At 57.7% G+C, this 56,387-nt stretch carries 55 protein-coding genes, 1 tRNA gene and 1 pseudogene (1 of these 57 running past the window's edge); 39 read left to right on the top strand and 18 right to left on the bottom strand.

Going from position 1 to position 56,387, the window contains the following annotated elements:
• The 5 genes from gcvT to GSQ86_RS07310 form a co-directional block, all read left to right on the top strand.
• On the top strand, positions 1-95 hold the 3' portion of the coding sequence (gcvT, locus tag GSQ86_RS07330) for a glycine cleavage system aminomethyltransferase GcvT (protein WP_158749313.1). It extends 1,045 nt beyond the left edge of the window; only the last 95 of its 1,140 coding nucleotides appear in the window; its start codon lies beyond the left edge, outside the window; it ends in the stop codon at positions 93-95.
• Positions 96-150: 55 nt separating this feature from the next.
• Positions 151-540, top strand: coding sequence for a glycine cleavage system protein GcvH (gene gcvH, locus GSQ86_RS07325; protein ID WP_158749312.1), 390 nt, complete (start codon positions 151-153; stop codon positions 538-540).
• Between the two features lie 106 nt (positions 541-646).
• On the top strand, positions 647-1,996 hold the full coding sequence (gene gcvPA, locus GSQ86_RS07320) for an aminomethyl-transferring glycine dehydrogenase subunit GcvPA (RefSeq protein WP_158749311.1): 1,350 nt from the start codon (positions 647-649) through the stop codon (positions 1,994-1,996).
• 17 nt (positions 1,997-2,013) lie between these two features.
• Positions 2,014-3,570 (top strand): aminomethyl-transferring glycine dehydrogenase subunit GcvPB, encoded by a 1,557-nt coding sequence (gene gcvPB, locus GSQ86_RS07315; protein ID WP_158749310.1) that lies wholly within the window; start codon positions 2,014-2,016, stop codon positions 3,568-3,570.
• An 8-nt stretch (positions 3,571-3,578) separates the two neighbouring features.
• Complete coding sequence (locus GSQ86_RS07310) at positions 3,579-3,848, top strand: hypothetical protein (protein WP_158749309.1); 270 nt, start codon at positions 3,579-3,581, stop codon at positions 3,846-3,848.
• On the opposite strand, the gene GSQ86_RS07305 is transcribed toward GSQ86_RS07310, so the two are convergent.
• Positions 3,845-4,396, bottom strand: a complete 552-nt coding sequence (locus GSQ86_RS07305) for a DUF2911 domain-containing protein (RefSeq protein WP_158749308.1) — start codon at positions 4,394-4,396, stop codon at positions 3,845-3,847. The two genes, GSQ86_RS07310 and GSQ86_RS07305, sit on opposite strands and share 4 nt — an antisense overlap.
• 112 nt (positions 4,397-4,508) lie before the next feature.
• Between GSQ86_RS07305 and GSQ86_RS07300 the strand changes: the two genes are divergently transcribed.
• A tRNA-Arg gene (locus tag GSQ86_RS07300) sits at positions 4,509-4,585 on the top strand.
• A 334-nt stretch (positions 4,586-4,919) separates the two neighbouring features.
• The gene (locus tag GSQ86_RS07295; RefSeq protein ID WP_158749307.1) at positions 4,920-8,444 is read left to right on the top strand and encodes a carboxypeptidase-like regulatory domain-containing protein; all 3,525 of its coding nucleotides are present in this window, start codon (positions 4,920-4,922) and stop codon (positions 8,442-8,444) included.
• A gap of 252 nt (positions 8,445-8,696) precedes the next feature.
• Here GSQ86_RS07295 and msrA read toward each other — a convergent pair whose 3' ends face one another.
• Both msrA and GSQ86_RS07285 read right to left on the bottom strand, forming a co-directional pair.
• Positions 8,697-9,167, bottom strand: a complete 471-nt coding sequence (msrA, locus tag GSQ86_RS07290) for a peptide-methionine (S)-S-oxide reductase MsrA (protein WP_158749306.1) — start codon at positions 9,165-9,167, stop codon at positions 8,697-8,699.
• A gap of 27 nt (positions 9,168-9,194) precedes the next feature.
• A complete protein-coding gene (locus GSQ86_RS07285; protein ID WP_158749305.1) occupies positions 9,195-10,334 on the bottom strand; it encodes an NADH:flavin oxidoreductase/NADH oxidase in 1,140 nt (379 codons plus the stop codon).
• A 413-nt stretch (positions 10,335-10,747) separates the two neighbouring features.
• On the opposite strand from GSQ86_RS07285, the gene GSQ86_RS07280 reads away from it, so the two are divergent.
• From GSQ86_RS07280 to GSQ86_RS07260, 6 genes and pseudogenes are all read left to right on the top strand, one after another.
• Positions 10,748-11,332 (top strand): hypothetical protein, encoded by a 585-nt coding sequence (locus GSQ86_RS07280; protein WP_158749304.1) that lies wholly within the window; start codon positions 10,748-10,750, stop codon positions 11,330-11,332.
• A gap of 39 nt (positions 11,333-11,371) precedes the next feature.
• Positions 11,372-11,443 (top strand): annotated as a pseudogene (locus GSQ86_RS23825) (zinc-ribbon domain-containing protein); the annotation flags it as partial.
• Between the two features lie 6 nt (positions 11,444-11,449).
• The gene (locus GSQ86_RS07275; protein ID WP_254062211.1) at positions 11,450-12,040 is read left to right on the top strand and encodes a hypothetical protein; all 591 of its coding nucleotides are present in this window, start codon (positions 11,450-11,452) and stop codon (positions 12,038-12,040) included.
• 55 nt (positions 12,041-12,095) lie between these two features.
• Complete coding sequence (gene pyrR, locus GSQ86_RS07270) at positions 12,096-12,671, top strand: bifunctional pyr operon transcriptional regulator/uracil phosphoribosyltransferase PyrR (protein WP_158749302.1); 576 nt, start codon at positions 12,096-12,098, stop codon at positions 12,669-12,671.
• A 224-nt stretch (positions 12,672-12,895) separates the two neighbouring features.
• Positions 12,896-13,933 (top strand): aspartate carbamoyltransferase catalytic subunit, encoded by a 1,038-nt coding sequence (locus GSQ86_RS07265; protein ID WP_158749301.1) that lies wholly within the window; start codon positions 12,896-12,898, stop codon positions 13,931-13,933.
• The gene (locus tag GSQ86_RS07260) at positions 13,930-15,234 is read left to right on the top strand and encodes a dihydroorotase (RefSeq protein WP_158749300.1); all 1,305 of its coding nucleotides are present in this window, start codon (positions 13,930-13,932) and stop codon (positions 15,232-15,234) included. The genes GSQ86_RS07265 and GSQ86_RS07260 overlap by 4 nt, the downstream gene beginning before the upstream one ends.
• Positions 15,235-15,306: 72 nt before the next feature.
• On the opposite strand, the gene GSQ86_RS07255 is transcribed toward GSQ86_RS07260, so the two are convergent.
• The 3 genes from GSQ86_RS07255 to GSQ86_RS07245 form a co-directional block, all read right to left on the bottom strand.
• A complete protein-coding gene (locus GSQ86_RS07255; RefSeq protein WP_158749299.1) occupies positions 15,307-16,122 on the bottom strand; it encodes a polyphosphate kinase 2 family protein in 816 nt (271 codons plus the stop codon).
• A gap of 55 nt (positions 16,123-16,177) precedes the next feature.
• Positions 16,178-16,384: a twin-arginine translocase TatA/TatE family subunit gene (tatA, locus tag GSQ86_RS07250; protein WP_254062210.1), complete on the bottom strand. Its 207-nt coding sequence runs from the start codon at positions 16,382-16,384 to the stop codon at positions 16,178-16,180.
• 85 nt (positions 16,385-16,469) lie between these two features.
• A complete protein-coding gene (locus GSQ86_RS07245) occupies positions 16,470-16,907 on the bottom strand; it encodes a hypothetical protein (protein WP_158749298.1) in 438 nt (145 codons plus the stop codon).
• A gap of 140 nt (positions 16,908-17,047) precedes the next feature.
• Here GSQ86_RS07245 and GSQ86_RS07240 point away from each other — a divergent pair, with 140 nt between their 5' ends.
• The 3 genes from GSQ86_RS07240 to GSQ86_RS07230 all read left to right on the top strand — a co-directional run bounded on the left by GSQ86_RS07240 (position 17,048) and on the right by GSQ86_RS07230 (position 20,842).
• Positions 17,048-17,767, top strand: a complete 720-nt coding sequence (locus GSQ86_RS07240; protein ID WP_158749297.1) for a hypothetical protein — start codon at positions 17,048-17,050, stop codon at positions 17,765-17,767.
• A 168-nt stretch (positions 17,768-17,935) separates the two neighbouring features.
• Positions 17,936-18,919 carry an aldo/keto reductase gene (locus GSQ86_RS07235; protein WP_158749296.1) on the top strand — a complete coding sequence of 328 codons (984 nt, stop codon included), beginning with the start codon at positions 17,936-17,938 and terminating at the stop codon, positions 18,917-18,919.
• Between the two features lie 174 nt (positions 18,920-19,093).
• Entirely contained in the window at positions 19,094-20,842 is a 1,749-nt protein-coding gene (locus tag GSQ86_RS07230; protein WP_216841045.1) for a BREX system ATP-binding domain-containing protein, read from the top strand.
• Between the two features lie 198 nt (positions 20,843-21,040).
• On the opposite strand, the gene GSQ86_RS07225 is transcribed toward GSQ86_RS07230, so the two are convergent.
• Positions 21,041-22,957, bottom strand: a complete 1,917-nt coding sequence (locus GSQ86_RS07225; RefSeq protein WP_158749294.1) for a CocE/NonD family hydrolase — start codon at positions 22,955-22,957, stop codon at positions 21,041-21,043.
• A 299-nt stretch (positions 22,958-23,256) separates the two neighbouring features.
• Between GSQ86_RS07225 and GSQ86_RS07220 the strand changes: the two genes are divergently transcribed.
• The 13 genes from GSQ86_RS07220 (at position 23,257) to panC (ending at position 36,243) form a co-directional block, all read left to right on the top strand.
• Positions 23,257-23,403: a phospholipase effector Tle1 domain-containing protein gene (locus GSQ86_RS07220; RefSeq protein ID WP_158749293.1), complete on the top strand. Its 147-nt coding sequence runs from the start codon at positions 23,257-23,259 to the stop codon at positions 23,401-23,403.
• Positions 23,400-25,796 carry a hypothetical protein gene (locus GSQ86_RS07215; protein WP_158749292.1) on the top strand — a complete coding sequence of 799 codons (2,397 nt, stop codon included), beginning with the start codon at positions 23,400-23,402 and terminating at the stop codon, positions 25,794-25,796. The genes GSQ86_RS07220 and GSQ86_RS07215 overlap by 4 nt, the downstream gene beginning before the upstream one ends.
• A gap of 87 nt (positions 25,797-25,883) precedes the next feature.
• Positions 25,884-26,636, top strand: a complete 753-nt coding sequence (locus GSQ86_RS07210) for a hypothetical protein (RefSeq protein ID WP_158749291.1) — start codon at positions 25,884-25,886, stop codon at positions 26,634-26,636.
• A gap of 49 nt (positions 26,637-26,685) precedes the next feature.
• Positions 26,686-27,519 carry a hydrogen peroxide-dependent heme synthase gene (hemQ, locus tag GSQ86_RS07205; protein WP_158749290.1) on the top strand — a complete coding sequence of 278 codons (834 nt, stop codon included), beginning with the start codon at positions 26,686-26,688 and terminating at the stop codon, positions 27,517-27,519.
• Between the two features lie 194 nt (positions 27,520-27,713).
• Complete coding sequence (locus GSQ86_RS07200) at positions 27,714-29,909, top strand: OPT family oligopeptide transporter (protein WP_158749289.1); 2,196 nt, start codon at positions 27,714-27,716, stop codon at positions 29,907-29,909.
• A gap of 47 nt (positions 29,910-29,956) precedes the next feature.
• Entirely contained in the window at positions 29,957-30,562 is a 606-nt protein-coding gene (locus GSQ86_RS07195) for a hypothetical protein (RefSeq protein WP_158749288.1), read from the top strand.
• A gap of 72 nt (positions 30,563-30,634) precedes the next feature.
• Positions 30,635-31,495, top strand: coding sequence for a class I SAM-dependent methyltransferase (locus tag GSQ86_RS07190; protein WP_158749287.1), 861 nt, complete (start codon positions 30,635-30,637; stop codon positions 31,493-31,495).
• Between the two features lie 49 nt (positions 31,496-31,544).
• Positions 31,545-32,723 (top strand): D-alanine--D-alanine ligase family protein, encoded by a 1,179-nt coding sequence (locus tag GSQ86_RS07185; RefSeq protein WP_158749286.1) that lies wholly within the window; start codon positions 31,545-31,547, stop codon positions 32,721-32,723.
• Between the two features lie 209 nt (positions 32,724-32,932).
• Positions 32,933-33,385, top strand: coding sequence for a hypothetical protein (locus tag GSQ86_RS07180; protein ID WP_158749285.1), 453 nt, complete (start codon positions 32,933-32,935; stop codon positions 33,383-33,385).
• Between the two features lie 70 nt (positions 33,386-33,455).
• Positions 33,456-33,932 (top strand): carboxymuconolactone decarboxylase family protein, encoded by a 477-nt coding sequence (locus tag GSQ86_RS07175; protein WP_158749284.1) that lies wholly within the window; start codon positions 33,456-33,458, stop codon positions 33,930-33,932.
• 55 nt (positions 33,933-33,987) lie between these two features.
• The gene (locus tag GSQ86_RS07170) at positions 33,988-34,383 is read left to right on the top strand and encodes a cupin domain-containing protein (protein WP_158749283.1); all 396 of its coding nucleotides are present in this window, start codon (positions 33,988-33,990) and stop codon (positions 34,381-34,383) included.
• A gap of 106 nt (positions 34,384-34,489) precedes the next feature.
• A complete protein-coding gene (gene panB, locus GSQ86_RS07165) occupies positions 34,490-35,398 on the top strand; it encodes a 3-methyl-2-oxobutanoate hydroxymethyltransferase (protein WP_158749282.1) in 909 nt (302 codons plus the stop codon).
• A gap of 5 nt (positions 35,399-35,403) precedes the next feature.
• Positions 35,404-36,243 carry a pantoate--beta-alanine ligase gene (gene panC, locus GSQ86_RS07160; protein WP_158749281.1) on the top strand — a complete coding sequence of 280 codons (840 nt, stop codon included), beginning with the start codon at positions 35,404-35,406 and terminating at the stop codon, positions 36,241-36,243.
• Between the two features lie 78 nt (positions 36,244-36,321).
• On the opposite strand, the gene GSQ86_RS07155 is transcribed toward panC, so the two are convergent.
• From GSQ86_RS07155 to bcp, 3 genes are all read right to left on the bottom strand, one after another.
• Complete coding sequence (locus GSQ86_RS07155) at positions 36,322-36,825, bottom strand: c-type cytochrome (RefSeq protein ID WP_158749280.1); 504 nt, start codon at positions 36,823-36,825, stop codon at positions 36,322-36,324.
• A 68-nt stretch (positions 36,826-36,893) separates the two neighbouring features.
• Positions 36,894-37,496 (bottom strand): DNA-3-methyladenine glycosylase, encoded by a 603-nt coding sequence (locus tag GSQ86_RS07150; protein WP_158749279.1) that lies wholly within the window; start codon positions 37,494-37,496, stop codon positions 36,894-36,896.
• A 118-nt stretch (positions 37,497-37,614) separates the two neighbouring features.
• Positions 37,615-38,076: a thioredoxin-dependent thiol peroxidase gene (bcp, locus tag GSQ86_RS07145; protein ID WP_158749278.1), complete on the bottom strand. Its 462-nt coding sequence runs from the start codon at positions 38,074-38,076 to the stop codon at positions 37,615-37,617.
• 103 nt (positions 38,077-38,179) lie between these two features.
• On the opposite strand from bcp, the gene GSQ86_RS07140 reads away from it, so the two are divergent.
• Together GSQ86_RS07140 and GSQ86_RS07135 are read left to right on the top strand one after the other, a co-directional pair.
• Positions 38,180-39,631: a hypothetical protein gene (locus tag GSQ86_RS07140; protein ID WP_158749277.1), complete on the top strand. Its 1,452-nt coding sequence runs from the start codon at positions 38,180-38,182 to the stop codon at positions 39,629-39,631.
• 22 nt (positions 39,632-39,653) lie between these two features.
• Positions 39,654-39,878, top strand: a complete 225-nt coding sequence (locus tag GSQ86_RS07135; RefSeq protein WP_158749276.1) for a peptide ABC transporter substrate-binding protein — start codon at positions 39,654-39,656, stop codon at positions 39,876-39,878.
• A 54-nt stretch (positions 39,879-39,932) separates the two neighbouring features.
• Here GSQ86_RS07135 and GSQ86_RS07130 read toward each other — a convergent pair whose 3' ends face one another.
• Positions 39,933-40,754, bottom strand: a complete 822-nt coding sequence (locus GSQ86_RS07130) for an alpha/beta fold hydrolase (protein ID WP_158749275.1) — start codon at positions 40,752-40,754, stop codon at positions 39,933-39,935.
• Positions 40,755-40,881: 127 nt separating this feature from the next.
• Here GSQ86_RS07130 and GSQ86_RS07125 point away from each other — a divergent pair, with 127 nt between their 5' ends.
• The gene (locus GSQ86_RS07125; RefSeq protein WP_158749274.1) at positions 40,882-41,961 is read left to right on the top strand and encodes a GlxA family transcriptional regulator; all 1,080 of its coding nucleotides are present in this window, start codon (positions 40,882-40,884) and stop codon (positions 41,959-41,961) included.
• Here GSQ86_RS07125 and GSQ86_RS07120 read toward each other — a convergent pair.
• On the bottom strand, positions 41,942-42,850 hold the full coding sequence (locus GSQ86_RS07120; protein WP_158749273.1) for a LysR family transcriptional regulator: 909 nt from the start codon (positions 42,848-42,850) through the stop codon (positions 41,942-41,944). The two genes, GSQ86_RS07125 and GSQ86_RS07120, sit on opposite strands and share 20 nt — an antisense overlap.
• 258 nt (positions 42,851-43,108) lie before the next feature.
• Here GSQ86_RS07120 and GSQ86_RS07115 point away from each other — a divergent pair, with 258 nt between their 5' ends.
• Both GSQ86_RS07115 and GSQ86_RS07110 read left to right on the top strand, forming a co-directional pair.
• Positions 43,109-43,849 (top strand): SDR family NAD(P)-dependent oxidoreductase, encoded by a 741-nt coding sequence (locus GSQ86_RS07115; protein WP_158749272.1) that lies wholly within the window; start codon positions 43,109-43,111, stop codon positions 43,847-43,849.
• A 183-nt stretch (positions 43,850-44,032) separates the two neighbouring features.
• Positions 44,033-45,142 (top strand): hypothetical protein, encoded by a 1,110-nt coding sequence (locus GSQ86_RS07110; protein ID WP_158749271.1) that lies wholly within the window; start codon positions 44,033-44,035, stop codon positions 45,140-45,142.
• Between the two features lie 16 nt (positions 45,143-45,158).
• On the opposite strand, the gene GSQ86_RS07105 is transcribed toward GSQ86_RS07110, so the two are convergent.
• A complete protein-coding gene (locus GSQ86_RS07105; protein WP_158749270.1) occupies positions 45,159-45,734 on the bottom strand; it encodes a TetR/AcrR family transcriptional regulator in 576 nt (191 codons plus the stop codon).
• A 115-nt stretch (positions 45,735-45,849) separates the two neighbouring features.
• Between GSQ86_RS07105 and GSQ86_RS07100 the strand changes: the two genes are divergently transcribed.
• The 3 genes from GSQ86_RS07100 to GSQ86_RS07090 are packed head-to-tail and all read left to right on the top strand — an operon-like array spanning position 45,850 to position 48,205.
• Positions 45,850-46,773: an NmrA family NAD(P)-binding protein gene (locus GSQ86_RS07100; RefSeq protein ID WP_158749269.1), complete on the top strand. Its 924-nt coding sequence runs from the start codon at positions 45,850-45,852 to the stop codon at positions 46,771-46,773.
• 46 nt (positions 46,774-46,819) lie between these two features.
• Complete coding sequence (locus tag GSQ86_RS07095; RefSeq protein ID WP_158749268.1) at positions 46,820-47,344, top strand: hypothetical protein; 525 nt, start codon at positions 46,820-46,822, stop codon at positions 47,342-47,344.
• Positions 47,345-47,389: 45 nt separating this feature from the next.
• Positions 47,390-48,205, top strand: coding sequence for a class I SAM-dependent methyltransferase (locus GSQ86_RS07090; protein WP_158749267.1), 816 nt, complete (start codon positions 47,390-47,392; stop codon positions 48,203-48,205).
• Positions 48,206-48,221: 16 nt separating this feature from the next.
• Here the strand turns inward: GSQ86_RS07090 and GSQ86_RS07085 are convergent, their stop codons facing one another.
• Complete coding sequence (locus tag GSQ86_RS07085; protein ID WP_158749266.1) at positions 48,222-49,838, bottom strand: chloride channel protein; 1,617 nt, start codon at positions 49,836-49,838, stop codon at positions 48,222-48,224.
• A 41-nt stretch (positions 49,839-49,879) separates the two neighbouring features.
• Positions 49,880-50,293 carry a MarR family transcriptional regulator gene (locus tag GSQ86_RS07080; RefSeq protein WP_158749265.1) on the bottom strand — a complete coding sequence of 138 codons (414 nt, stop codon included), beginning with the start codon at positions 50,291-50,293 and terminating at the stop codon, positions 49,880-49,882.
• A 329-nt stretch (positions 50,294-50,622) separates the two neighbouring features.
• On the opposite strand from GSQ86_RS07080, the gene GSQ86_RS07075 reads away from it, so the two are divergent.
• Positions 50,623-51,024, top strand: a complete 402-nt coding sequence (locus tag GSQ86_RS07075; RefSeq protein ID WP_158749264.1) for a DUF1801 domain-containing protein — start codon at positions 50,623-50,625, stop codon at positions 51,022-51,024.
• A 202-nt stretch (positions 51,025-51,226) separates the two neighbouring features.
• On the opposite strand, the gene GSQ86_RS07070 is transcribed toward GSQ86_RS07075, so the two are convergent.
• A complete protein-coding gene (locus GSQ86_RS07070) occupies positions 51,227-52,189 on the bottom strand; it encodes a DUF2950 domain-containing protein (RefSeq protein WP_158749263.1) in 963 nt (320 codons plus the stop codon).
• A gap of 144 nt (positions 52,190-52,333) precedes the next feature.
• Positions 52,334-53,842 carry a DUF3300 domain-containing protein gene (locus GSQ86_RS07065; RefSeq protein WP_158749262.1) on the bottom strand — a complete coding sequence of 503 codons (1,509 nt, stop codon included), beginning with the start codon at positions 53,840-53,842 and terminating at the stop codon, positions 52,334-52,336.
• 254 nt (positions 53,843-54,096) lie between these two features.
• On the opposite strand from GSQ86_RS07065, the gene GSQ86_RS07060 reads away from it, so the two are divergent.
• Complete coding sequence (locus tag GSQ86_RS07060; RefSeq protein ID WP_158749261.1) at positions 54,097-54,552, top strand: VOC family protein; 456 nt, start codon at positions 54,097-54,099, stop codon at positions 54,550-54,552.
• A 34-nt stretch (positions 54,553-54,586) separates the two neighbouring features.
• Here the strand turns inward: GSQ86_RS07060 and GSQ86_RS07055 are convergent, their stop codons facing one another.
• Complete coding sequence (locus tag GSQ86_RS07055) at positions 54,587-56,089, bottom strand: FAD-dependent monooxygenase (RefSeq protein WP_158749260.1); 1,503 nt, start codon at positions 56,087-56,089, stop codon at positions 54,587-54,589.
• Between the last annotated feature and the right edge of the window lie 298 nt (positions 56,090-56,387).

Here is a 56,387-nt window from a genome sequence, read left to right as displayed (position 1 = left end):
TCGATCGCCAGCTTTTTGTGCAGGTCCGCAATACCATGGTGAAGGCGAAGATGGTGCCGATTCCGTTTTACCGTCGTCCGAAAAAGCAGTCGTAGCCGCAAAAAGGCCTTAAGTCCCAACAGACCTTACAATAGAAAGAGAACATTACCAATGGCATACCCTGCAAACTACCGCTATACCCGTGAGCACGAGTGGATTGAGGTTGACGGCAAAACTGGCACGGTCGGCATTACCGACTACGCCCAGAATTCGCTAGGCGATATTGTTTTTGTAGACGCTCCCAAAGTGGGCGCGACCGTAAAGAAGGGCGAAGTCTTCGGCAGCGTTGAGTCGGTCAAGGCTGTCTCTGATCTGTACGCCCCTGTCTCGGGAACTGTAATCGAAGTGAACGAAGAGCTGGCCTCCTCTCCGGAAAAGATCAACACCGACGCGCACAAGGCGTGGATCATGAAGGTTGAGCTGAGCGATCCTGCGGAAGCCGATTCGCTGCTGAGCGCGGCTGATTACGATAAGTTTGTCGCGGAAGAAACGGGCCACTAGAACGAAGTTTTTCATCCTGAGCGAAGCGTCTCCATAACGCCGAGTTGAGGATCCTCCCTAAGCGTAGCCGAAGGAATCTGCGGTTTTGCTGTAGCAAGGATCAAACATGCGCTATTTACCTAAGTCACCCGCCGAGCGTACCGAGATGCTGCGCGAGATCGGCGCGTCCACTATTGACGATCTCTTCTCGACCATCCCTGAGGAGTACCGCCTCTCACGCGATCTGAATATCCCGCGCCAGATGGGCGAGTCGGAAATCGTCGACCACTTCAAGGACGCCGCTGCACACAATGCAGCAGGCTACGCCAGCTTCCTCGGAGCCGGTGTCTATCGCCACTATCGGCCGGTCATTATCGATTCGCTGGTGCAGCGCGGCGAGTTCCTGACCTCCTACACGCCTTACCAGGCCGAGATCACGCAGGGAACATTGCAGGCGATCTTCGAGTTCCAGACGATGATCTGCGAGCTGACGGGCATGGATATCGCCAACGCCTCGATGTACGACGGATCTACGGGTGCGGCAGAGGCGGCCATGATGGCCGTCCGTGTTACTGGATGCGATGCCATCATCGTCGCGCGGACGGTGCATCCTGAATACCGCGAGGTGATGGAAACGTACGCGCAGCATCAGGGACACTCGGCTAGCGAAGTAGGCTATGGCCCGGATGGTCGCATCGATCTGGCGGCGCTCGAAGCAGCCGTGACCGACAAGACTGCCGGTGTGCTGGTGCAATCGCCGAACTTCTTCGGCGTCGTGGAAGACATTCCGGCCATCGCCGAGATCGTGCACAAGAAAGGCGCGCTCCTCATCGTCTCGATCGCCGAAGCTGTCTCGCTTGGCATCGTGCGTCCTCCGGTTGAGGCCGATATCGTCTCGCTCGAAGCGCAGTCCTTTGGCGTCGCGCCCAGCTACGGCGGCCCCTTCTGCGGCGTGCTGGCAGCCAAGGAAAAATATCTGCGCCAGATGCCTGGCCGCCTCGTTGGCGAAACCAAAGACAAAGACGGCCGTCGCGGTTTCGTGCTCACGCTCTCAACGCGCGAGCAGCACATCCGCCGCGAGAAGGCGACTTCGAACATCTGCACCAACCAGGCGCTGGTCGCGCTGATGGCGACGATCTTCATGACCGTCTACGGCAAAGAGGGAATCAAAGATCTTGCTGTGCAGAACCTTGCGAAGGCGCATTACGCGGCAAAGACTCTGAGCGAAAACGGCAAGCTGCTTTTCGCTGCATCGCCGCGCTTCAATGAGTTTGTTCTCGAAACCGGCGAAGCCCCGGAGCAGTTCAATGCTCGCCTGCTCGACAACAAGATCATCGGCGGCGTGCCACTCAGGAAGTGGTATCCGGAACTGGGCAATGCAACGCTATGGTGCGCGACCGAGCTGACGACGAAAGAGCAGATCGATCAAGCCGCCACTGTGTTAGCCGAAGCACCCGTCGCAGCATCAGCCAAGTAGCAACAAGGAACTTGAAAATGGCAACAACAGAAAAGCCGTTCGTAGGCACGCCGCGTAAAGTCACCGAGCACCTCACGCAGAATGAGAAGCTCTCCTTCGAGATATCCTCGCCCGGCAAAAAGGCCTACAAGCTGCCGCCGCTCGATGTGCCCGAAGTTGATCCCTCTGAGCTGCTTGGCGAAGCCGCGCGCGAAAACACGGGCACGTTGCCTGAGCTAAGCGAGATCGAAATTATCCGCCACTTCACGCGCCTTTCGACGTGGAATTACGCCATCGACCTCGGCATGTATCCGCTGGGCAGCTGCACCATGAAGTACAACCCGCGCGTCAACGAGCTGGTCTCGCGCCTCGAAGGCATTGCGGAGGCTCATCCCTATCAGCCGGAATCGCTTTCGCAGGGATCGTTGCAGATCGTCAAGCTGCTGCAGGACTGCCTCATCGAAATCACCGGCATGGACACGATCACGCTGCAGCCCGCGGCCGGGGCGCACGGCGAGTTCACCGGCATCCTGCTTGCCCGCGCCTATCACAACTCGAAGGGTAATCCGCGCAAGAACATCATCATCCCTGATTCGGCGCACGGCACCAATCCAGCGACAGCAGCAGTTTGCGGCTATCAGGTCATCAATCTGAAGTCGAATGCGCAGGGCGGCATCGATGTCGCGGCGCTCGAACAGCTCGTCAATGAAGACACTGCCGCTCTGATGCTCACGAATCCATCGACCATCGGTGTCTTCGAAAACCAGATTCACAAGATTGCGGACATTCTCCACGCAAAAGGCGCTTTGCTCTACATGGACGGCGCCAACATGAACGCGCTCTGCGGCAAGACGCGCCCCGGAGACTTCGGCGTCGATGTGATGCACCTGAACCTGCACAAGACCTTCTCAACTCCGCATGGCGGTGGTGGCCCCGGCTCCGGTCCAGTGGCCTGCAAGAAGATTCTCGAGCCATTCCTTCCCATTCCGGTTGTCGAAGAGGGAAGCGACGGCCAGCTCCACTGGAACTACGATCGTCCCGAATCGGTAGGCCGCGTGCGCGCCTTCTATGGCAACTTCGGCATGTTTGTGCGCGCATTGGCGTACACGCTGGCCAACGGTCCAGATGGCCTCCGCCAGACAACGGAAGACGCCGTTCTGAACGCGAATTACCTTCGCAAGAAGCTCGAAGATGTATACGATCTGCCCTACAACACGCCGTCGATGCACGAAGTCGTCTTCAGCGACCGCCGACAGGTAAAGAACGGCATCAAGACGGGCGATCTGGCCAAGCGTCTCATCGACTATGGCTTCCACCCATATACGACGTCCTTCCCGCTTATCGTGCCCGGCGCGCTGATGATCGAGCCGACCGAAAGCGAATCGCGCGAGGAACTCGACTTGTTCGTTGACGCCATGCGTCAGATCGCCCGGGAAGCGGAAGAAAACCCGGAGTTGATTCTCAACGCACCGCACTCGACCCGCGTCTCGCGCCTCGACGAAACCACCGCCGCCCGCAAACCGGTGCTGCGCTGGAAGGGGCATCCTGCAAGCACGCCGCTCACGCCGGATAACTCTCCAGCGAAGGAGTGGTAGGCGAGCGCATGTCCATTTTTCATGACCGCCGCGATGAGCTGGAGAAGTTTGAATTCATGATGGGTCCGGCGCGCGGGCGGCTTGCCGTATCGCTCGACGCGCTGACCGATGCTCTCATCCTAATCGGTCAGCACGGAGTCTATTGCACTTCAAACCGCAACCCTTCCAAGCCCGCGCTTGATCTTGAAACCGTGATGAACGAGATCAACGGCGCGAAGGCGCTGATCCAGTCCGTCATGCAGGAGCTGGAGAAGGCCCGCGAAGCGAGCCAGAGCTAGGGGATCGCCGTTACCTGGACAAAGACGTTGGTCGTCTCCCATGCCAGGTGCAGTTCCGTTGTCAGATCCTTGGTGTTCTCAAACTTCATCTGGAAGGTCTCGACCGGGCTGCTCGGCATTACGCCTTCTGACATCTTCACGCGTCCCAGGTCCTGGGTCTCGTCATACTTGGTGCCCCACTGGCCTGTCTGCTTATTCACGATCAGCGTCCAGCCATTTTCTGATGGGAGCGTGTAGAGCGTATAGGTCCCGGCGGGCACGCCAAGATTGCCAATCCTCAGGTTGATATCGGTTTTCAGCGTCGTCGCCTCGTTCGCGCCCGTCCGCCACCAGTGGTCATAGGGTACGAGGCCCCCGAATATCTTCCGTCCTTTCATCGAAGGCGCGCCATAGTCGATGGTGACGGTCTTGCTGCCGAAGCTGACGGCCGCCTGCTCTGGCGGGCTGGGCCGCGATTTCTTGTCGTCCTGCGCCCTGAGGGCGACAGAACCAATCATGGTTGCGAACAAGGCGCAACAAAGTATCTTCGTGAAAAACCTGCGCTGCATCTGAGAACTCTCCTTTTTCCTGCCGGGAAGCGGCCCCTCCATCAGAGCGCGAAGCGACCCGCGTGTCAAAGTAAAGCTTTCGCGCAAGCCGAGTATAGTATTCTAAAGATGCGCGCCCGTAGCTCAGCTGGATAGAGCGAATGCCTCCGGAGCATTAGGTCGGGAGTTCGAATCTCTCCGGGCGCACCATTCCTTCATGCAGGCCGATCGGCCAATGCTCAACAATCCAAAATCATGATGAGCTTTGTATAGCGGACATACAGATTCCTCATTCGATATCTCCTTCCAAAAATCCCTTTCTCGAATCAATCCGGCTGATTGCGGAACGCAGTTTTTCCGCCAACGTCGCCTCCCGTTCTTGACAGCTATTATCTAATCAAGCAACAATCTAAGTTTCCAGTGGAATCGATACCATAATGGAATGGAAACCATACCACGCTTATCCGCTCCCCTTGAAATGAGCCCTGGAAAGCCGTGGTGCCAGTACTTTTCGCATTACTAATGCTTAGGAAGGTCATTCAGCTTGTTCTCATACTTTCGGAGGCTTCTTGTTCCAACGATCCTGCTGTTTTCGTTGGTTTGCATCAGTGGGGCTTTTGCCCAGACACAGAGCGGTATCAACGGCACGGTTACCGACTCATCCGGCGCTATTCTTGACGGGGCACGCGTTCAGGTTCTCAATACCGCTACCGGCGTAGTGACCGAAGCGGTCACCAGTTCGGCGGGTACCTACAACATCCCCAGCCTCGTACCCGGCGCATACAAAGTCACCATTACGAAGGAGGGCTTTCAGACTGCGATCGAAAATGGCGTCACCGTTTCAACAGGACAGACCGCTGGCGTAAACCTGGTGCTCCAGGTGGGTGAGGTGAGCCAGCAGGTGCAGGTCACCAGTTCTGCCATCTCTCTGGAGATGCAAACCCCGCAGGTTGGCGTCACCGTCGAAAACAAAGTCGTGCAGGAATTGCCTGACCAGGTAAACGGGCAGGGACGTCAGATCGACGACTTCATCTTCCTCGCGCCTGGCGTGACCGGCAGCGAATTCAGCCACCGCATCTCTGGTGGAGAGGATTTCCAGAATGAAGTTCTCTTTCAGGGCGTTCCGGCCGTGCAATCGGAGACGGAAGGCTTCCAGAGCTACATCAATCCACCGTTTGAAATGGTGAACGAGTTTCACGTTGCCAGCTCGGTATTTTCCACCCAATATGGACTGGGTCAGGGCGCGGTGAGCTACAACTTCGTTTCCGGTACGAACACGTTGCACGGCGATGCCTTTGAGATCAACCGCAACGACTTCTTCGACGCGCGCGGACTGGTCCAAATCAATCCCACCGTTCCTGTAGACAAGCAGAATAACTACGGCTTTTCCATCGGCGGTCCCGTCTGGATCCCGAAATTGTATGACGGTCGCAATCGCACCTTCTGGCATGCCAGTTCCGAGTGGTTCAAGTGGAACCAGCAGCCTTCCGCAACCATGACGGTGCCGACAGCACAGGCGAAGCAGGGTAACTTTTCCGGCTATGCGCCCATCTATGTGCCGGCCGGTCTGCACTGCGCCGGGCTTACTCCGGGACAGCAGTTTCCTGGCAATGTGATTCCGCAAAGCTGCATGAGCGCGTTGTCGTCGAGCTTGCTCACCCAGATTCCTGATCCGACGCTGCCCGGCCTGACCAACAACATCAACTCGCAGCTCGGAATCGTGCAGACCACGCAGACCTCATGGGGCTTTACGGTCGATCACAATCTCAACGAGCGCCATTCGCTTCATTACAGCCAGTGGCGGGATATGCATAACTCGCCGGCGATCGATAACAATGCATACTTCAGCAATGAGTTGTCGGGTCTGAAGACAGAGCCGCGTATTGGCTCAGGCTTCTTCCTGAACTACACGGGTACCATATCGAACAACCTGGTCGTCACTGCCGGTTTCGGCTGGATGGGCGAGATTAACAACGAGCTCAATGCTCATCAGGGCGTCAACTTCGGCGGCGTCGAGGATGGAACGACACTCCCGACGATCAGCTTTGGCGGCCTTGCGCCGGATGCGCCGACCACCTGGGGCGCCGGCAGCAATGGCGAGATCAGCAGCATCAATCGCAAGCTGGGCCTCGCGTTCGCAAATAACTATCTCTACACACACGGACGCAACACCTTTAACTTCGGCTTTGAAACGCGCCGCGCCTATCAGAACGATCACGAGTGCGACGACTGCACCGGTGGATTCGGTTTCTCCAGCCTCACAACCAGCAACGGCATTACAAACCAGGGTTCTCAGCTCAACGAGAACACCACCGGTAACGCCTTTGCCAGCTTCCTGCTCGGACAGGTGGATAGCACCAAGCGGCAACAGGCTCTGGAAACCAGGCTGCGCAATTACTCGATCTCGCCTTATTTTATGGACGACATCAAGGTTAACCCGCGGCTCACGCTCAACGCCGGCATTCGCTGGGACATCCTGGTGCCATTTACTGCGGACCAGCCGGGCAACGTAACCTTCCTCGACGTAAACAAGCCGAATCCCGGAGCGATCGGGCCGAATGGTCCATTGTTGGGTGCGGCGACCGCGCTTGGTCACGGACCGGAAGCTGCCGGCTTCAGCCGCGCAGATATTCCGTGGAAGAATGTCGGACCGCGCGTCGGCTTCGCCTACGTGCTCGATCCTAAAACGGTCGTCTCCGGCGGCTACTCCGTCATCTTCCTCGATGGCGGCGCCTACGAATTCGGCACCAACAAGGTGGCCAACGACTACGGAAATATTCTGGCGGGCACCAACCAGACGCCTTCCAGCGGAACGAATGTTGCTGCGTACGGAAGCTGGGATGCTCGCACTTTGGGAAATCCGCAGAATACCCCTCTGACTGCGACCATCGGAAATGGTTCCGGTTTGCTTCACGTTCTCCAGAAGAGCGGCATCCGTCAGCCCTACTCGCAGATGTGGGACCTTGGCATCCAGCATGAGCTGCCGTGGAATCTTTTCACGTCGATCAGCTATGTGGGCAACCATGGCGTCCATCTCGTATCGGCGCTGAACCCGACCAACCAACTTGATCCCAAGTACCTGTCACTGGGTCAGGCTCTGCTTCAGCCCTGGAACTCAGCAGCAGGTCAGACAGCGCTACAGAGCGTAGGCGTGCCCAACATTGGCGGCGTCTACCAGCCCTATGCTAACTTCCAGAACGATTTCCCCGGCCAGACTGTTCAGCAGGCGTTGCTTGAATATCCTCAGTTCCTCGGAACAGAGGATGGAAACACGCTGAACAATTTCGACACCAACGGCGTTTCCATCTATAACGCTCTGCAAGCGCAGTTGCAGAAGCGTTTCACGGATGGCCTGAGCTTCCTGCTCTCGTATACGTACTCGCGGACCATGTCGAACTCCGATAATGGGTTCAGCATCAACTCGCCGAACACGCTGAACAAATTCAACCAGAAGGCGGAATGGGCGGTTTCATCCGGCGATCAGCCACACCTGATTGTTCTGAGCGGCGTCTATGAATTGCCCTTCGGAGCAGGCAAGCCACTGTTCAGTGGCGGCAATCGATTCATCAGCCGGGAAGTGATTGGCGGCTGGCAGCTCAGCGGCACATTCCAGTATCAGAGCGGCACGCCGTTCGGTATCGGAGCTTCGGGTTCTCCATTGGCGACCGGTGGCAACCGCGCCAACGATGTACCGGGGGCGGCCATTCATCTCAATTACAACAACTATTACAAAAACCAGCCGGTATATAACACCGCGGCTTTCACTGATCCGGGCCGCACAGCAGTAGGTGATGCGGCACGCAATCAGAGCGATCTGCGGAATCCGTTTTCGTCTGTCGAAAATGTGGGGCTCGCCAAGAAGTTCGATTTCGGCGAAAAGGTGCAGGCTGAATTGCGGATGGAATACTTCAACCTCCTGAACCGTATGCAGGTTTGCGGACCCACGGACTCGAATGTCAGTGATCTTCGTACGGCGGGAAATCCCAACGCCAACTTCGGTTATGTCGTTGGCCCCTGCCAGAACAACACCCCACGTCAGGGACAAGCCTACTTCCGTATCAGCTTCTAGTTCGAGCTGAACGGTTTAACCAGCAGAAATACAAAAAGCCGCAGATCAGTCTGATCTGCGGCTTTTTGTTATATGTAGTCACAATCCATCACTGCTGCAAAGCGCTCATAGAAAATTTCCTACAGCGACCAAGAACAAAAGTCGTCATTCTGAGCCGTGGCGAAGAATCCCCAACCAGCCTGGTTTGAGATTCTTTTCTTCTCCCGTTTTTCGTCAGAATGACAGTGGTCTATCGCCTACAGGAAAAATGCTCTAGATATGGCAGCTGGTCACGCCGCGCTTCTCCAGATACTTCTGGTGATATTCCTCAGCCTTCCAGAAGGTCTCTGCCGGAACTATCTGCGTCACAATCGGCCGCGAAAACTTCTTCTCCGCCGTCAGCTTCTCGATGACGCGCTTGGCGTCGGCTTCCTGCTCTGGTGAATGGTAAAAGACCACCGAACGATACTGCGTGCCCCAGTCAGGTCCCTGGCGGTTGAGGGTGGTCGGGTCGTGGAGAGCAAAGAATGCCTCCAGCAGCTTTTCATAGCTGACCTTTGCCGGGTCGAAGGTCAATTCAACAACCTCTGCGTGACCGGTCCCATCCGTGCACACGTCTTTGTAAGTGGGATTGTTGAGCTTGCCGCCTTCGTAGCCAACTGCGGTTTCGAGCACTCCCGGAATCCGCCCGAACTCTACCTCTACACCCCAGAAACAACCTGCACCAAATGTCGCTTTTTCCATAACTTCTCCTTCGTAATCTTCAATTCCTTATGCCATTCGCAGCGCTTCGGCATCGTCGGCCGTAATCGGCTCGCGCGACCCGGCTTCAGCACTCGTAGCCCGCAGATACTGCACCGGCCATGTGAACTTCTGCCCCAGATCATCCGCCGCGTGGAGCGCCCAATAGGGATCGCGAAGCAGTTCGCGCGCGATCAGGACCAGATCAGCCTGCCCGGTGCGAAGAATGTGGTCCGCCTGTGCCGGTTCGGTAATCATGCCGACCGTGCCGGTCAGTACACCGGTATGGCGGCGAATCTGTTCCGAAAAATGAGTTTGATATCCAGGCCCCACCGGAATTTTCACGCCTGGCACAAGGCCTCCGGATGATACATCCACAAGATCGACTTTTCGGAGTCGCAACTGTGCAGCCAGCGCCATTGAGTTCTGCAGATTCCAGCCGTCCTCTGCCCAGTCCGTTGCCGAGATGCGCACAAAAAGCGGCCGTTCCTCCGGCCACGTCTCGCGCACCGCATCCACAACCTCGATCAGCAGGCGCACACGGTTTTCAAACGCGCCGCCATATTGGTCAGTGCGGTGGTTGCTTAACGGACTGAAAAATTCGTGCAGAAGATAGCCATGGGCCGCGTGCAGCTCAATCACGTCGAACCCCGCAAGCAGGGCTCGCTTGGCTGCCTGCGCGAAGGCGGCAATAATTTTGCTGATCCCGGCCTGGTCCAGTGCCCGGGGCTGGTTGTAATGGGGCGCATACGCGATGGCGCTCGGCGCCAGCACGTTATCCCATCCGCCCTCTTCCGCCGTAGCAATGCCCTCGCCCATCCATGGAACGCGCATACTCGCTTTTCGTCCGGCATGCGCCAGCTGGATACCGGCAAATGCCCCCTGGCCGTGCATAAAGTCCACCATTCTCTTCAGCGGGGCAATATGCTCGTCTTTCCAGATACCCAGATCATGCGGGCTGATGCGGCCTTCCGGCGTTACGGCAGTCGCTTCCGTAATCACGAGCCCGGCTCCCCCGATTGCGCGGCTGCCCAGGTGCACCAGATGCCAGTCATTGGCGAAACCGTCTTCCGATGAATACTGGCACATGGGCGAGACGACAATCCGGTTAGGCAGAGTGATGTTACCAACTTCAAGCGGAGCAAAGAGATTAGCACTATCGGCGGGCATGGCTGTTCTCACCTTCGGAGCTTGGCAGTTACTTATTTTGACACTGCACTTAGGATGCGCCAGACAAAATATCGACGCAGAGTGGCGGAATTTGCGGGAGAAGTGAAGCGGAATGGCCAGAAACAAAGAGAGGCTTCGCGCGTGGAGAAGCCTCTGGAGTCACAGCTTGTCATGGCTGCTCATTGCTGACGCAATCCTTGCCTCCGTAAAGAACCCCTCCCTAAGTAGGTCCTTCGGGAATGCGCTGGTGTACGCAACGAATAGAAGCGAATCGAACAGCCGATCTACATCTTGTATCTCCCGTGAAGATATGTCAAGAAAAAATGCACAGCTTCTTGGGCAGATCTGGGTATCATCGATCGGGGGAACGGACTTTCAAGCAGAAACGTATAGTTCAGCAGGGAGATCAGTTGATGAAGCGCTGCTTTTTACCATTGGGGCTGTTCGCGATGCTTATCGCGACCGGCTGTCGCATTCAGGTCGACAAGGCCAAAAATGGCGACGATAAAAACGTAAAAATCGATACACCGATGGGCGGCCTTCATGTTCGCACGAATCAGATGACGGCAGCCGACGTGGGCTTGCCTGTCTATCCAGGGGCGCAGATTTTTTCCGATCACGACGATAAGCCTGCTGACATTCACATGGGCTTCGGCAAGTGGCAGCTGCGCGTGAAGGTGGTGAGCTACCAGACCTCCGATTCACAGGACAAGGTGCTGGACTTCTACCACAAGAACCTGGGCCGCTACGGTGACGTGATCGAGTGCCGGGGCGACAACGTGGTTGGCACACCCACCACGACATCTGAAGGACTCACCTGCAGCAACTCGAAGTCGGAGCATGTGAACCTGAACGAAAAGGATGAGCTGAGCCTTCGTGCAGGTTCCAAGCACCATCAGCACATTGTGGGTATTAAAAATACCGGCAGCGGCACGAAGTTTGCTCTGGTCGAGCTAGAGCTGCCGAATATTGACGAGGGTTCGCAGGACAGCCAATAGCGTTTGCGTTCGCTCTGGCGGTGCGATAGGGTCAAAGACATGGATCCGGTCTGCCATCACTGCGGGGCGACGTTGCAAGACTCCGAGCTCTTCTGTTCCCACTGCGGATCGCCCCAGTTGCGTCTGGAATCTGCGGAGCAGCTGGAAAGCGGTCAGCCTGTTGGGAACGGTACGTCTCTGCGCAGCGGACAGCTGGTGGCGTGGCGGCCGGCCGTGCAGGCCGCGCTGATGGTAGCTCTGCCGGTGGGGATTCTCAGCTCGCTGCTCGACTTCGGCGTGATCTGGGTTCTGGCCGGTGGGTTCTGCGCCGTAGCACTTTATCAACGCAAAGGCCTGCTGATTGCGAATCCCCGAAGCGGATGGCGTATCGGCATGCTCGTCGGTGTGATGGCTGCATTCTTCACCACCATGGTCGATGGCCTCAGCATGGTCTTTGAGCGCTACGGTCTGCACCACGGCGCGTCGATTGACCAGAAGCTCATTGCGCTGACCCAGCAGATGACCGACCAGATGGTGCATCAGAATCCTGAAGCCGCGCAGCAGATTCCCTGGTTCATCCACTTCTGGCTTTCGCCCGATGGCCATGCAGCTGTCGTGCTGTTTATGTCAGCATTTGCCGCGGCCATGATGATCGCCTTCTCGCTGTTAGGCGGCATGATCGGCGCACGCGTGCTGGGTGCGCGCAAGCGGCTTTCCATTCAACCCTGAGAGATTGGCTTGCGGCGCAGCGCGCCCACCTCGTATCATCCGGCAAGAGCCTTATATGACAGAGACACAGGCAAGTTCCGCTCCAAAGCTCCGTGAAAAGGGACGCATCCTCTCCGCCTCAGAGATCGAGCGCACCCTGGTGCGCCTGGCTCACGAGATCATCGAGAAAAACAATGGAGCTGAGACCCTCGGTCTCGTCGGTGTGCAGCGCCGTGGCGTTCCGCTGGCGAAGAGACTGGCGAGCCTGATTTCCGGAATCGAGAAGCATCCGGTCGATGTCGGCGTCCTCGACATCAGCTTTTACCGCGACGATCTCTCGACCAAAGATATTCGCCCAGTGGTGAACCACGGCAATCTCGGCTTCGACGTCAACGGGCGTGATGTCGTCCTGGTCGATGATGTGCTCTACACCGGACGCACCATCCGCGCCGCGCTCGATGCGCTATTCGATCATGGCCGTCCGCGCCGCGTGCAGCTCCTCACGTTGATTGATCGTGGACACCGCGAGCTGCCTATCGAAGCCACCTTTGTCGGCAGAACGGTGCAGACCAGCAGCCGCGAGATCATCGAAGTAAAACTTCGCGAGATCGACAACGACGAACAGGTATTGATCGTCGAACGCGTCGATTAAAAACGCGGCGTCATTCTGAGCCAAAGCGAAGAATCCAGAAAATGCCGGCAGACGTGAGAACTCTTACAAATTTCTCTGATCGCACCTGTTTCTGAAACCGTGCGGCATATGTGGCTATCGCACATCTTCTGGAGTCTCCACGCAAATGACGCGCTCAGAATGACGGCATGCCCGGATAAATCAGATAAACTGGAAAGCAGCCGTTCCCTTCGAACGAAACCCGCATGCCCAAACAGCAAGTGAAGTCGCGCCCAGCAGCTCCTACAACTACGCCTCAGACATTTACACATCATCCCTTTACTCATCATCGGGGTTCGCTGCTTTCCGTGGGCGATCTCACCGTCGATGATGTTGCCTCGATCCTGAAGACCGCGTCGGTTCTCGAAGACGAAGACCCGCTCACTCGAATGAAGCGACTCTTCAAGCGCCGCGTATCGCTGCTGTTCTATGAATCGAGCACCCGCACGCGTACTTCTTTCGAGCTCGCGGCAAAGCAACTCGGCGCGGATACAGTGCTTGTCAGCGCGCTTTCATCGAGCATCGAAAAGGGCGAGTCGCTCAAGGATACGGGCATCACGCTGCGCGCTCTTGGAGCGGAGTGCATCATCCTGCGGCATCCATCGTCAGGCGCGCCGTATCTGCTCTCACGGGAGACAGGGCTGCCGATCCTCAATGCGGGCGACGGCATGCACGAGCATCCTTCGCAGGCATTGCTCGATCTGCGCACCATGCTGACGCATCTGCACGGAGCCAAAGCTGCTGTTTCTGAAACAGCGCTTAAGGGCGTTACAGTCACCATCTGCGGCGATATCTTCCACAGCCGCGTGGCCCGTTCGAATATGCTGCTGCTGCCGCGGCTTGGCGCGCGCGTGCTGCTCTCGGGTCCACACCCTTTGCTGCCTGAGACCGCTGCCTCCGCCGGTCCCGGCATCTCTATTGAACGCGACTTCGACAAAGCTCTCGAGCAATCGCAGATCGTCATGATGCTGCGTATTCAGGCCGAGCGCCTTGCCGGGCTAAATCTCGATCTCGATGGATACAAGCAGCGCTATCAGGCCAATGCCGAACGTATCGCCGCTCACGCGCCTGATGCGCTGATCCTGCATCCGGGACCAATCATTCGCGGACTTGAAATCACCAGTGAAGTCGCTGACGGGCCGCAATCGGCCATCGCCGAGCAGGTGCGGAACGGCGTTGCCATCCGCATGGCGCTGCTCGCACGCGCACTCGGAGCCACCGCATCGAAAGGAAAGCGCAAATGAAGTCGATTCTCATTCGCGGAGGCCGCGTAGTCGATCCCGCCTCCAGCCTCGATGCCAATCGCGACATATTGCTCAAAGACGGCCGCGTCTCCGCAGTCGAAGCGCCGGGTAAGCTCAACGGCGCCGCGAAGCAGGAAGATGCGGAAGTGCTGGACGCGAAGGGCCTCGTCGTCGCGCCAGGCCTCGTCGATATCCACGTGCATTTGCGCGAGCCTGGTCAGGGCTACAAGGAGACGATCGCTTCAGGCACAGCCGCTGCCGCTGCCGGCGGTTTTACCTCCGTCTGCGCCATGCCGAATACTATTCCGGTCAATGACTCACCGGAGATCACGCGCTGGATGCAGTCGCCGGAGCGCGGTGCGCACATTCGCGTCTTCCCCATCGGCGCAGCCACGCGCGGAAGCATGGGCGAAGCTCTCACCGAATACGGCGCGTTGAAGGCTGCCGGCGCGGTGGGAGTCACCGATGACGGCAAACCGATCCTCGGCGAGTCCATCATGAGGCAGACTCTGGCCGCAGCCGCGCGCGCCGGGCTCTCCGTCATCCAACACGCGGAAGACACGCGCATGACTGGCGGTTGCTCGATGAATGCGGGTGCGCTGGCTTTTCGCCTCGGCCTGCGCGGAATGCCTGTCGAAGCTGAGTCGAGTCTCGTGGAGCGCGATATCCGTCTCCTTGCAGAGTTGAAGAACAGCCGCGCTCATCTGCACGTAGCGCATCTCTCCACGGCAAAGGCGCTCGAAGCGGTGAAGCGCGCGCGACGCAATGGCCTGCATGTCACGTGCGAAGTCGCGCCGCACCATTTTGTGTTGAACGAGGAAGCGGTTTCCGAATACAACACGCACGCGAAGATGAATCCACCGTTACGGGCCGAGGCCGACCGCCAGGCCATGCTCGAAGGCATTATCGAAGGCTCGGTGGATTCGATTGCCACCGATCACGCTCCGCACGCAGCGCATGAAAAAGAGCAGGAGTTCGAGCGCTCACCCAACGGCATCACCGGTCTCGAAACCGCGCTCGGCTTGACTATGGCGGTGCTACACGGCAAACACAAGCTGCCGCTGAGCCGCATCATCGCGCTCCTGAGCACACAGCCTGCATCCGTGCTGAATCTGAAGGGACGCGGCAGCCTCGCCGCAGGCTGCTCTGCTGACGTCGTCCTCTTTGATCCGGCAAAGAGCTGGACCTTCCAGGCTTCCGCTTCGAAATCGAAATCCAAAAACACGCCTTTCGACGGCTGGACCATGCTGGGAAGCGTGGCAGCGACCATCAGCGAAGGCCGGATCGTTTATCGCGGATAGGACGGAATGTCATCCTGAGCGCGGCGAAGGGTCGTCTGTTCGGCTGCGCTTTTTGGATGAAATGAGTCGCGCTTACAGCCTGATTTTGCTGGGATCGAAGGTCGGCTTGGGATAACTCATCTTCAGCTTGCCGATGGTCTGAACCAGAATCTCTGAAATCGCCACATTGCGGTACCACTTGTGGTCGGCCGGAATGATGAACCACGGAGCATGCTTGCGGCTGGTGTGCGCAATCGCGTCCTCGTAAGCTTTGGTGTATTTCGGCCAGAAGGCGCGCTCGGCAAAATCAGCTTCGCTCAACTTCCACTGCTTGTCTTTATCTGCCAGGCGCTCGGCAAGACGGCGCGTCTGCTCGTCGCGGCTGATGTGCAAGAAAAATTTCAGGATCGTGACATTGTTTTCCGACAATGCCCGCTCAAAGTCAACGATCTGCTGGCAGCGTTCCTTCACCAGCTTCTCCGGTATCAGCTTGTGTACGCGCGTCACCAGCACGTCTTCATAATGCGAGCGATTGAAGATGCCGATGGTTCCAAACTGCGGCACCGCCCGGTGCGCGCGCCAGAGAAAATCGTGCTTCATCTCAAGCGGAGTAGGAACCTTGAAAGCGGTGACGTTGCACGCCTGAGGATTTACCCCGGTAAAGATGTGGCGAATCGCGCCGTCCTTGCCCGCCGTGTCCATGCCTTGAAGCACGATAAGGACGGCGCGGTGGCAATCCGCAGTAAGGAGCTCCTGCAGTTCGTCGAGCTGCTGCCGGTGCCGTTCGAGATCGGCCGCGGCTTCTTCTTTGTTCTGGTAGCGTCCGGTTTCTGCGGTGGGGAAGTGGGAGAGTTTTATTTTTTGATGAGGTTTAACCAGATATGGACTTGAGGCGAGCCGTCCGGCCATGCATTCTCCCGGAACGCGCCGTCAGGAAGCGATGATCCGGACGGCGGTCCTGAAACTACTTCGTCTGCGGAGTTACTTCAGTCTTGGCAACAGGCTCAGTTTTTACGGCCTCTGCGTTGCCGCCCTTGATGCCGTCCTTGAAGCCGCGCAGGCCTTCACCAAGGCCTTTGCCGAGCTCAGGCAGCTTACGGGGCCCGAAGATCAAAAGCGCAATGACGAGAATGATGATCAGATGTGTAGGTGTAAACAGATTGTCCAGCATAATTGGATATATCCCGGGCACACGGGCGCGGGAACTTCCTCCGGTTTAATTATTGTCGCACATAGTCGATGCACACAGCATACCGTTAATTTGTCAATGGGCGCACCGCATCGAGTCGTTTGATGGCCATGTCAAAAAACGAAGCGAGATTTTCTCCGGCTCCCATCGTCAACCGCCTCTGCACTTTGAGCAACGGATAGATGCGCGAGCCGCCGATCTCCAGCGTTGGCACAGCAAGCTGGCCGCCCGGATAGACGCTCATGGTCCACTCCGCGTCATAGCGGCGTCGAAAGACTTCGCCAAAATAACCGCCCCAGAGCTTCGTCACCCATTCCAGGTCGGCATTCTCTACCGGAGTCAGGCTGTTCAGGATGTTTTCGAGCTCTGCAATCGAGCTGGTGGAGTAATCGAGCTTAATGCCATGCTCGGAAGCTGCCATGCGGACCGCCTCCCCGGCGTAAGCCTGCATCATGGCTTCGAGCGAATCGTAAGTGGCGTTGGTGAGCTTTTCTCTGGTTGTCATCAGTCTAAGAATCAGTCCGGGTTCCGGGCAAAATGCAGCCCGGCAATCTGACAGAATAGCGCTTTGCCATGTATCTTTGAAATTTACGGGGAAATCAAAGGAATTTTTCGCCACCCGGATTTTGTGGAGGTTTTTTTCTGTTGAGAAGCACGCGTTTTTTCTTTCTTGCTATTGTTGCACTCGTCGTTACTGTTTTTAGTGGAAGCTGCCGGGCGCAATCGCAGCCTTCAGCCCAGCCCCAAGCGCAAACCCAGGTTCAGTCTCAAAGCACTCCGGCAGCTCCTCAGCCCGTCGCTCCAAATTATGCTTTGGCCGGCGTTCGCTACGATTACCGCTGGGAGACTTACGGCGGTTTCGCCTATTCGCACTTCAATGCCGGTCCGAATCTTCTGCAGGGCGCAAACCTCGGCGGATTCGACATTCAGGGCGCGCGCTTCTTTACCTCCCGCTGGGCAGCCGCAGCCAATGTGCGCGGATACTATGGCACCTCCGGCGTTGTCCCCAATCCCTATAACATCAAAGGCCCCTTTGTCAGCGAGTACATGTTCCTTGTCGGCCCCGAATACCGCGGCCCCAGCAACGAGCACGGCTCCATCACCCTGCACGCGCTGGTCGGCGGTGCTTATGGCAACTTTGAGCATGACATCGGCAACGTTCCTCCCGGAGCGCTCGGTCTGTTCAGCAACCAGCTTGCATTCGGAATGGCAGTTGGTGGCTCTATTGACCTGAATCGCTCGCCGCGGCTGGCTTTCAGAATTTCGCCCGACGCAACCTTTACCGACTTCGGCAGCGCCGGATTGAAAGACCAGTTCGCCATCTCGGTGGGACTTGTCTATCGCTTGGGCAAGGGCTTAAAGTAATCAACTGGTAAATAGGTCAGGCTGGATGGCAGCTCTGCCGTCCAGCCTATTTCTTTGTCTCTGACTCGGCTCGTACCAAAGAAACCGGCATTCACCGCTGCAGAAATGCGGTTCATCCCTCAGCATCCTCTTGTTATGTTGTGAATCTGATACACCAAGGAGAAGCGCATGCAGCAACGAGCATTAGGTACGCAGGGCCTCAAGGTGTCGGCGATTGGGCTGGGATGTATGGGGATGTCGGACTTCTACGGCCCCCGCGATGAGTCGGAGTCGGTTGCGACCCTGAACCGTGCGCTCGATCTCGGCATCGACTTCTTCGATACGTCGGATGTCTACGGTCCGCACACAAATGAGGAGCTGGTGGGCCGGGTTCTCAGGCCGCATCGCGATAGGGTCATCATCGCAACGAAGTTTGGCATCATCCGCAAGCCGGACGGTACGCGCGGCGTCAACGGCACGCCGGAGTATGTACGCTCCGCCTGTGATGCCAGCCTGGAGCGCCTGGGCATCGAGACAATCGATCTTTATTACCAGCATCGGGTCGATCCAAATACGCCGATTGAAGAAACCGTGGGCGCGATGGCAGAGCTGGTGAAAGAAGGCAAGGTGCGCTATCTCGGGCTTTCGGAAGCCGGAGCCATCACCATCCGGCGGGCGCATGCCGTGCATCCCATCTCGGCACTGCAAAGTGAGTATTCGCTCTGGAGCCGCGACCACGAAGACGAGATTTTGCCCACGGTGCGTGAACTTGGTATCGGATTCGTGGCATATTCCCCGCTGGGGCGTGGATTTCTGACCGGCCAGATTCGCAAGCCGTCTGACCTGGCAGCGGACGACTGGCGGCACACCTCGCCGCGTTTTCAGGGCGAAAACTTCCAGAAAAACCTCGATCTGGTAACGAAAATTGAAGAAATTGCCGAAAAAAGAGGGGTAAAAGCGTCACAATTGGCGCTAGCCTGGGTGCTGGCACAGGGAGATGATATCGTTCCGATTCCCGGCACCAAACGGCGCAGCTATCTGGAAGAGAACGTGGCTGCCGCTGAAATTAAATTGACAGAAGAAGAACTGGCAGCCCTGGACGCCATTGCCCCGAAAGGCGTGGCGCAGGGGGAGCGTTATGCTCCTGAAATGATGGGCATGCTCAGTCTCTAATTGCATGAAGAGTCCAGATTCGGACACAATTGTTCGCATCCGGACATTTGCGGGTAGGTCGTAAGTGCAAAATTGAATAGAATCAGCTACTTTTTCTGATTTCAGCTGGCCCGCCGTTTGCTAACAGATACCCTAGGAACGAGTCTACAGGGTTGATAAAGGCCACACTTTCCTATGAAGCGGTTTGGTTGCTTCCAGCTCGATGCAGCAAACGAATGCCTGTGGTGTGACGGAAGGCAGGTGCCTCTGGCGCCTAAACCGTTCGCTGTCCTGCGCTACCTCGTGGAAAATCCGCAACGCCTCGTAACCCATGACGAGCTGCTGGATGCCCTGTGGCCGGAGACCTATGTCCAGCCGCAGGTATTACGCACCTATGTGCTCGAGTTGCGCAAAGTGCTGGGCGACGACCCTGACGAGCCGCAATTCATCCAGACTGTTCCCAAGCGCGGCTATCGTTTTCTATCCAAAGTGATTGCCGTCCGCGCCGATGCGGAAGAGACTGACGGCGTCAGCCTGCCCGGCATTGTGGGCCGTGAGGCGGAGATAGAAAAGCTGGACGGCGACCTGAGTCGCGCCTCCAGAGGCAATCGCCAGCTCATTTTTCTGACCGGCGATGCTGGTTGCGGCAAGACCTTTCTGGTGGACACATTCTGTCGTCGCGTCTGCGGCGAAGACGGCGTGCGCATGGCGCGCGGGCAAAGCGTAGAGGGTTTCGGCGGCAAGGAGTCTTTCTATTCCGTCCGCGAAGCTTTAGGGCAGTTGATTGCCGAGGAAAAATCCGGCCAGGTGCTGGCAAAGATGCTGCCGGCATGGTTCGGCAAGCGAACTGATACCGAAGCGCGCATCCCGGCGCTGGGCGAAATCTGCGAGGCAGTCGAGGCTCTGGCTCAAGGTGAGCTGCTATTGCTGGTCCTTGAAGACCTGCACTGGGCCGACGCCCTGACGCTCGACCTGATTTCGGCGCTTGCACGCCGTCGCGGAAACTTCAAGCTGATGATGCTGGTCAGCTATCGTCCCGCCGAAGTGGACGGGCAGCATCCCCTGAAGGGGTTGAAGGAAGACCTCTCCACCCGCCGGCTATGTTGTGAAATTCCGCTCGGACCGCTTCCTCGCCAGGCCGTCTCCGAATACCTGCTGCAGCAACTGGAAACCGATGTCTTACCGGCAGGACTGGCGAGCTTCGTTCATCAGCACTCTGAGGGAAATCCCCTCTTCATGGCCGCGACGCTCGAGCACCTGCAGGGTCAGAACCTGTTGGTCCTCAAGAACGGCCACTGGCAACTCAGCACGCCGTTAGCGGAAATCGAGCTGGGAATTCCCGATGGGCTGCTGGGCATTATCGAGATGCAGCTGGGAAAGCTGAACGATGCGGAACGGCGCATGCTCGAAGCCGGCAGCATCGTCGGCACCATCTTCCCAGCCTGGGCTGCGGCCGCTGTCCTCAAAGAGGACGTTGCCGACGTCGAAGATGCGTATGCTCTCTTAACGCGTCGCACGCGTCTGCTGAATGCCGCCGGGCAGGACGAGCTTCCTGATGGCTCCCGCTCTACTTTTTACGTGTTTTCCCACGGACTCTTCCGCGAAGCGCTTTATGTCCGTCAGTCTGCGGCACGGCGCGCCGATCGTCACCGCCGCGTGGCCGAGCGCCTGAAGTCTCTCTTCGCCGACAACGAAGCCAACGTGGCCTCTGAGCTCGCTCATCACTATGAGGCCGCCGGAGCCTGGAAAGAGGCGATCGAAGCTCTGCAGCTGGCTGCCGACACAGCCGCCAGCCGGGAAGCCGATCACGCTGCCCGTGAGCTGCTGCAGCACGCTCTCAACCTGAGCGAAAATATGAGAGCCGAGGAACGCAAATCCGTCGAAGGAAGCCTGATGAGGCGGCTGAGGAAGTACCCGGAGCTGGACCCGGTGCAAACGGCTTAGCTAAACTTCGCCAAAAAAACAAACGCCATCATTCTGAGCCGAAGGCGAAGAATCTTCAGAGCATTTTTCCTATAGCTATAAACCGCCGTCATTCTGACACCCGGAGGGAGGAAGAATCTCAAGCCGAGTTGGTTTGAGATTCTTCCCCTTTGTTCCTCAGGGTCAGAATGACGGCTTTTTTCGTGTTGGCACGAATCTTTACGGAACAACCGGCAGACTGATCGAACTCGGCTCGCCCTCCGTGTGCCACACGCGCTGCGTCGCCTTTTGATAATCTCCCGGCTTGGCATCGAAGATGTTCGGCACAAATTTCTGCGGGTTGCGGTCATAGAGCGGGAAGAGGCTCGACTGCACCTGCACCATGATGCGGTGTCCCGGCTCAAAGACATGGTTCACCGTCGGCAGGCCGAAATGGTAAAGCAGCGGCTTATCGGGGGTGATCGCCTCCGGTTGAGCAAAGCTTGAGCGATAGCGTCCGCGGAAGATATCGAGCGAAATTGGAAGCTCATAGCCGCCCATCTCCGGCTGCGAAGACACCGTTCCAGGATAGACATCGATAAGCTTTACCACCCAGTCGCTGTCCGTGCCGCTGGTCGAAGCGTAGAGATTGACCTGAGGCGCGCCGCTCAAGCGCAGCGGTTTCGTAAGCGGTTCGGTCATGTATGTGAGGACATCGGTACGCCCATCGACAAAGCGCTGGTCCTTCACCAACCACGTTCGCCAGCCTTCTCCATCGCCTGCAAAGACAGGCCGCGGGCGATAGGGAACCGGCTGTGACGGATCGGAAATGTATTGGTCGTATTTCGCAGTCGATGCATTTGGCTTTTCAAAAGAGAGACCGCCATCGGCAGTGAGATACAGCGGCTGTGATTTGTCCTTGCAATTCGCCTCGCAGCTCAGCGGCCATGACTGGAAGCGATCCCAATGGTTCTCGCCCGTGTTGTAGATGAATACGGGCGGCGTGTCCGCTTTAGGCGCGCCGTCAAGCAGATATTGATTGAAGAACGGCAGTAATACATCGCGGCGGAACTGCACCGTGGTATTGCCGTCCCAGAGCAGCGGCCCAAGCGAGAAGCCTGTGTAATTCACCTGGCTGTGACGCCAAGGACCCATCACCAGGTAGTTCATGGTGTTGCTTGTGTCCTTCGGCTCAACTGCCTCGTAGCTGTGGATCGCACCCCACATATCTTCCTGGTCCCACAGTCCCTGCAGCCACATGGTCGGGACCTTCAACGGCACCGCAGCAATTGCCTTGTCGAGTGCCTGCCCCTGCCAGAAGGCGTCATAGGCGGGATGCTCTTCCACCTTTTTCCAGAAGGGAAGCTGATCGAGGCCGCCGTAGCGTGCGAAGTCCCCGGCTGAACCCTTTTCGAGGAAGTTGGTGTAGTCGTCGTAATTCATGCGCGGAATGTTTCCGCCGCGGCCCCGTGCAGCCGTCTGTCCGGAGAAGTAATCGAGGTTCGGCTGGCGGAATGCGCCGTAGTGAAACCAGTCGTCGCCCATCCAGCCATCGACCATGGGGCTCTCTGGCGCTGCAACCTTCAGCGCAGGATGCGGATCGAGCAGCGCCATCACCACCGTGAAGCCTTCATACGACGAGCCGAGCATGCCGACTTTGTCGTTCGACTCGTGCACGTTCTTTACCAGCCAGTCGATCGTGTCATACGCGTCCGTCGTGTCGTTGGGTCCCTTCGGATTCAGCGGGCCGGTCGGCGGCGGGGTCATCAGGTAATCGCCCTCGGAGCCATACTTGCCGCGCACATCCTGAAAGACGCGAATGTAGCCGCTCTTGACGAAGACATCGTCGCCTTCCGGCAGCTCGTCCAGCATATGCGGCGATTCGCTGCGCGCCGCGCGGCCCGCTGCGTTATATGGCGTGCGAGTCAGCAGAATCGGAGCATGCGTTGCTCCGTTCGGAATCACGATGACCGTGTAGAGCTTCACGCCGTCGCGCATGGGAATCATCTCCACGCGCTTGACGTAGTCGTAGCCGGTCTTTGGCGCAGTAAATTTTGGTGGGATATCCGGAGTCAGCGTATCGGTCTGCGCATGACACAGCAGAGAAGAGAGGGCCAGGAAGAGAGTGGCAGCAATCGAGCGGCAGGTTTGAGTCATCCATTTTCCTTATGAGCGGCACAGGCGCAGAACTTCGCGCAGTGGCGGAGCGCTTCGAAATAATAAGATTCTGTTGTGCTGCAGTATATCAATGCGGGCAACGATTTTTGCTTGACAGCGAAATCGGCCATCGCTTAACTTTCGAATTCGCTAGGCTATCCACCAAAATCCGCAGAAGCTCCTGTAACGCTCCAGTTCTCCTCCGCACAATTTCACAGGCATTTCTGCCACAGTCTGCAGACCCCCACATGATCTCATCCCGACGCTGTGTGTCTGCATTGCCTATGAGGATCAGAGCGATGGAACGAATTATTTTTTGCGCCGATGACACTTGGGACGGCAAATCCAATAATACGAACGTCAGCAAAATTTTCAGTATGCTGCAGGTTTCGGCAGAGCAGATTCCTTTTTACGACAACGGTGTCGGCGCGGTCGGAGCTGGATGATGAAGAAGGCGCAGGGCCTTAGCGTCGCCTTCGCTCCGGAAGCGCTCGCGCGTTACTCTTTTCCGGTCGAGAGCAAATATGCGCTCGGTCAGCCGCATGATTCGTGGAGTCCGCTCTGGGGATTTCCCCGGAACAGAAGCATCGATGGGAAGTCGGTTCTCTCGAACAGCGTTCTCATCCGCTGCGAGAGTCATGATGGATACAACCCCCGCAAACCCGACCCTGCAGGCCGGAATCCCGGCGTCCACATATCAGATCCAGGAAATTGTGGCTCTTCTGGAAGAAGCCGCCGCTCTCTGGCAGTCTCCAGGGTGTTGAAGATTTCAACGGAAACGGAGCGCTGCATGACTCCTCGAAACTTCGTCTTGATTCTTATTTCCGCGATGTCGCTTTTCGTGGTGTCGAAGGCCACTGCGCAGACCGTCTACACATGCCCCAGCGGTAAAAGCAGCTGTTATCAGAGCGGCTACACCGGGCTCAGCGAACTGCAGGAACACGGCCGCGACACCTGGTATTTCTGGACCGGCGGCGATCTCGATCACGACGGAAAAACCATAGTCGGCGACCAGGAACTCTGGCGTCTGCTCGCAATCAAAACGCATGGGGCGCTCGATCTGCTGCAGGCTGTCGATTCAAGATATCGCGGTGAACGCTTCAAGCGCTTCGGGGTCGTCAGCGATCCCGATTGCAAGAAGGCAACCCAGCCCGACAAATATGGCTTGTGGCTCGATGACTGCTCCAGTCCCGATGTGCCGCGCATCGCAGACGTTCCCGGCGAGCCGACAGGCGTCATGGGCCTGCGCAAATTTCTCAATCCGAAGTTCGACGAAACGAAATGGGATGCGAAGAAGTATATGGCGGATCCCGCCAGCGTTGAGCCGCCTTACCTGATTGGGATGGCGTGCTCCTTCTGCCACGTGGGCTTCAATCCGCTCCATCCTCCTGCCGATCCGGAAAATCCCGAGTGGCACAATCTCCATCCCGGCATCGGCAATCAATACTTTCGCGAGCAGCTTTTCACCACGGCAAAATATCCGCCGAGCCGTGGACTCAAGCCCAGCGATTTCCGTTGGCAGGTGGCGAACGCAGAGCCGCCGGGAACATCGGATACCTCGGCGGTCGCAACCGATCACCTGAACAATCCAAACGTGATTAACAATATTGCGAATGTGAATGATCGCCCGAAACACCATGAAGTCACCGCCGACGGAGTCGAGCGCGACGTCTATCACATCCTGAAAGATGGAGCGGACTCCGTTGGCTCCGCGTGCCTTGATGATCCGACACCAAGGCCGGGAGTGAACGATACTGCATGCGCGGCGCTGCGCGTCTACGTGAACATCGGCATGTGCGCGGACGTCTGGACGACGCTGCAGGACCCAATCTTCGGCATGCTGAAATCGCAGGATCCGTTTGTTCCTAAGAAGGCGCGGCAGCAGAACGGCGCCTGCAATACCGCGTGGCTTGCCACACAAGCCAGGATGGATGGCCTTGAATCTTTTCTGCGGACGCTGACGCCTCTGCATCTTGCTGACGCCGACGGCGGAGCAGCATACATGCCGAAAGACGCTCAGGTGATGAATCGCGGCAAGATCGTTTTCGCTGAGAACTGCGCCCGCTGCCATTCAAGCAAGCAGCCGCCAGCGAATTACAGCGGTGATCACGCCGATTGGTTCCGAACTGCGGTGATGCAGGATGATTTCCTGACGAACAATTTTTTGTCGGACGATGCACGCTATCCCGTCTCCGAGCTGAAGACCAACAGTAAGCGCGCCATGGGCAGCAACGCTATGGAAGGGCATACCTGGCAGGAATTTTCTTCTGCCACCTATAAAAAGCAGTCTTCGGTCCACGTCGATGGCCTGGTCAATCCCATGCATCCGAGTCTGCCTATCCTGCCGTTCGAGGCAACGGATGGCCGCGGCTATTACCGCACGCCGACGCTGGCAAACGTGTGGGCAACAGCCCCGCTGCTGCACAACAATTCCATCGGGCTTTTTAATGCCGATCCATCGCTCGCAGGCAGGCTCGGCGCCTATCAGGATGCGATGGACAAGCTGCTATGGCCCGATCATCGCGCCGGCGCGAAGTCGATACGCAAGACTACCCAGGCCAGCACCTTCACCTATGAAGAAGGAGGAAGCGTCTGCATCGGCGCTAATACGCCGGTCGATCTGATGGCGAACATCAGCGTCGTGCCGCCGGTAAATTTGCGCAAGAACGATTCCTGGAACCGGTTTTCATGTCGCATCGGCGGCGGCGGAAGTCTCAACGAGATTTTGCTTCTGGCCGACAATGCTCCCGATTTCGTGGAGGACCGGGGACACACGTATGGAGCTTCCCTGCCTGAGGCGGATAAGAAAGCGCTGATCGAATACATGAAAACATTTTGAGGATGCAGGACTGCATGCGTGCGCTCGGGCGAAACAGTTTCCGTCATCGATGACGCGTAAAGACGAAATGATTTAGCGTGAAGAAGAATGAGTCGTCGTCGCGCTTCTGCAAGCCCTTACCTTTTCATTATTGTTTTATTGATTGCTGCCGCTTATGTCCTCATCCAAATGAATCATGCTCCCCGGCGCGAACCGGTTCGACGCGCCGGAAGAACACCGGCCGTCAGAGAGCCACGCACTTTCAACCCTGAAAACGAACAGAACCACGGCGGCGAAAGACGCGAGTGGAACAAAGCCTCCTGTCAGGCGCTTGGCGTAAGCTGTGGCTCAACCTATTTCGAAAACTGGCAAACACCTGCCCCGGCCTCCTGCCGCACCCGCATCCGAAATGGGTACCCAGTTCCCGATCCGATATGTACGCCCGGCGGCGTCGATCTCACCATCACCGCCGATGTCCTGCGCGATCCGCGATGGAGGACGGGATGCATCCGCAACTGCATGGAGAGCGAAGCTGCTAAGCATGTCACCTATCAGTGGTACGGCATCCACAAGCCCCGCGAAAATTCTGGAGAGAATCAGGTCTGTGAACTGGACCATCTGGTGCCGCTCGAGATTGGGGGAACCGACGGCCTGGGAAACATTTGGCCGGAGTGCGGCCCGGACACAACCACTTTGGGCAATCGCTACTTCAAGGTCAAAGATCGCGTAGAAAACTATCTCGCCGACGAAGCGCGGTCCGGACGGATGCCGCTCGAAGCCGCGCAGCGCGGCATTGCTTCTGATTGGACGCAATACCTTGACGAAGCCAACCACTACTGCGCAAGTGGCGGACGTTGTTGAGCGCGGAGAAGACGACGAAAGCAGTATTCTGGAAAGAGGAAGGTGCATATTGGCTGAATTTCCCGCTGTCCCGCTTACTGTTGAAGGTTCCGCTGTTCTACATCAGGTATTTTCATTCGATTGGAAGACATGGCGCAGCACGCCGTTTGCCGAGCGCGCACAAATTCTTGCAGAAGCTGTCTCGCTTTTTCGCGAGCTCGAAGGCGAGTCTGCCTCCCCTCGCTCCGCTCTCTTTTCCGTCATCGGCCACAAGGGCGATCTGATGACGGTCCATTTCCGCGATTCCATGGAGTCGCTGAATGAGATCGAGCTGAAGCTGGCGCAAACAAAGCTACATGACTTTCTCGAAGCAAAATATTCATACCTGTCGGTGGTCGAGCTCGGCCTCTATGAGTCCTCGATGAAAACCTATGCATCATTGGCCGAACAGGGGATTGAGCCGCACACGCCCGCATGGAACGAAGCGATCCAGGAAGTATTGAAGCGACAGAAGGATGCCATGTCGCAGCGTCTCTATCCATCGATTCCGCCGGCAAAATATCTCTGCTTCTACCCTATGGACAGAAAGCGCGAGCCGGGTGCCAACTGGTATACGCTGCCCATGCAGGAACGCCAGCGCCTCATGCACGACCACGGCATGATTGGCCGGCGCTATGGAGATAGAGTTCGCCAGGTAATCAGCGGTTCCATCGGACTCGATGACTGGGAGTGGGGCGTCGACCTCTTCGCTGATGATCCGGTCGTTTTCAAGCAGCTCATCTACGAGATGCGCTTTGACGAGACCAGCGCTCTCTACGCATCATTTGGTCAGTTTTTTATCGGACTGCGGGTGCAATTGGATGAAATGGAGAACTGGTTTCAAAGCAAGTCAGCTTCGCGCTGAGCGCCTTCTCGCCGGATGACTCCGCTTTACTTAGTTCCTCGGCGATAGGCGATCCGCTGCTTTCCAGCGTGTAGGCCTGATCTTCCCCGGTTGCCCAAGAAGAATGGCGAAAATGACTGGACACAATATCGCATATGCCGAAACCGCTTCGTCCCTGATACACTCTCGCTTCCGTCTCTTTGGAGGTATTTGTTTTGGCGGCACCGCAAGGCTTTCAGCCCTTCGTCCCGGCGAATGAGTCGCGCCCGGAGTTCACCGTCCGCGCCATTCTGCTCGGATGTGTCTTCGGTGTCTTGTTTGGAGCCGTGACGGTATATGTCGGTCTGCGCGCCGGTCTCACCGTTGCCGCCTCCATACCGATTTCGGTCCTTTCCATCAGCGTGCTGCGCGCGCTTGGGAAAGCCTCCATCCTTGAAAACAACATCGTGCAGACGACCGGGAACGCCGGCCAATCTATCGCCGCCGGAGTCATCTTCACCCTGCCCGCGCTCATCTTCTTGGGTTTCGATCTCGAATACGTGCGCATCTTCATGCTGGCGCTTCTAGGCGGATGGCTGGGCGTGCTCTTCATGATCCCACTTCGCCGCCAGCTCATCGTGGAAGAACACGGCAACCTCACGTATCCCGAAGGGACTGCCTGCGCCGATGTGCTCATTGCAGGCGAGCGCGGCGGGTCCTTTGCCAGCCGCGTCTTCTTCGGCCTCGGCTTCGGCGCCCTCTATACGCTCTTCCAGAATGAAAACCTGCTTGGCGCATGGCCCGGCACACCCAACTATGAACCGAAATGGCTGCCCGGCTCCGCCGTACGCGCCGATGCCACGCCGGAATATCTCGGCGTCGGCTACATCATCGGGCCGCGCATCGCGGGTACACTCTTCGCAGGCGGCATTATCAGCTGGCTCGTCATCATGCCCGCCATTCAATTTTTCGGCTCGCATCTCAATGCTCCTATCTATCCCGGAACAGTGCCGATCGCGCAGATGTCTCCCAGCGATCTCTGGCGTATCTATATCCGTCCCATGGGGGCGGGAGCGGTCGCAGCCTCCGGACTGATCACGCTGCTGCGCACGATGCCCACCATCATCGGAGCGCTGCGCGCAGGCGTAAAGACCATCGGCAAAAACGTTTCCGGTGACTCCACATCGCGCACCGAACGAGATATTCCGATGAATATCGTCCTGCTGGGCAGCGGTCTGCTCGTACTGATGATCTTTCTCTTCCTCACTTTCAAGCCCATCCCCGGCGCGCAAACCGGATGGTTCGCGAACCTGGCCGCCGCATTGCTGGTCATGGTCTTCGGCTTTCTATTTGTAACTGTTAGCAGCCGCATCTGCGGGCTCATCGGCAGCTCTGCGAATCCGGTCAGCGGCATGACCATTGCGACGCTCATGGCCGTCGCCGCCATCTTTCTGGTCAGCGGCTGGACGGCCCCTGCCTTCGGCGCGCTCGCCATCAGCATCGGCGGTATCGTCTGCATCGCATCGTCGAATGCAGGCGATACGTCCCAGGATCTGAAAACCGGCTTCCTCATCGGCGCTACGCCATGGAAGCAGCAGGTGGCTGTCATGGTCGGCGTTGTCGTGTCGGTTTTTTCCATCGGCATCACGCTCAACGCCATGAACAAGGGCCTCGAGCAGTTCACGCCGATGAAGCAGCCCATCGCCTTCAACATCGCCGCGCCGCCTGATGGAGTACAGGTGCAGCAGCAACACTTCTCTCGTCAGCGCTTTCTGCTCACCGCGCCCGACAACTCCACCTCGTTCGTCGAAGGGAGTCAGTATGTACTGCTCAATTCGCTCGGATCAACTACACTCCCCGACGGTAAATACCTCTTCAATCCACAAAGCGGCAAAATCGAGATCCAGTGGATGCAGGGCATCGGCAGCGAAAAGGCCGCTGCGCCGCAGGGCCGCTTAATGGCGACCGTCATCAATGGCATTCTCACGCGCAAACTGCCGTGGGGACTGGTCTTCCTCGGCGTTTTTCTCGTCATCGCCGTAGAAGTACTGGGCGTGCGCTCGCTCTCTTTCGCTGTTGGCGCTTATCTCTCCATCGGCACCACGCTCGCCATGTTCTGCGGAGGCATCGTGCGCTGGATGGTCGACCGCGCCGTCGCCAAGGCCGGAGGCGGCGAAGAGGATACCAGCAGCGAAATCTCTCCCGGCTCTCTCTACGCCAGCGGATTGATCGCCGCAGGCGGCGTAATGGGCCTCATGGGCGTCGCACTCAAACTGTACGAGTCGGCGACAGGAAACGAAGTGCGTCTCTGGTTTCCCGCAGGCAGTGCCATCTACAATCTCCTGCAGCATCAGGCCATCTCCATCGTCGCCTTCGCTCTGCTGGCCTTTTCACTCTATTACTTCGCCCGCAAGCCATTGAATAATAAGTAAACCGCGCAAAGTCAGGACTCTGCATCCAAGCTGCTGGAGGGTTTGAAATGCTTGGAAGCAAGTTTCGTTTTACGGCAGGTGCAGCGGTTCTTGTATTAGTAGCAGCGTCATCCGGCTGCAAGAGCAATACCGCACCGGACACCTCGAATTACAAAGCAGCAATCAACACCTACTATGCGGCGCATCCCAGCTGCGTGTGGCAGAGCCCAGTCAAATTTCCGGCGCAGGCCGATACTTCCAACGATCAGCAGACCAAAGGCTTTGACGCGCTCACCGATGCCGGTCTTCTGACGCGCGCCGCACAGGAGAAGAAGCGTTTCCTCATCGGCTCGAAGCAAGTGAATAACTATGACATCTCTGACACGGGTCGCAGCACCTGGACTCCCGATCAGACACAACCCGGTTATGGCAACTTCTGCTACGGACATCGTGAAGTAACGTCGATTGACAGTGTCACGCCGGGCGCAAACCAGAACGGATCCAATACCGCCACGGTGAATTATCACTATGATCTGACCGGTGTTCCCGACTGGGCAAAATCGCAGGAGATGCAGACGGCATTCCCCAACGTGCAGACCGATATGGCTATGCCAAAGACGGCGACCGCCAATCTGATACAGACGCAGGCAGGCTGGCAGCTCTCAGCAAATTAAGCTGACATTCGCGATGCCGATTTGACGCGGGCTTGACGCCCGCCGTCGTCGGCGTCGCGTAAACTCAGCCTCATGCAGGAAGGACGCCCCAGCCGCACCGCGTTCGGAGTTGCCAAAAGGCGCGCCACTCATCAGCTTCTCGATCAGCCGCCGTTGGTGCTCGACGATCCCATCGCTGTCCCGATTCTTGGTCCGCAAACGGAAGCAGGCATTCTCGCAGAAAGGGAAAAGCACGCCCATCCCTTCGCCATCGCCATGCGCGCGTTTATGGTAGCTCGCAGCCGCTGCGCAGAGGATCATTTGCGCGCAGCCATCCCAAGCGGTGTCAAGCAATATGTGGTTCTCGGAGCAGGTCTCGATACCTTCGCGTACCGCAATCCATTTCCCGAAAACGAGCTTCGCGTCTTCGAAGTCGATCACCCGGCAACACAACAGTGGAAGCGTGAGCTGCTGGCGAATGCCGCCATCCCTATTCCGGCCACGCTGACTTTCGTTCCGGTGGATTTTGAAAAGCAGACCCTCACCAGCGGCCTTGCAGATACCTCATTCGACTTTCAGCAGCCGACGTTTTTCTCCTGGCTCGGAGTCACGCCGTACCTTACGCTCGAAGCCTTTCGCGCCACCATCCACGCAATCGCCCGCATGCCGGCAGACAGCGGCGTGACCTTTGAATATACGGTTCCTGTCTCAATGCTGAATGAGCGTGAAAGGGCAGCCTTCGATTTCATCGCCAGTCGCGTAGAGAAGGTCGGAGAGCCTTTTCAGTTGTTCTTTACGCCGCAGGAAATGGACAGCGAGCTGCAAAGCCAGGGCTTTCAGGACATTGAGGAATTGGCCACGCCCGATATCAACGCCCGCTACTTCGCCGGGCGGAGCGACGGCTTGCGTCTCTACGGTGGCCCGGCGCGGCTTATCACTGCGTGGCTTCGGTAGCCACAACAGTAACTAGCCTCCACAGGCTTTCTCCATACAATAAGCTTTTATGCCAAAACTTCGCGTAGGCGTTCTCTTTGGTGGCCGTAGCGGCGAGCATGAAGTCTCGCTGCTTTCAGCCGCTTCGGTTCTCAAGGCTATCGACAGGAAAAAGTACGAAGTCATACCCATCGGCATCACGAAAGGAGGCCACTGGGTGACGTCCTCTCATGCCGAACGCCTGCTCTCTGGTGAGGCGGCGCCCAGCACTCTTCGCGCAGGCGATCCCGCAGCCACCGCGCCCGCCGCTGTGCTGGCCAGAGGTGAATCCGTCATCGTGCCGCCCGTGCCTGCGAAGAATAAGACCGGGTCGCTGGTGCCATTCGAGACGCAAGGGAATCCAGCGCACCACGCCCTCAATCTCGACGTCGTATTTCCCGTCCTGCACGGAACCTTCGGTGAAGACGGCACGATTCAAGGCCTCTTCGAGCTGGCAGGCATCGCCTATGTTGGCTCAGGTGTCCTCGGCTCCGCCACCGGCATGGACAAGGACGTTATGAAACGCCTCTTCGCCTCGGCAAAACTGCCCATCACGAAGCACGTCACATTCCTACGCAACGAGTGGGTCAAAAGTCCGAAGAAGATCGTCACCCGCGTCGAAGCTGCGCTTAAATACCCCGTCTTCGTAAAGCCTGCGAATCTCGGCTCCTCGGTCGGCATCAGCAAGGCGCATGACCGCAAAGAGCTTTCACCCGCCATTGAACTGGCAGCCAGCTTCGACCGCAAGATCGTCATCGAACAGGGAGTTGGCGGCAAGCGTGGCAAGGCACGCGAGCTCGAAGTCGCCGTCCTCGGCAATGATAGTCCGTCAGCTTCGGTCGTCGGCGAAGTCGTGCCCATCAAAGAGTTTTACGATTACGAAGCCAAGTATCTGAGCGAAGGTTCTGACCTCATTATTCCGGCCAGGCTCACGCGCCAACAGACGAAGCAGGTGCAGCAGATGGCCATCGAAGCCTTCAAAGCCTGCGACTGCTCCGGCCTCGCGCGGGTCGATTTCCTGTTAGACCCCGGCAAATCCGCCCGCATCTACCTGAACGAAATCAACACCCTGCCCGGCTTCACTTCCATCAGCATGTATCCCAAGCTCTGGGCCGCCTCCGGCGTGGCCTATCCCGATCTGATCGACCGCCTGATCCAGCTCGCGCTCGAACGCCAAACCGAAAAGGACCGCACCAGCTATTCGCGCTGATGCGGGAGAAAAAGGGCCGTCATTCTGAGCCGAAGGCGAAAAATCTCAAGCCATGCTAAGCGTGGATTCTTGGTCTTCGGCTCGCGGTAGAAGCACCGGGCTTTAGCTATGCTCCTCTTATACGCTGAGGAAACTTAGCCGGCCTTTCCGGTGTCTGTTACAAATAGGAGGCTCACGTCTCCCTCATCTGAAAGGAGTAGCATCTGCTTATGACCCTGCTCGATGCGCCTAAATATAACGCCAGCCGTGCCCGCGTCATTCGCAACTCCATCATTGCCGGCGTCATTGCCATCGTGGTCATCGCAGCTTCCACGTGGTGGTTCTGGAACTGGCCCGAGGAGCATCGCGTCAACAACTTCCTTTCAACCGTCGAGGCAAAGGATTTCAACAAGGCTTACGCCCTCTGGAACAACGATCCCGACTGGCAGCAGCATCCTGACCGCTATAAACTCTACGATTTCAACCAGTTTCAAAAAGACTGGGGACCGTCCAGCGATTACGGCGTCATCCGCAGCCATCAGATCTCCATCTCCAAAACCGTGGGCAACGGTGTCGTGATGGGCGTGAACATCAACGGCGGCAAAACCCCGCTCTTCCTGCGCGTGGATCACAAGACAAAACAGATCGGATTCTCCCCGATGGAGCTCTACGTCGGCCCATAAAAAAATTCGTCGCAGAGCTGCGACCTTCCTTTCCATGAATCATCTTTTTTCTGTAACAGAAAGGTGATTCATGGAAAGACGTCTGGACTATCAGAAAGCATTTCCCGAAGGCTACCAAGCCATGTTGCATCTTGAGGCCATCATTCGCCGCAGTGGCCTTGAGCAGTCACTCTATGAACTGGTAAAGCTCCGCGCCTCGCAGCTCAATGGCTGCGCCTACTGCCTCGATATGCATAGCAAAGACGCCCGCGCCAACGGCGAAACCGGGCAGCGCATCTACGCACTCTCCGCCTGGCGCGAAGCTCCGTTCTTCACCGACCGTGAGCGCGCCGCGTTGGCCTGGACTGAAGCCATCACCAACATCCAGCAGGGCCACGCTTCTGAAGAAGCCTACGCCGAAGCGCGTCTGCAGTTCAGTGAAGAGGAGCTGGTCAAGCTTACCTACGCCATTACGCAGATCAACAGCTGGAACCGCATCGCCATCGCCTTCCGCCCGGAGGTTGGCAGCTACCAGCCGCAGGCGGCTTCATTAGCAGCGAAGGGCTGAAATCTGCCTGACATGCGGATGAGCGAGCCAATGCGAATACCCATAAAATAGGCCCATGGAAATCAAACGCATCGGCTCGCAGCCATCCAGCATAGGGCCGGCAGACTGGTTTACCGGCACCGTCCGCATTGACCCGCTCTTTCAAGCTCCCGACCCCGCATTGGTAGGTGGTGCCAGCGTTACATTTGAGCCAGGAGCTCGTACCGCCTGGCATACGCATCCCCTCGGGCAGACATTGATAGTCACCGCAGGCTGCGGATGGGCTCAGCGGGAAGGCGGCCCGATCGAGGAAGTTCACCCCGGAGATGTGGTCTGGTTCGCGCCGGGCGAGAAGCATTGGCACGGCGCTACCCCAAGCACCGCCATGACTCACATCTCAATTCAGGAGCGGTTAGAGGGCAAAGTCGTGGACTGGATGGAGCACGTCAGCGACGAACAGTACGAACTGTGAGCGATCATCGCGACGCGCATCGACTATACGCGGCCCGCATCAAAAGCGTATAGTCGGTAATTGGGTTCGGGTGGCATCCCGCAAGGGAGCCGCACTGGAGACAATCATGAGTGTGACAAATTTCTGTAGCGCAGACGCGCAAAATGCCTCGGCGCCTCGCGCCAAAGTAACCTTCCAGACACTTCAAGAGAAAAAGCAGCACGGCCAGCCGATTACGGCGCTGACTGCCTACGACTACTCCACCGCGCGGCTGGTAGATGAAGCCGGAATCGACCTCATCCTCGTCGGCGATTCGCTCGCGCAAGTCGTTCTCGGCTATGACACCACGCTTCCCGTCACCGTAGACGAAATGCTGCACCACACGCGCGCCGTGCGCCGCGCCGTCAAGCGCGCCATCGTTGCAGCCGACATGCCTTACGGCTCGTATCACGTCAGCGTGCAGGAAGGCGTAGCCAACGCCGCCCGCTTTATGAAAGAAGCTGGCGCGGAGGCAGTCAAGATCGAAGGCGGCCGCAACCGTGCCGAACTAGTCGAGCGCCTGACGGACGCCGAAATTCCCGTCATCGGCCATCTCGGCCTCACGCCGCAGTCCGTACACCGCATGGGCGGCTACAAGGTGCAGGGCAAATCGATGGCCGCAGCCGACACGCTCCTCCACGACGCGCTTGCCCTCGAATCTGCCGGAGCCGTTGCCATTGTGCTCGAAGGCATGCCCCGCGAAGTCGCGCATCACGTAACCGCGAAGCTCAACGTTCCCACCATCGGCATCGGCGCTGGCCCCGATTGCGATGGCCAGATTCTCGTCTTCCACGATCTCGTGAATCTCAGCTTTTCGAAGCCCGCCAAATTCGTCCGCCAGTACGGCGACGCTGCAGGGCTCTTCCGCACAGCCATCGAAGGCTATCTGCAGGATGTCGAAAAGCGCGAATTTCCTAACGAAAGCGAAAGCTACCATCTGACCAAAGAAACACGCGCAGCGCTGGAATCCGCATCGCCGCTGCGCCGCAAAGCATAACCGCCATGCTCATCTTCAAAACCGTTCGCGAGGCGCAGTCTGCCTGCGCCCAGTTGCGCGGCGAAGGCCGCATCCTTGGCCTCGTGCCGACGATGGGAGCGCTGCACGAAGGCCATCTTTCGCTGGTGCGGGCAGCCCGTGCCGAGTGCGATGTCGTGGCTGTTTCCATTTTCGTAAACCCAACGCAATTTGGCCCTAACGAGGACTTCAGTAAATATCCCCGAACCTTCGACGAAGACTGCGCACTGCTCAAACGCGAAGGCGTGCACATGATCTTCGCACCGATGGTCGAAGAGATGTATCCGGCGGGTGCCACAACCTTTGTCAACGTCGAGGGGGTGAGCGAAAGGCTCGATGGCGCCTCGCGGCCGGGCCATTTCCGCGGCGTCACCACCGTCGTCAGCAAACTCTTCCATATCGCCGTGCCGCACAAAGCGTATTTCGGGCAAAAAGACGCGGCCCAGGTCGCGGTGCTGAGCAAGATGGTGCGCGATCTGAATTTTCCATTGCAGATGGTCGTCTGCCCCATCGTGCGCGAAGCTGATGGGTTGGCGATGAGCTCACGCAACCGCTATCTGTCAGCCAGAGAACGCCAACAGGCGCTGACGCTATCGCGAGCGCTGGGCAAGGTAAAAGATGCCGCATCAGCGGGTGAGAGTTCGGCGGAAAAGCTGATCGAGACCGCCCGCGGCGTCTTCGCCGAAGAACCGGAAGTCCGCATCGATTACGTCGCCCTGGTCAATCCCGAAACGCTCGAAGATATCTCTGACACGCGCAACGGCGCGCTGGCAGCGGTCGCCGCATTCGTAGGCAACACGCGCCTGATCGATAACCTGTTGCTGTAACAGCAGACTGGAAAAGAGAAGCCTGGGTGCCCCATCCTTTGCGAAGCAAAGGGTGGGATCAGGATGTAAGAAATCAAGCTACTGCGGCTTCTGCATCGGCATGGCGCCCGGCGCGGGCCCATGTTCCTCCGGCTTCGGCACAAACTGCGCAGGCATCTGGCTGCCGCGATGGCAAGTCCCGCAGGTCACCGTCTTGTCCGCGGGCTTTGCATCCGGATCGTTGATCTGCGTCATGAATTTTGTATTGATCTCCCGAGTCATGGCGATCATGGTGCGGGCGAACTTTTTGTCTTCTTTCGTGTCGGCAGCGAAGTTCGCCTTGTGCGTCTTCTCATCGACTTCGTGGCAGAAGTTGCAGTGCACGCCCAGCGCCTGCGAGTAGCCGCGCATCGTCTTGATCAGATCATCCGGCGAGATATCTTTCGGCAGCACCTTCAGGTTGGTCGGTTTCGGCAACGGCATATGATGCTGCTGCTCCCCGGCAGGAGCAGCAGTTCCCTGTGGCGCGTCTTGTCCTGCGAGGGGAAAGCTGGCGTAAAAGAGGGAAGCTGCAACGATAGCCAGAAACTTGGCTTGTTTCATTCAAAAAAACTCCGTGGACGGAATGCAAAGCAGGTGCTGCCAAGTATACGAATGAATCGTTGAAATCGTTACTTATTTCCGGAAACAAATTTGTTGCCTTCGATGATGTAACGTGCCTGTAAGTCTGCCGCATGGCGAATCCCGATGCGCGGTGTCACCTGAATGCCGCCCACACGATACCCATCATCCTCAATACGCAGGCACGACGAAGCATCCGTTACATCGAGGCCATTATGCGCGGCCCGGGTAATATCGAGCGCCTGGCAAAGCCGCCCCGGGCCGGAAGTAAGCAGCTTCGGCTTCGCCCCCGGCGGCAGCTTCCGCAGCTGCGCCATCGTCTCCAGACCCTCCAATGGCTCAAGCGCACGGATCAGAATGCAGCCCGCCAGTCCATCCGGCTCGCAGGACACGTTGAGGCAGTAATACATCCCGTAAATGAAATAGACATACGCCACGCCCGGCGGTCCAAACAGCACCGCATTGCGCTGCGTGCGGCCTACGTAGGCGTGTGCCGCCGGATCTTGGATGCCGAAATATGCTTCCACTTCCACAATGCGCCCGGTCAGCCGCTGGCCGTCGCGTTCGCGGACAATCACCTTGCCCAGCAGCGCACGTCCCACGATGTCGGGCGCGTGTTCGTAGAAGGTTTGTGGCAGGACAATGGATTTCATAATGTCATGAGATTTTTCTAAAAGCCGTCATTCTGGCCCTGAGGAACGAAGAGGAAGAATCCAGCAGATGTATCGTGCAACACAGGTGCTTCAGGTTTCCATTAAACGACTGTCCTCACTATTTCAGCCCTTTGATCGTCTCCAGAACCTCTTCCGCGTGGCCTTCCGGCTTCACTTTCGGAAAAATCTTCAGCAACGTCTGATCCGGTCCGATCAAAAAGGTTGTCCGCTCAATCCCCATCACTTTCTTGCCGTACATGTTCTTTTCCTTCAGCACGCCAAACTGTTTGCACACTTTTTCGTCTACATCTGCAAGGAGCGGATACGGGAGGTCGAACTTTGCCTTGAACTTCGCCTGCGCCTTCGGAGTGTCACGCGAGATGCCGAGCACCACTGTCCCGGCCTTCTGGATTTTCTTGAAGACATCGCGGAAGCCGCAGGCCTCGATCGTGCAGCCCGGAGTATCTGCCCGAGGGTAAAAAAAGAGCACGACCGGCGTTCCGGCGTAATCTGAAAGATGAACGGTATTCTCCTGGTCATCCTGGAGCGTAAAATCTGCCACTTTATCGTGAACTTCCATGAATGGGTCCTTCCGCAAACGTAGAGATATGGGTCAACCTGATTCTTCCCTAAAGAGCGAGTGTATGTCATCACAGCCATCACGGATAATCAGGTCCGTTGTCGTGCTGCTAGCGCTCGTCGCCACAGCATTCAGCGCGCACGCGCAGTATCCGGGCCACATCCGAAAAGACGCTGACACCGGTCCCACCCTGCGTGCCAGCGCAGTCTTCGAGTGGACCGGCGATTTCGCCAAACCAACGGCTGGTCGTCTCATTCCTCTTGCCGTCTGGGATGGCGAGCAGTTCCAGCCCGGCGGCCTCTACCTTGCCCAGCCTGCGCCGCTCGCCGTTCTCACCGGAACCGTATACGAGCTTGAAAAAGACGGCCTCTCTCGCGGATTGTTCAACGTCAGCAGCGCCGAAAACCTTGGCGGCTCCTGGATCGGCATCGGCTCCGTCAAGCCTGAGCTTGCCCCCATCGCCAAAGCCCGCGCCCCCATGTCGAAGCACCCGCCGCAGGTGGTCAAAGAGTCCGGAACCGGAACCAGCACCGACTCCGACCGCCCAACCCTGCACCGTAAGGACACGGGAACCAGCAGCACCAGTTCCACTTCCAGCGGCACATCATCTACGAGCGCCAGCACGCCGCCACCTGCCGACCCGGATCACCCAACCCTGCACCGCCGCGACTCGAGCGGCAGCAGTTCCACCTCATCTACCAGCGACAGTTCCGGCACCGATCAAAGCACCTCGAACAGCGATCCGGATCGCCCCACCCTGCATCGAAAGGATTCCGACAACGCGCAGAGCACGACCAGCGTCGATCCCGACCGCCCAACCCTGCACAAGCGTACGGACAGCACCGCCAATCCGACCGGAGCGCCTGTGACATCGACCGCCAATGTCGACCCTGACCGCCCCATGCTTCGTCACGGCAAGCCGGAAGCTCCGGTAGGTATCGTCGAGCCCTCGAAGCTCGAAGGCGTACCCGCGGACATGAACCAGATGGTCGCGATCTCCGACGCAAAGCCGACTGAGCCACATCCCTACGCCTACAGCTGGTCCGACCCTGACGATCAGGCGAAGATGAAATTGGCCATGGAAAAGCTGGCGCAGGAAACCTTGGCAGGCACGCCGCCCCCTGCCTCAACGACTGCGGCCAAGCCACCGGCGAAAACCACCACCACGCGTCGCAAAACTGCAGCCAAGCCCAAGCCGCAGCTGCCATTGCTTGAGGACCAAAAGTTCAACGCCTTCGAGCTCTCTTACAGCGGTGGCGCAACCCTCGTCTTCACCGCGAGAACGGATGCCGCCGTCGGATCAGCAAAATACGTGACGCTTATCGCCCAGCCCGATTTTTACGGAGTGCCGCAGGTGATCTTCAAGCAGGTCACCAGCGACGAGCGCCTCGATATCATCCCGCGCATGCGCCTGGTCGATGCCGCCGACACCGACGCCGACCGCCGCGCCGAGCTGATCTTCGAGCTACGCAGCAAAACGGGCAGGGAATTCGCCATCTATCGAGTAGTGAATAGCCACGTCGAGCAGGCTTTCAACACAGGCCCGCTGCCTTAGGCCAAGTTGTAAGATCGATCGCATGTTTGGGAATTCTTCAAAATCGACCGCTCTCATCGGCGCGGCTCTCTTCGGCTGTGCCATTGCAGCAACCGCTATCGGTGCCCTGGCCATTGGCGCGCTCGCCATCGGTGCCCTCGGCATCAACCATCTCGGCATGGGAACTGCGCGCATCGAGGAGCTCAGTATCGGCAAGCTCACCGTCGACGAACTTACGGTGAAGCGCCGCAACGAAGAGCCTCAATAAGAAGCTCTCCGTCAAGAGGCGCTGCTGCTCAGCTCGTCGAGACGCTCCCAGACTTTATGACTGAATGAATGCGAGCAGATCAGCGTTAATCACGTCAGCATGCGTGGTCGGCATTCCATGCGGCAAGCCGGGATAGGATTTCAGCGTGCCGTGCTTCAAAAGCTTCCATGATCTAGCTCCGGTAGTAGGGAAGGGGCAAATCTGATCGTCCTCGCCATGCATCACCAGGACCGGGACGTCGATCGCCTTGAGATCATCAAAGAACTCGGATTCCGAGAGAGCCTTAATGCAGTCATACTGGGCCTTGATGCCACCCATCATGCCCTGGCGCCACCAGTTCTCTTGAATTCCCTCAGAGACAACCGCCCCCGGACGATTGAAGCCGTAAAACGGAATCGTAATGTCTTTATAGAACTGCGAACGATGATTCGCTGTGCCGTCGCGGAGGCTGTCCACGATTTCCTTGGGAACGCCGTCGGGGTTCTTCTCTGACTTCATGAAGGTCGGCGGAATCGAGCTGATGAGGACTGCCTTTTTGACCCGGCCTTTACCGTATTTTGCGACATAACGGGTCACCTCGCCGCCGCCGGTCGAGTGTCCGATGTGAATGGCATCCTTGAGATCGAGGAATTCGACAAGCTCCGCCGCGTCAGCGGCATAGGTATCCATGTCGTTGCCGGTCGCCGTCTGCGTGGAACGGCCGTGGCCGCGGCGATCGTGGGCGATCACGCGGTAGCCGCGCTCCAGAAAAAACATCATCTGGGCATCCCAGTCATCGGCCGAGAGAGGCCATCCATGATGAAAGAAAAGCGTTTGGCCTGTGCCCCAATCTTTGTAGAAAATTTCGGTGCCGTCTTTCACTGTAAAGCTAGGCATTGGAATATTTTTCCTTTCGGTGAGTTCAGTATCGTGACACGCGACGGGTCGTCTGCCTATATAAATAGTCGGCGTCCGTCCCGTTCGCTACACTATGGCTTCACCAGTAGAACGAGAGAGGCCAACGATGCCTAGAGTCATAAATGACAAAGACAAGGGTAAAGCTGCCATTCTTCCGCTTGCGAAAACAACCAGGATCGGAATCGTTCTCTATTCAGGCGCGAAGCTTGCAGCCGTACTCGGTCTCACCGATCTCTTCATGGTCGCGAATGGCTTCAGCGCGGAACAAGGCGGCGAATATCCAGGAGAATTGCAGATCAGCCATTGGGGGGCGAATAAAGAGACAGCCCAGCTTGAGTGTGTCTTCGAGACACATCCTGAAAAGCAATCCCAGCCGGATTGTCTGATCTTTCCTCCCACGCTCGAGATTGATTTGCCGACAACAGCAACGAACAATCTGTTGGAGTGGGCGAGAGTTCAGCATGCTTCCGGAACTCTCCTCTGCTCTGTATGCGGCGGCGCCTTTCTGCTCGCTCACATGGGACTGTTAAACGGCAGATCGGCGACCACGCATTGGAGCTATTCAGAACTTTTGGCGACCCGTTTTCCGGAGATATGCGTCGATACCGACGAGTTAATCATCGATCTTGGAGATGTTGTCACGGCCGGCGGAGTCATGGCGTGGCTCGATCTGGGACTAAAGCTGGTAGATCGCTATCTCGGTCCCGTCGTGATGATGAGAACTGCGCAATTTTTTCTCATCGATCCGGCAGGCCGCCAGCAGCGCTTCTATGCGAACTTTTCTCCGCCGCTGCATCATGGAGATGCAGCCATCCTGAAGGTTCAGCTCTGGCTGCAGACGCTTCCTGCTGAATCGATCACCATCGATACGATGGCGGCCAAGGCAAAGCTTGGCCAAAGAACCTTTCTACGCCGATTTCAAAAGGCCACCGGCCTCACGCCCACCGACTATGTGCAGCATTTGAAGGTGCAGAAAGCACGTGAGCTTCTGGAGTTCACCACCCTGTCTATCAAAGAAATCTCATGGAAGGTTGGATACGAAGACAGCGGATTCTTTCGCAAGACCTTCCAGAAGATTATCGGTCTTCCGCCGCTGGATTATCGCCGCCGCTTCGGCACCGGCGACAGAGTTGCCAATCAGCAGATTTCACCCAGGCCAAAGAACCTTAGCTGGGCCGCGGATTGAATTGGGAGCAGAGCGCAAAAGTCTTTTCTAAGTGTTCCATGAAGACGCGAACCTTCGTGGATAGCCGTCGGCTGGCAGGCCGAACCGCAAGGATGGGTACGGTCCGCTCAAACGGAGTCAGAAGACGAAGAACAGTACCTTCTCTTAGTTCTGCTGCAAAGAGCCACGCTGGCGCCTGCGCAATTCCCAAATGTTCAAGAACGCCTATCCGCATCTGTTCGATATCGCTGGTTCGAAAAACTCCGGTGGGAATAACGCGTTTTGCATCCGGTCCGGAGCCGAAGCTCCACGGCTTTACCGAACCCCGCTCGACAAAAACGACCGACCGAAAACGGCTGAGCTCGTCCGGCGATTCCGGCGCGCCGTTTCGCGTGAGGTATTGAGGCGTGGCGACGAGAATGATCATCGTCTGAGCAAATCTTCGCGCAACCAGGGAGGAGTCTGGAAGATCCCCCGAATGGATAGCGAGATCGAATCCGTCTTCAATGATCGTTGTCGGACTTTCCGAAGCAGCCATCTCCACCGCCATGTCAGGATAAGCCGCAAAGAATGCAGGAAGCTTTGACACCATATGGAGGCGGGCAAACGTGGGAGGAACGGTCATACGAATCAGACCCTTCGGAGCCGACTGCCCGCGACCGATGCGTGAAGTCGCATTCTCAAAGTCATCGAGAATGCGCAGAGCAGAGTCGTAAAAGTCTCGACCGGCCTCAGTCATTGCAATCGAACGCGAAGTGCGATGAATAAGCTCGGTGCCCAGTTCATCTTCAAGGGCGGAAATCTGTTTACTGACAGCGGGTTGCCCAATGCCACGCTCCTTCGCGACTGCAGAGAAACTCCCTTTTTCAATGACTCGCACGAACATCTGCATCGCATCGAATTTGTCCACGCTGTCTCCTTATTCCTCTATGGATGGATTTTATGCGGGGAATAGAAATATCTCCGCCCAAAGCTGTAAAGCCAGAAACCAGAATGAATTTTCACATTCAGGTTATATATTCCTATTGGGAATAGCTGGTATTCCTCAAAGTGCCAAATCTGGTTGCAAGAATGACACATCAGATAGCAGTCCAACAGGTCTGAGCAGCAGGGCAGTCGGTTGAATCAGTGAATGATTTCATTTCACAGAAAATTGAGGGAAATTTATATGTCTAACTTATCTGAAAAAGTGGCACTTGTTACCGGCGGTTCGCGCGGCATTGGCGCAGCCATTGCTAAACGCCTGGCTGCGGATGGAGCCAGTGTGGCCATCACCTACGCGAAAGACGCCACCGCGGCTTCCGCCGTCGTTAAAGCGATTGAAGCCGATGGCGGAAAGGCCATCGCCATCCAGGCTGATGCCGCCGACACCGAAGCGGTCAAGGGCGCGGTCGAAAAAGCTGTCGCGGCTCTCGGCAAACTCGACGTCCTCGTAAACAATGCCGGCACCGCTATTCCCAAGCCCTTCGAGGAAACCTCTTTCGAAGAGATGGATCGCATGATCGACATCAACTTCCGCGGCATCCTGGTCACAACCCAGACAGCTCTCAAGCATATGAGCGACGGCGGCCGAATTATCAATATCGGTTCGTGCGTAGGCGAGCGTCTCCTTACGCCCGGGCTGGTAGCGTATGCAGCCACCAAGGGAGCCGTAAAGATGTTTACACAGGGCCTCTCCCGCGAGGTCGGCGGCCGTGGCATCACAGTCAACAACGTTCAGCCAGGTCCGATCGACACGGACTTGAATCCCGCCGCGGGCGATTGGGCAACACCTCAAAAGGCCGCCACAGCGCTCAACCGCTATGGCCATGTGGATGAGGTCGCCGCACTAGTAGCATTCGTCGCCGGCCCCGAGTCCGCGTACATCACCGGCGCGAACCTTACCGTGGACGGTGGAACCAACGCCTGATTCACGCCCACATCGCTCGCAACCTGAACACAGGGCGATGGTCATCAAGCTAGCTGGCGCCGGGGCATCTATCCTTCTAACCGGCGCCGGGCCTGCTGGAAAATTCCAGTGCTCTGGAATGAGCCCACGCGAAGCCACATGACTGATGCAGGTCCGCTAACAGCGGCAGGATAAGATTGGTCCATGCCGGCTCTTGAAATACAGACCGCTGAAGTTACGCTGCGTGGTTCGGTTTTAGTGTTATTGCAATATGACGTCTGCGAGGCCATTCGCCTTGATCTTCTGCGCGAGCTCATTCGTGCACGAATGGTCGAGTCGCCGACTCCGAAGCGTCCCGCTCCCGGCTATGTCCGTTTCCAAAGACCGCCTGTAGTCGAATCAGTGGAGACATTGGTATTAGAAAGTGGCGAACAGCTTCAGGGCGAAATCAAATACTACGATTACGGAGTACTGAGCTTAGTCTTTGAACTGAATTTTACCGGTGACTGGAATAAACTAACCAGTCTCGCAAGCCGGTGGGTGTGGGACGTTGACTTCGCCGCGCGTGCCACCGAGATTGTGCGGCGCAGGCTGGAGCGCGCCGCGCCCGCACTGCTGAAGCCCTACAAGGAATGGCTGAGCGAGGACTATCTGATTTTCCATGTCAGAGAAATTACCGGCGCTCTCTCGGTGCCCGACCTGATTCAGCGACATGGATCGCGCATTGCGCAGGTAGTTCGCGGAGATACGGGCATCCTCGCTGAGAGCGAGTGCAGCGAAGTCCTCCAGTCTCGAATCTCCTACTACGCAAATGATCTGGCGGTCATCGGCTGGAATGCCGCATTCATTTATGACAGCAGCTCTGGAGCTGAGACGGCCATCCAGTTGCTGGAGTACGCTAACTCGCAACTCCTCGAATTTCGACACTATGACGATTTGCTGACGGAAGAGCTGGAACGCGTTTACACGCTTCTCGATGAAGGGACCGGCATCTTCGCGCGATGGCGGCTTGCCCGGTCTGCGACCCGCCTCCATACAGTGCTCCTTGACGTAGCCGAGTTGACCGAGCATGCCGATAACGCCATCAAGTTTCTCAGCGATATGTTTTCGGCCCGCCTCTATAAGCTCGCAGCGCTGAAGGTAGGCGTACCTGACTACAAAGACCTTGTATCCCAAAAGGTGCGCACGGCAGAGGAGCTCTACCGCTTCATGGTGGATCAATTCAACCAGAGCCGGGCATTCTTTCTCGAAATGACGGTCGTTATTATTCTGATCATCGAACTGGTGTTTCTATTTCACGGCAAACCGTTTTGATAGCCAGCGAAAAAAATCAGAAGCTCTGCAATAGGAAATCTCTTGTACCCGCCAGCACTTTCTCTCGCATCGCGGGCTCGGGCAGTATGCGCGCAATTTCAACTGCCCCGATCATCGTCGAAAAGATCGCAAAGAAAGCGCGCTCTTTGTCCGTACTTCGCCGGCCCGGCATAAAGGGAAGCATTCGATCCTTGTAGTTCACAAGCTCGGCAAGGATCTGTCCCTTCATCCCCTTGTCGACTCGCGCCAGCTCGGGACCAAGTGCTGTCAGCGGGCAGCCGCGCTCAGCGTGATCGCAGTATTCCAGGCTTAGATAGGTCTTCACAATCGCCTTCCACGGCTCTTCAGATCGCGACTGTTCGGCCGCATGCGCCAGGTTGTCAGCAATCTCCCGGAAAGCCTCACGCAAAGACTCCAGGAGCAGCTCGTCCTTGCTTTCGAAATGCTTGTAAAAGCCTCCGTGCGTCAGGCCGGTGTCGCGCATAACCGCTGCCACCCCTGCGCCGTTCAAACCCTCGGTGCGTACGCGCCGCGAGGCGTCTTTCACAATCTTCTGATGGACTTCCGCTTTGTGTTCAGGTCGGTAACGCATAACTCCTTGTAGGATGCTCGAGATCATCCCACGATGCAACCAGTCTGGCGGCTGAAAGAAAGTTCGAATCCATAGGATGATTAACATCATCCTATGTGGGGAAAGGAGAATTCCAATGTCTCACCCGATTCTGATCACAGGCGCAGCCGGCGGTCGGCAGGGATCCACCGGACGCCTCGTCGCCGGCCTCCTGCTCAAGCAGGGCATTTCCGTTCGTGCCTTCGTCCATACACTCGATGCCCGCTCCGACGAGCTCCGCCAGCAAGGCGCGGAGATCATCGAGGGCGATCTGCTCAATCCCGCATCGGTCCAGGCGGCAATGAAAGATGTGAAGCGCGCTTACTTCACCTACCCGGTCGCCGACGGGCTGCTTGAGGCAGCCACCATCTTCGCTGCAACGGCTCGCGATGCAGGCTTGGAACTGGTGGTGAACAATTCGCAGTTCCAGGGCACGCCCGATGATCCTGCGTTCCGTGATCTTCAACGCGCACCCTCATTCCGAAACTTGCAGCATCGACTAGTCGACCGAATCTTCGACTGGGCGCAGGTCGGCGCCGTTCATCTTCAGACCCCTCCTTATTACGAAAACGTACGCGCTCTAGTCAGCCAGAGCGTAGCCGAGCAAAATGCCGCCTTCCTGCCGTGGGGCGACGACACGACCGTCATTCCGCTTGCCGGTGCGGATGACGTATCCCGCGTAGCCGCAACTCTTCTGGCCGACTCCGCCGCACCGTCGCAAAATGTATACCCTCTGATAAGCGAAACTCCAACCGTGCGGGAAATCGTCGAATCTCTGGAGCGGGCAATTGGGCAGAAGATTCGATATGTTGCCATCACCGACGAACAGTGGGCTGATGCGGTCAGGGAGCGGCTCAATCCTCACGCCCTCGATCATCTAAGCCATCTTTGGCAGCACTTTCGAAAAGGCATGCAACACTATCGCGCTACCGATACGATTCGTGCGGTGACTGGGCGAGATCCACAAACGCTCGAAGAGTTCTTCCTCGCGAACGCCAAATCTATCGCCAACAAAAACTGAGCCTATGGGATGATGTATATAATCTCATCCTGGCAGGAGGGTCCAAGTGTCGCCGCAAATCATCTTCCAACTGCATCTCGTTTTAGGCTATGTCGCGTGGCTGCTTTGTTTCAGCGTGTACATCTTGCCGAAGCTCAAATCGATGGACCGGATCGCAGCGCACCGCGCCATCGCCACTCTGCATAGCTTCCGCTTCTTCGGCCTCGTCTTTATCCTGCCCGGCGTCGTCGGGCCCAATCTTCCCGCCAGCTTCACCACCTTCTCTGCTTATGGCGACCTTGCAACCGGATTGCTGGCCATGCTGGCGCTTTTCACGGTAAGGATACGTCCGCTCTTCTGGCTCTTCGTCGTCGCCTTCAATCTTGTGGGACTGGTAGATATCCTCGTTGATTACTACCACGCCGTTCAGGCAGGCCTTCCTGCGGTGGCCGGCCAGTTGGGAGCCGCATATGTCATCCCCGTCATCTACGTGCCTCTGCTCGTGATCACGCATTTCGTCGCCCTTTACTGGCTTGTGCGTCCTCAGCCTAAGATGGTTCCGGCGCTAGCGAGCAAGGCGGCCGCAGTATAGTTCGAACCATCCACACACATCCGCAATCGTTCCCGGAGAACCGTCATGACCGATACCATCACCAGGGTGCGCGAGCACTATAGCCCCACGGATCTCACCAGCCGCATCAGGTCGGCGCTCGCGGCAATCGCGCCTGAAAGTCAGACGCTGACCGTCGATCAACTCGCTCCGTTTGATCAGTTCCATACGCGAGGCATCCTCGCCACCGCCGAGCTGGCGGTTGCTGCAGGGCTCGAGCCATCGACCCGCGTGCTCGACCTGGGCTGTGGCATCGGCGGCCCGGCGCGTTATCTCGCCAAATTCGGCTGTAAAGTGACAGGCGTCGACCTGAGCCCCGGCTTCATCAACGCGGCCAATTACCTCACAGCGCGCTGCGAAATGTCCGATCGCGTCAACTTCCAGGTCGGCGACGCTCTGCATCTGCCTTTCGACGACGCGGCCTTCGATACGGTCTTCCTGCAGCACGTGGCCATGAACATCGAGGACCGCGCCGCCCTCTATGTCGAGGTGCATCGAATCCTGACGCCGGGTGGCCAATTTGTCACCCACGACGTCGTGCTTCGCGATGGCGATGTCGCTTACCCCGTCCCTTGGGCACGCGACGTCTCTACCAGCTTCCTGCGCAGCGAGAGCGCCACACGCACCGCGCTGGAGCAAGCCGGGTTCAATACGACCTTCTGGCGCGACGACACCCAGATCGCGATCGACTGGTTCAAGATGATGATGGCCGGCTCGCCGCCAGGCGGACCGAACCTTGGCGTAGTGATGGGCCCGGATTTCCCGGCCATAATCGGCACCCTGGCCCGGAATCTCCGCGAGAATCGCCTCGGCGTGCTTTCCGCCGTCCTGGCCCGCAGCTGAAGAAAAGACTTCTTCTTCAGTTGTGACCACCAAGTTCGGGAGGAATATACCCGAAGAGTCTGAGTCGCTCGCTTTCACGGTCCAGCGATCGTTCTCTCCCACGCAGCAAATCCTTCAGCGACAATTCGCCACATGCTTGCCCAGTCGCTCGGTCCAGGACCGGCATTGTTTCTACGCCCTCTGTAGCCATGATCTCTGCCGCGCCTCGCGTTGTTGAATCAGCGTAAGCGAAAACACTTGGGCGAGGAATCGTCGAAGCTCCCGCTGCGAGCGGCGACATAACCTCTCTTACGAGGACAAGTTCGAGCGGATCGACACCATATTCGCGAGTCAGATGATAGCCTCGCCGGCTGAGCTTTTCAGTCAGAATAGACCGGGGCATAATGAGAGCCGCGACAAGATAAGACGCAACGCAGGCCACCGCTAAAGGCAGCAAGGCTGGCAGACAGTGCGTAACTTCTAAGCTGAATAGAATGGCAGTGAGCGGCACGCCAAGCGAACCCGCGAGCATGGACCCCATGCCGATCAAAGCCCAGAATGCCTGAGTCTCGAACGGTGCGTGAGCCAGATGCCCCGCCAGCGCGCCCACTGCTCCACCAATCATGAGCAGCGGTGCAAGCACACCTCCGGAGGTGCCTGATCCCAAAGAAAAAGCCCACATCAGCGACTTCGCGATCAGAATTCCGACGATTAGCCCCATGGGTGCGCTCCCGCGAAGCAACTCTGCGATGTTGTCGTACCCGACTCCGAGGCCGCGCGGGAAGAAGAGGCCTCCTACTCCAATACCTATGCCGCCAATCGCGGGCCACCACATCCAGTGGAGATGTAAATGCTCGAAGAGATCTTCAAATGCATACATCATGCGGCTCATTCCTGCAGAAATGAGACCCAGGAGAGCGCCCAAGAAGAGAGCTCCAATCGCAAACGAGACATGCGAAATGTCCGCCAGGAGTGGCATCTGAAAGAGGGGCCCGGCGCCAAGCCAATGAACGCGGAGAAGCGCCGCTGTGGCACTGGCAATCGCTACGGGAACAAGGCTCCGGGGCCGCCATTCAAAGAGCAGGAGTTCGACCGCCAGGAAAATCGCAGCCACCGGCGTAGCAAACGTTGCCGACATACCCGCCGCAGCTCCGGCGACCAGAAGTGTGGTTCTTTCTGCATCAGTCACCTGCATCCATTGACCGATGAGCGATCCGACGGCTCCCCCTGTCATGATGATGGGGCCTTCTGCGCCGAAAGGTCCGCCTGAACCAATTGCAATCGCTGCCGAGACTGGTTTCAGAACGGCGATCTTCGGATCGACCTTGGCTCGGTGAAGGAGAATCGCTTCGATTGCTTCCGGTATTCCGTGACCGCGTATTTTGTCTGAACCAAACCGCGCCATCAGGCCAACGATCAATCCTCCCACAACGGGAACCACAACCATCCAATGCCCTAAAGGGCTTCCCGACGGAGAAACAGCAGCCATGCTCAGGCGATGGTAGTAAAAGAAGTTTGTCGAAAACGCGATGCAGCGCAGAAGTAATACGGCCAGGATAGCCGCGCATATACCAATGCCAATGGAGACGCTGGAAAGTAACCAGACCCGTCTATCGACCGTAAAATCCCTGAGAATCGATGGTTCTGACTGCAAGAGTGCCTTCTTTCATCCGCGCGGTCATGGGCTGCTTCCGCTTATGGTTTCGATTTGCTTATCCGTGTGAGTGCCTGAATCAGGCTCGGTGCCAACTCGCGCAACTGCTGAGAATGAACGTCAGAAAGCTGACGAAGAGCGCGGTGGCCCTGGGCTGTTAGCTCTAACACTACGCACCGGCGATCGTTCGGATCATGAGTTCTGCGCACGAGTCCCGCCAACTCACACCGTTTGCTAAGTTCCACAACGGTATGGTGCCGCAAACTCATTACATCGGCTATGTGGCTGATCGTAACCAGGGTGTCGTCTGGAGCGCCTGCAATCTGCAATAGAAGCTGGTGCTGTTGTGGCTGCAGGCCAGCAGCAGCGGCGGCTCGCTCGCTGAATTGCAGGAAACGCCGAATCTCATGACGGAATTTCGCCAGAAGTTGAATGTCATCGTGTTCGGTAGTCATAGACAGGCGGCTTGTTCTGTGTATATCGTAACACGATACGATGTTTGCGTGGAATGGAAGGCCTCCATTGTGAGCAGACCCAGGGCCTTCCATCCAACCACCATTGCGTCAAAGAGGGGCTCGATGAACATCTACTTGTACTTGCTAGCTTTTTGTTCAATTCCGCTCATTGGGATGATTGGCGCATTCGTGATTGTGGCCAGGGATAAGAGGATTCGCGATCATCATCACCATTCTGATTTTTCGAGATAGCGACTCACAGTGTCCCCCGACTGTCCATGGCTCAGCCACTGTTTACACATAAGTCCGAGAGCGACAATGGAGCGACGATGAGAACGGAATTGCTGCGATTCAACGGTACCGTCGAACGCGATCCCGCCATCGATGCATGGATGAAAGAGCATAGCGGTGAATTGGGGGCCATCGCGCACAAGTGGTTTGAGGTGATGCGAAAATGCGGCGACGAAGTCCGGGAGACCTTGCATGACGGCTGTCCAGTCGCATGTCTGGGCGATGCGCCCTTCGGCTACGTGAACGTATTCACTTCGCACGTAAACGTCGGGTTCTTTCAAGGCGCAGCGCTGCCCGATCCCGCCCGCCTGTTACAAGGCACCGGCAAGTTCATGCGCCATGTGAAGCTCAGACCGGGAACAGCCACAGACGCCGCATCTCTTCGCAGACTCATCGAGATGGCGTATTCGGATATAAAGGCGCGCGTAGAAAACGGCTAGCTCAAAGAAACGCCTGAGAAGTCGACGGCGATGTGGATCGGAAATGTCGGCTTGTGTTAAGCGATCGGGGTTGCCGACAAGAATCGCGTTTTCCGGGAAGTTCGAGCGTAGCCAGGCTTTGCTACACAAGTGCGTTTCTCGGATAGCCGGTGATCCACCTGCAATGCCGACTTCGCGACGGCACTCACATCGCTGCTGGACTTTACTCGGCTGGCATCCAGGTCTTGTCGGGGTTGTATTCCGAGATGGCCTCCGCCACTTTGGCCGTGTCCTGGCCAAGGTCCTTTTGAAACGCCCTGCCATCCTGGTTGATGATGAAGGTCATCACGCCCGAGGTCCGGTATACGGCGGGATAGGCCATGAACGCGACCCCGCGGGTCATAACCCCATTCACCTTGTAGTCGCGCGCGCCGCCCCTCGCGGCCGGTCCCTGGCGGGTAAGAGGGCGAAAGATGTAGCCATGGAACGGCGCGCCCGCCTTCCGGGTATAGCCTTCGTCCGATGCCTCTGCAAGAAGCGGCCCGATGGGACTAGGCGGCTCGTTGTCGGCGGTCTTCCAGTAGAGCCCGTCGTGCTTCCCTTCGGTGCTGAACACCTTGCTGGCGTACTGCTTCACCTTTTCGTCATCGTGCGTGGTGGAGGCATACTCTTTCTGAGCATCGATCAACGTTTGAAGGACCTTGATGGCGCCGTTCTCGTTATTGCCGATGCGCCGGTAGAGAATCTCCTGGATTCCGCCTTCCGTGTCGAAATGCCACGCCCCAGAGGCGTTCTTCACCAGCGAGATCGGCATGGGCCAGTTGTCGGCTCCGATATAAAGGGTGGCAGTCTGGTCTGGCTCGATGACGACGCGATGCATCTGGTCATAGTGAGACACGAAGTTCGACAACAGATTCTTGTCCGCTACCTCATCGCCGGTGTGTAAGACCTTGTCCGCATTCGAACCGAAGATCGCATTCAGGCTGCCGGAGTCATCGGACTTGGCCGCCACGTAAAGCGCCAGCGCCGCATCTCCGGGAGAAGAGAAAGTCTTCTCACTCGTCGACTGCGCACGAGAACCGGTAGGATCAAGCAGACAGAGCAGGACCAGGATTGCCAGATACGGCACCACTGCCCCCGGGTGATCGGGCGATGGCCTTTCGTGAAGTTGCAGCGTGCGCTTCATTGAGATCCTCCTGACTCTTGGGTTGTGGATACGGCCTGGACTCAAGCCGGTACTGCGGGCTTGAGAGAGGCCAGAGCTGGCGCGTCCTGCCGATCGCCACCGAGGTGCGTCGAGCGCAGGAACTCACCGAACCCCGACTCCGCGTCACCTTGGAGGACGGCTGCCCCCCTTTGGTGCTCCTCCACTGCGGTTGCCGCCGCCACCGCCGCTTCGATTTTGGGGCTTGGCTGTGTTGCCACCGCTACGGTTGCCGCCGCCACCACCGCTTCGATTTTGAGGCTGGGCTGTGTTGCCACCGCGGTTGCCGCCTCCGTTCACGCTCTGCTTGCCCCGCGCGCTGTCGTTGCGGGCGTTGCCGCCCTGCTGGTAATTTCCCATCGCGTTGTTACTGGCTCCGCGGTTTGGCTGATTGCCGTAGCCCCGCTGCTCCGGGCGCTGGTTACCGGGGCTTTGGTTCCGGTTGCCGACGCCCTGATTACGATCGCCAACGCCTTGGTTCCGGTTGCCGACGCCCTGATTACGGTCCCCAACTCCTTGGTTCCGATTGCCGACACCCTGATTACGATTGCCAACGCCTTGATTACGATTGCCAACACCTTGATTACGATCGCCGACCCCCTGGTTACGGTCTCCAACGCCTTGGTTGCGCCTCTGATCGAACTGCGGAGTGTTGCCCCGGTTCAGGTCGTTGCGATTGACGTTGTTCGCGTTGATATTGTTCCGATTGACATTGTTCCGATTCACGTTGTTGTAATTGGCGTTGCTGCGATTGACGAAGGTGTTGGAGTTGGAGACGTACACATTGTTGTTGTAGTTCACACTGGAGTTATTCCAGCCGGTGTTCCAGGAGTTATAGCCCCATCCGCAGCAATTGTTGTTGTTGTTGCTGATTGCCGCGCCTACCAGCATGCCGACTCCGAAGGAGACCAGGCCGGTGGTTACCATGGCTCCGGTCGAGTAGCCGGGGTAAGCCGCCACCGGCTCGCCGTACACTGCGGTGGGATTGTAGCTGGGCACATAGACAACGTCGGGCTGCGATGGCTCGATCACGATGGTCTGCGGCGGAGACTGCACCACCGTCACCTGCTGCTCCTCGCCTGAGGACGCAGCAACGGGCTCCGTTCCCGCAGGCTGATTCTCGACCTGAACGTTCTGCTGTGGAGTTGTTTTCAGATTGCCAGCCTGGTAGGCCTTCTGGCGCATCACCTGCACGGCGTTCATCACGTTTTGGGGCGCGTTGAAATACGCATCGCCCAGGGACGAGGTCCACGACAGGTTCGTGGCCATCTGTTGCAATACGTCAGAGAACTGGGTCAGCCCTTTGACGCTGGCGTCCCATGGCTGCTGGTCCACCGCCTGCATCAGCTGCTCGCCTTTGAGCCCCCCGTTCTGCTGCATCCACTGCCAGGACGCGGTGATCTGGTCCGGGAAAGTCGAGCTCGCAAGCACTATGGCAACCAGGTTGTCTGGGAACAGAGCAATCGGAGCCACGAGCTGGTAGAGCTGATCAGGCGTAGGCATGGCATAGGTGGTGGCGGGCGCCTGGGCCTGCTGCCCCGCTGATTCCTTCTTTTTGCAGCCGTCGAGCCCCATCGAACTGACTACAAGAGTGACGGAAAGCGTACCGGAGATGACTTGCTGGAAGTTAGGCATCAAAGTTGCCCCGAAACAGAACCTACTCCCAATAGGAGCCGCCTGAAATCTGTCAATGTTGCCAGTAGTATCAATTTTCGACGCTGATCCCCGATTTAGGACAGGCGCTGCTGGCGGACGCAGCGAAGCTACCATCGCTGGACGACGGGCTGTAGGGTAAATGTGACGTGACCCCGCTCAAAGCCGGCCTTCTACGATTGGTCCTGAGATGTCGTCTGAGCGTCAGTGACCTCCAATTTGCTACCATGCCAGCCATGAACAAAGTTGCTCCATTCCTCTGGTTCAATGACAACGCCGAAGAAGCCGCCGAGTTTTACCTGAGCGTCTTTCCCCACGCGCGCAAGCTCGATGAGGTACGTTCCAAAGGCGTCGGTCCGTGGCCCGTGGGCAAGATCGCCACGATCACGATCGAGCTTGAGGGCCAGGATATGGTCTTCCTCAACGGCGGCCCCTCGCAGGTGCTCAACCCCGCCTTCTCGTTCTTCGTCCGCTGCGACTCCCAGGAAGAAATCGACAGCTACTGGGACAAGTTAATAGAGGGCGGCAAACCCATGGCCTGCGGCTGGCTGACCGACCGCTTCGGCCTATGCTGGCAGATCGTGCCACGCAATATCGGCGAGTTGATCAGTCACCCCAAAGCCATGGAAGCCATGATGGGGATGATCAAGATGGACCTGCCCGCACTGGAAGCCGCCGCCCGCGAGAGCTAAGACTCCTGACAGAACGATCTTGGAAACCGGTAGGCTACGCCGCCGCACCAGGTCGTCCGAACCAGGTGGTGAGTGCATCGGCGAGCCCCGACCCAGTCAGGTCTCCCACCCAGGCCACATATCCGTCAGGCCGAACCAGCACAGCCGTCGGAGCAGTAATCACCCCGATCGCCGGAAGCTCCCACGGGCCAGCATACGCAGCGTCGACCAGTTGAACCCGATCCGCCCACGGAGCAATGTCGAAGCCGCCGGGCTCACCAAAGTTGAGCAGCACCGGCCGGGCCCTATGCAACAGAGTAAAGACCCGCATCGGCCCCTCCGCAGTGATCAGGTCAAGATCGGGCATACGGCGACCGAGCAGCGGGTGTCCCTCGCCAAGGTCGTAATGAACGCCAAGACCGGATATCTCCGCCGCCCATCGTTGGCGGGGCTCATCCATCTTGAGAAGCTCGGAAACAACCTTCCACGCGGCCTTGGAGCGATCATCCTGGCGGAGAAGGGCGGTCTGCGCCAGCGTGTTCTCGAGCACCCGCGCGGCGACCGGGTGGCGCTCGGCCTGATAGCTGTCCAACAGGCTTTCGGGCGACGTCCCCTTCACCACCTGGGCCAGCTTCCATCCCAAGTTCACAGCATCCTGAACGCCGAGATTGAGACCTTGCCCACCCGCCGGGTAATGTATGTGTGCGGCGTCGCCAGCCAACAGGACCCGTCCCTTGCGATAGCTTTCCGCCTGACGCGCCGCGTCCGTGAACCGTGTGATCCAGACCGGGCTGTGGATCCCGTAGTCCGTTCCATAAAGCGCGATGAGCGCCTCGCTTAAATCGCGCAGAGTGGGCTCAGTCGTGTTCCCGACATGCTCTTCGGTCACCATGACCCGCACCGGCCCTCCATCCAGATAAACGATCTTGCCGTCGCGGATCTCATAGTTCACCTTGCCAAAGCCATGAATACCAAGAGCAGTGTTGCGCATTCCCCATTGCGGCTCTTCAGCCACCTCGACCTCGGCGAGGATGTGGCTGACCGTCGCATCCCAGCCGGGGAATGCGATGCCAGCTGCTTTACGCACCACGCTGCGCCCGCCGTCGCAACCGACGAGATACTGAGCCCGCAGCGACTGGCCGTCAGACAACGCGACCCCGACACCGGTATTGTCCTGCGTGAAGCCCGTCACCTCGCACCCGCGATAGACCGGTATCGCCAGCTCTTCGACCCACCCAGCCAGGATGCGTTCGAAGTGCTTCTGCCAGAGCGCCAGCCCGTAGTTGTGCCGGGCCGGAAAATCGCTGATGTCCAGCGGGACGTGAGCGAACCCCGCGTTCTGCATCCTCTGTCCCTCTGCGAGGAAGCGATCGGCAATTCCACGCTGATCGAGAACCTCGATGGTGCGGGTGTGTATGCCGCCAGCGCGCGAGCCGACCAGCTCCGCGCTCTCTCGCCGCTCGACAATGGCGGCATCGACACCCGCCAGCGTCAATTCGCCCGCCAGCATCATCCCCGTGGGACCTCCTCTAGCAATCACTACCGCGTGCTCAGTCATGGAATGTCTCCCGTTTCCGTAAGGTTCTCGCTTCGGCCATCAGTCTGGCCGGCTCGAACGACTCTACGGCACGGCCCGGGGCTTGCCGCAAGCCCCCCGGTGCGCTATATCTTAGAAGTGGGGGGAGGAAATATTTCCCCTTGCGATTTTCCGCTTTACTTCTCACCTCTTAGCAGCCAGCTCGAACATCGTCGAAACCTTCATCTGATCGATATCGCGTTCTTCGGACCCGAAGAAGATTTCCCTAAGCAGAGGTCCTCTTGATGAATCAGAATTTCGCCGCAATTGTTCTCGGTGG

It is taken from the genome of Acidobacterium sp. S8, assembly GCF_009765985.1.
In the GTDB taxonomy this organism is placed as follows: domain Bacteria; phylum Acidobacteriota; class Terriglobia; order Terriglobales; family Acidobacteriaceae; genus Alloacidobacterium.
This window is presented reverse-complemented; position numbering and strand designations above follow the sequence as displayed.

Excerpts from the sequence above, each read along its gene's own strand:
- tatA (WP_254062210.1), bottom strand. The coding sequence starts at position 16,384 with ATGCTGGACAATCTGTTTACACCTACACATCTGATCATCATTCTCGTC.
- pyrR (WP_158749302.1), top strand. The coding sequence starts at position 12,096 with ATGACAGAGACACAGGCAAGTTCCGCTCCAAAGCTCCGTGAAAAGGGA.
- bcp (WP_158749278.1), bottom strand. The coding sequence starts at position 38,076 with ATGGAAGTTCACGATAAAGTGGCAGATTTTACGCTCCAGGATGACCAG.
- GSQ86_RS07305 (WP_158749308.1), bottom strand. The coding sequence starts at position 4,396 with ATGCAGCGCAGGTTTTTCACGAAGATACTTTGTTGCGCCTTGTTCGCA.
- GSQ86_RS07170 (WP_158749283.1), top strand. The coding sequence starts at position 33,988 with ATGGAAATCAAACGCATCGGCTCGCAGCCATCCAGCATAGGGCCGGCA.
- GSQ86_RS07080 (WP_158749265.1), bottom strand. The coding sequence starts at position 50,293 with ATGACTACCGAACACGATGACATTCAACTTCTGGCGAAATTCCGTCAT.
- GSQ86_RS07075 (WP_158749264.1), top strand. The coding sequence starts at position 50,623 with ATGAGAACGGAATTGCTGCGATTCAACGGTACCGTCGAACGCGATCCC.
- GSQ86_RS07225 (WP_158749294.1), bottom strand. The coding sequence starts at position 22,957 with ATGACTCAAACCTGCCGCTCGATTGCTGCCACTCTCTTCCTGGCCCTC.
- GSQ86_RS07110 (WP_158749271.1), top strand. The coding sequence starts at position 44,033 with ATGCCGGCTCTTGAAATACAGACCGCTGAAGTTACGCTGCGTGGTTCG.
- GSQ86_RS07070 (WP_158749263.1), bottom strand. The coding sequence starts at position 52,189 with ATGAAGCGCACGCTGCAACTTCACGAAAGGCCATCGCCCGATCACCCG.
- GSQ86_RS07215 (WP_158749292.1), top strand. The coding sequence starts at position 23,400 with ATGATGAAGAAGGCGCAGGGCCTTAGCGTCGCCTTCGCTCCGGAAGCG.
- msrA (WP_158749306.1), bottom strand. The coding sequence starts at position 9,167 with ATGGAAAAAGCGACATTTGGTGCAGGTTGTTTCTGGGGTGTAGAGGTA.
- GSQ86_RS07310 (WP_158749309.1), top strand. The coding sequence starts at position 3,579 with ATGTCCATTTTTCATGACCGCCGCGATGAGCTGGAGAAGTTTGAATTC.
- GSQ86_RS07065 (WP_158749262.1), bottom strand. The coding sequence starts at position 53,842 with ATGCCTAACTTCCAGCAAGTCATCTCCGGTACGCTTTCCGTCACTCTT.
- GSQ86_RS07090 (WP_158749267.1), top strand. The coding sequence starts at position 47,390 with ATGACCGATACCATCACCAGGGTGCGCGAGCACTATAGCCCCACGGAT.
- GSQ86_RS07175 (WP_158749284.1), top strand. The coding sequence starts at position 33,456 with ATGGAAAGACGTCTGGACTATCAGAAAGCATTTCCCGAAGGCTACCAA.
- GSQ86_RS07185 (WP_158749286.1), top strand. The coding sequence starts at position 31,545 with ATGCCAAAACTTCGCGTAGGCGTTCTCTTTGGTGGCCGTAGCGGCGAG.
- GSQ86_RS07210 (WP_158749291.1), top strand. The coding sequence starts at position 25,884 with ATGAGTCGTCGTCGCGCTTCTGCAAGCCCTTACCTTTTCATTATTGTT.
- GSQ86_RS07285 (WP_158749305.1), bottom strand. The coding sequence starts at position 10,334 with ATGCCCGCCGATAGTGCTAATCTCTTTGCTCCGCTTGAAGTTGGTAAC.
- GSQ86_RS07190 (WP_158749287.1), top strand. The coding sequence starts at position 30,635 with ATGCAGGAAGGACGCCCCAGCCGCACCGCGTTCGGAGTTGCCAAAAGG.
- GSQ86_RS07255 (WP_158749299.1), bottom strand. The coding sequence starts at position 16,122 with ATGGCCGGACGGCTCGCCTCAAGTCCATATCTGGTTAAACCTCATCAA.
- GSQ86_RS07265 (WP_158749301.1), top strand. The coding sequence starts at position 12,896 with ATGCCCAAACAGCAAGTGAAGTCGCGCCCAGCAGCTCCTACAACTACG.
- GSQ86_RS07155 (WP_158749280.1), bottom strand. The coding sequence starts at position 36,825 with ATGAAACAAGCCAAGTTTCTGGCTATCGTTGCAGCTTCCCTCTTTTAC.
- GSQ86_RS07100 (WP_158749269.1), top strand. The coding sequence starts at position 45,850 with ATGTCTCACCCGATTCTGATCACAGGCGCAGCCGGCGGTCGGCAGGGA.
- gcvH (WP_158749312.1), top strand. The coding sequence starts at position 151 with ATGGCATACCCTGCAAACTACCGCTATACCCGTGAGCACGAGTGGATT.
- GSQ86_RS07135 (WP_158749276.1), top strand. The coding sequence starts at position 39,654 with ATGTTTGGGAATTCTTCAAAATCGACCGCTCTCATCGGCGCGGCTCTC.
- GSQ86_RS07130 (WP_158749275.1), bottom strand. The coding sequence starts at position 40,754 with ATGCCTAGCTTTACAGTGAAAGACGGCACCGAAATTTTCTACAAAGAT.
- GSQ86_RS07230 (WP_216841045.1), top strand. The coding sequence starts at position 19,094 with ATGAAGCGGTTTGGTTGCTTCCAGCTCGATGCAGCAAACGAATGCCTG.
- GSQ86_RS07150 (WP_158749279.1), bottom strand. The coding sequence starts at position 37,496 with ATGAAATCCATTGTCCTGCCACAAACCTTCTACGAACACGCGCCCGAC.
- GSQ86_RS07220 (WP_158749293.1), top strand. The coding sequence starts at position 23,257 with ATGGAACGAATTATTTTTTGCGCCGATGACACTTGGGACGGCAAATCC.
- GSQ86_RS07280 (WP_158749304.1), top strand. The coding sequence starts at position 10,748 with ATGAAGCGCTGCTTTTTACCATTGGGGCTGTTCGCGATGCTTATCGCG.
- GSQ86_RS07055 (WP_158749260.1), bottom strand. The coding sequence starts at position 56,089 with ATGACTGAGCACGCGGTAGTGATTGCTAGAGGAGGTCCCACGGGGATG.
- GSQ86_RS07195 (WP_158749288.1), top strand. The coding sequence starts at position 29,957 with ATGCTTGGAAGCAAGTTTCGTTTTACGGCAGGTGCAGCGGTTCTTGTA.
- GSQ86_RS07245 (WP_158749298.1), bottom strand. The coding sequence starts at position 16,907 with ATGACAACCAGAGAAAAGCTCACCAACGCCACTTACGATTCGCTCGAA.
- panC (WP_158749281.1), top strand. The coding sequence starts at position 35,404 with ATGCTCATCTTCAAAACCGTTCGCGAGGCGCAGTCTGCCTGCGCCCAG.
- panB (WP_158749282.1), top strand. The coding sequence starts at position 34,490 with ATGAGTGTGACAAATTTCTGTAGCGCAGACGCGCAAAATGCCTCGGCG.
- GSQ86_RS07115 (WP_158749272.1), top strand. The coding sequence starts at position 43,109 with ATGTCTAACTTATCTGAAAAAGTGGCACTTGTTACCGGCGGTTCGCGC.
- GSQ86_RS07105 (WP_158749270.1), bottom strand. The coding sequence starts at position 45,734 with ATGCGTTACCGACCTGAACACAAAGCGGAAGTCCATCAGAAGATTGTG.
- GSQ86_RS07060 (WP_158749261.1), top strand. The coding sequence starts at position 54,097 with ATGAACAAAGTTGCTCCATTCCTCTGGTTCAATGACAACGCCGAAGAA.
- gcvPA (WP_158749311.1), top strand. The coding sequence starts at position 647 with ATGCGCTATTTACCTAAGTCACCCGCCGAGCGTACCGAGATGCTGCGC.
- GSQ86_RS07260 (WP_158749300.1), top strand. The coding sequence starts at position 13,930 with ATGAAGTCGATTCTCATTCGCGGAGGCCGCGTAGTCGATCCCGCCTCC.
- gcvPB (WP_158749310.1), top strand. The coding sequence starts at position 2,014 with ATGGCAACAACAGAAAAGCCGTTCGTAGGCACGCCGCGTAAAGTCACC.
- GSQ86_RS07235 (WP_158749296.1), top strand. The coding sequence starts at position 17,936 with ATGCAGCAACGAGCATTAGGTACGCAGGGCCTCAAGGTGTCGGCGATT.
- GSQ86_RS07180 (WP_158749285.1), top strand. The coding sequence starts at position 32,933 with ATGACCCTGCTCGATGCGCCTAAATATAACGCCAGCCGTGCCCGCGTC.
- GSQ86_RS07125 (WP_158749274.1), top strand. The coding sequence starts at position 40,882 with ATGCCTAGAGTCATAAATGACAAAGACAAGGGTAAAGCTGCCATTCTT.